Genomic DNA, 56,304 nt, shown 5'->3' with positions numbered 1-56,304 from the left:
GACGCGGCAGATGGCCGGCGGCGGGGAGCTCGAGGCGCTGGGCCACGAGCTCGGCCGGTCCTGAGCGGGGCAAAATAGCTAGACTCGGTTGTGTCAGCGGATCCCGATTTTCCGTAGGAGGAGACAACCGTGAAAGCAGCACGCTACTACGACCGCGAAGACATTCGGATCGAGGACATCGAACCCCAGGAGCTCGCACCGGGCACGGCCCGCGTCAAGGTGGCGTGGTGCGGCATTTGCGGCACCGACCTCCACGAGTTCGAGGAGGGACCGATCTTCGTGCCCCCGAAGGGCCAGCCGCACCCGATTACCGGGGAGGATGCCCCCGTCACCCTCGGACACGAGATGTCGGGTGTGATCGAGGAGGTCGGCGAGGGGGTCGAGGACCTCAAGGTCGGCGATCACGTCGTGGTCGAGCCCTACATCATCGGCGATGACGTGGACACCAGCGAGAACAACCGCTTCTACCACCTGTCGCACGACATGAACTTCATCGGGCTGGCCGGGAACGGCGGCGGGCTGTCCGAGAACATCGTGGTCAAGCGCCGCTGGATCCACAAGATCCCGGATTCCATCCCGCTCGACCAGGCGGCGCTCATCGAGCCGCTCTCCGTGGGCTACCACGCCGTCGAGCGCGCCGGATACGCCTCCGAGGAGGCGGCGAAGGGCAAGGTCGCCCTCGTGGGCGGCGCGGGGCCGATCGGCCTTCTCACCGCGGCGGTGCTCAAGGCCTTCGGTGCCACCGTGGTGATGTCCGAGCTTTCCCCGCTGCGCCGTGAAAAGGCGTTGGATTCCGGGGTGGCGGACTACGCCCTCAGCCCGGCCGAGGTGGACGTGGTGGAGGAGGTGCGCAAGCTCACCGACGGCGCGGGTGCCGATGTCGCCTTCGAGTGCACGTCCGTCCAGGTTGTGCTGGACACCCTCCTCGAGGCTGTCCGCCCCGGCGGCGTCATCGTGATCGTCTCCATCTGGTCCAAGCACGCCGACCTGGACATCCACAAGGTCGTGATGAAGGAGATCGATCTGCGCGGCACCATCGCCTACGCGCACTCCCACCCCGCGACGATCCAGCTGGTCGCGGACGGCAAGGTCAATCTGGAGCCGTTCATCACCGGCAAGATCGGCCTCGAGGGGCTCATCGACGAGGGCTTCGACACCCTCATCCACCACAACGAGACGGCAGTAAAAATCCTGGTCTCGCCCTCCGGTGAGGGCCTGTAGAAAGCCTGGAAAGAGCTGACGGCGGACGCGCCGCCCGGGGTCAGATGCCCTCGGCGGCGCGTTGCTCTGTAATCGACTCGGCCAGGGCCTTCATCGCATCCTGGCCGCCGATCACGGCATCGACGGATGATTTGAGCGCGGCCGCCAGCTGGTCGCCGGTCAGCCCCGCGCCCACGGGCACTTCCGCCTCGGTGCGCACGACGAGGTTCTCCGCCCGGTTGACCACGAGCGCGCGCGCCCCGAGCATGGTGGAGTTGATCTGGTTGGCCGCCAGGTAAAGCGTCGCGTCCGGGGTGTCGGCGGCCGTGTCGGTCTCGGTGTCCGCCCGGATGATGAGCACCGAATCCAGCAGGACAAACAGGACATTGAGCCCGTTGAGGTTGCAGCGGGCGACGCGTCCGGAGGGGTCGTCGGAAAGCTCGATGCCGTGGCCCGCCATGGCGGCGATGACGCGGTCGACGGTGACCATGGTTACGGTGTTAGTGCTCATTGTGCGGGTCCTCCCAGGTAACCAGCGCGGGGAACGTGGCGGCGAGATAGTCGAAGGCCTGAAGGGTCGCCTCGATGGAACTGACCACGAAGGCGCCGAGCTGGTTGAACGACGCACCGTGGGAGATGTCCATCGCCCGTATGCCGCTGACGGCCAGGTGGTCCCCGCCCTTCTCGAAGAAGCGCAGGGTGGGCGCGAAGTGGGTCTGGTTGTGCTCGTTGCACGCGAAGAGCACCTGCGACGCCATCTCCCTGGGGAACTCACCGCGCCAGACGGCCTCGAAGACAAGGTTGTCGCCGTCGCGGGCGTTGTCGACAGCGACAACGATCGCCGCGTTGGCGAATCCGGTGCGGAGGATTCCGTCTTCGATGCGATATTCCAGGTTTTCCTCGTCCAGGATCTCCGCCACCGCGGCCAGGGTCACCGGCCTGACGGCGTTGCGTTCCGGGTTCCCGGCCCCGGCCGGGTCGGTCTGTGGCTGTGTTTCTTCACTCACGCGCTCGACTCTACAGGCCGCCCCCGGCACCGGCCCGGGGCCGCTCCCGCCCCAGCTCGTGGGCGAGCGCCGGGCCCAGGGTGGGGTAGCGGAACCGCGTGATCCCGCCCGGCACGACCCACTGGTCCGCCAGGGCGAGCTCCCCGGCGGCCTCGCGCCCGAGAAGGATCCTCGGGCCCGCCTCGGGGATGGGCAACGGCGCCGGCCGGCGAAGCGTGCGCGCCAGGGCGCGGGACATCTCGGCGTTGGTCACGGGGTGGGGCGCGGTGGCGTTGACGGGTCCGGTGATGGAGGCGTCGACAAGCGCGCGGACGTAGATGTCGGTGAGATCGTCGATTGCGATCCAGGACATGTGGAACTTGCCCCGGCCGAAGCGGGCACCGAGCCCGGCGCGGGCGGAGGCGCGCAGAACGGGGAGGATGCCTCCTGCGCCGGAAAGGGCGAGGCCCGTGCGAATGTTGACGGTGCGCACGCCCTCGACGCGCGCGGCCTCCTCCCAGCGCTCGCACACGCCCGCGAGAAAACCCGGGCCGCGGGAGTCGTCCTCGGTGCGCGGGCGGTCCCCGGCGTCGGGTCCGTAGAACCCGATGGCGGAGGCGGAGACGAAGGCGGCCACCCCGTTGTCGGCCGCGCACCGGGCGAGCGCGGCGGTGGGGCCCACGCGCGAGTCGTCGATGCGGCGCTTCCTCGCATCGGTGAAGCGGCCGATGATCGGCTCGCCAGCGAGGTGGGCAACGGCGTCGATACCGCTGAGAAGGTCGGGGGCGGGGGAGTCGACGTCCCAGTGCCGCTCTCCCGGGCCGGGTTCACCGCGCACGAGGGGGACGACGGTGTGGCCGGCGGTGCCCAGCTGGGCGCACAGCGCCGTGCCCACCAGCCCGCGCGAACCCGTCACCGCGACGGTAAGCGGGCGAATCTGCGGAAGGGAGGAGAGGAATTCCAGGTCGGCGGCGAGCTGGCTCTGGCGGTAGGCGAGGGCGGGGCGCAGAAACCGGGCGGGTACGCGGGCCTCGATGGAGTCAGTGATCTGGGTGCTGCCGTCACCGGCAGGGTGGAAGGTGTGGGTGTGGCGCCACCGCGTCGCCCACGTGAACGGCGCGTTGGCCACAACGTCGCGGAATTGGCGGCCCTCGGCGTATCCCTCGGGGTCGTGGCGGGCGACCCAGGTCTGGCCCGCGGGCAGGTCGAAGGTCGTGGTGCCGGCAGCCAGTGATCGCGCCTGCGAGGACACCTTCATGGGGAGAAACGGGGGTGTGAGCCTGGCGGCGGCGCCGGGGCGGGTGTGCCAGCGCCAGACCTCGTCGACGGGGGCGGGGACGGTGTGGGTGGCGGTGATGCCCATGGTGTGCTCCGTTCGCGGCGCTCGGGTGATAAAGTTTGTGGGAGTCTCCACTGTAGAGATGCAAACTATTCGACATCCTTTAAATTCCGCACAGAGAGGCGGGGAAGGAGGTCCGATGAGTGAGAATCGCGGTGCGACGATCGAGCTGCTGACAGCAAACGACGTCGCACGCACCGTTGCACGCATCGCACACCAGATCATCGAGAAGACCGCGCTCGACTCAGCGGACGCGCCCCGGGTCATCCTGCTGGGCATCCCCTCGGGCGGCGTGCCACTGGCACAGCGGATCGCCGCCGCGGTCGCCGAGTTCTCCGGCCGCGAGGTCCCCGTGGGCAGCCTCGACGTCACCCTCTACCGTGACGACCTGCGCGACAAGCCGCATCGCGCCCTGCGGCCCACACACGTTCCCCAGGACGTTGACGGAGCTGTCGTCATCCTCGTCGACGACGTCCTCTACTCTGGGCGCACCATCCGCGCGGCACTTGACTCGCTGCGTGACATCGGGCGACCCCGCTCGATCCAGCTCGCGGTCCTGGTGGACCGCGGCCACCGCGAGCTGCCCATCCGGGCGGACTACGTGGGCAAGAACATCCCGACGGCGAAGGGGGAGGACGTCGAGGTCACGCTCACGCCGCTTGACGACCGCGACGCCGTCACCCTGACACGGGAGGCCGTGAAGTGAAGCACCTCATCGACATCAAGGACCTGAGCCGCGAGGAGATCGTCGGCATCATGGACGAGGCCGACCGCTTCCGCGAAGCGCTCGAGGGCCGCGACATCAAGAAGCTCCCCACGCTGCGCGGACGCACCATCTTCACCCTCTTCTACGAGAATTCCACCCGCACCCGCGCCTCCTTCGAGACGGCCGGCAAGTGGATGAGCGCCGACGTGATCAACATCTCCGCTTCCTCGTCATCGGTGAAGAAGGGCGAGTCGCTCAAGGACACCGCCTCCACCCTGGCCGCCATCGGCGGGGACGCCGTCATCATGCGCCACCCGGCCTCCGGCGCCTCCAAGCTGCTCACCCAGTGGCTCCCCGAGACGTCCATCATCAACGCGGGCGACGGCCAGCATCAGCACCCCACGCAGGCGCTTCTCGACGCCGTCACCATGCGCCAGAAAATCGGCGATGTCGCCGGACGCAAGGTGCTCATCGTCGGCGACGTCCTGCACTCCCGCGTCGCCCGCTCCAACGTGGACCTCCTGTCCGCCCTCGGCGCCGAGGTCGTCCTCGTCGCCCCGCCCACGCTTTTGCCCCGGGGCGTGGAGAACTGGCCGGCACGCTGCTCCACGGACTTCGACGCGGAGCTGCCCGGCGCCGACGTGGTGATGATGCTGCGCGTCCAGGCCGAGAGGATGAACGGCGGGTTCTTTCCGTCGCACCGCGAGTACGCCGCCCTGTACGGGCTGAGCCGCGAGCGCGCGGATCGCCTCGGCGGGGACGCGGTGATCATGCACCCCGGCCCGATGCTGCGGGGCATGGAAATCAACTTCAACGTGGCCGACCGCGCCAACACGGCCGTGCTCCAGCAGGTCTCCAACGGTGTCTACACCCGCATGGCCGTGCTGTTCACCCTGCTTGCCGGAGAGGAAAACTAATGGCTCCCACACTTCTGACCAACGTCCGCCCCTACGGCGGAGACGCCGTGGATGTCCTCATCGAGGACGGCGTCATCACCCGCATGGGCGTCAACCTGGCGGCCGACGACGCCGAGGTCATTGACGGCCGCGGCAACGTGCTCCTTCCGGGCCTTGTGGACATGCACGTCCACCTGCGCGAGCCGGGCCGGGAGGACACCGAGACCATCGCCACCGGCTCTGACGCCGCCGCCCGCGGTGGCTTCACCGCCGTATTCACCATGGCCAACACCTCGCCGGTGATCGACCAGCCCTTCCTCGCCGAGGCGGTGTGGGAGAAGGGGCAGGCCCACGGCACCTGCGATGTCTACCCGGTCGGCTCCATCACCCAGGGGCTCGGTGGCGAGCAGCTCAGCGAGATCGGCCTCATGAGCCGCTCGCACGTGAGGATGTTCTCCGACGACGGCAGGTGCGTCAACGACCCGCAGCTGATGCGCCGCGCGATCGAGTACGCCAGGGCCTACGACGTCCTCCTGGCCCAGCACGCCGAGGACCACCGCATGACCGACGGGGCCTGCGCCCACGAGGGCGAGACAGCGGCGCGGTTGGGCCTGCGCGGATGGCCCCGCGTGGCGGAGGAATCCATCGTCGCCCGCGACATCATCATGACCCGCGACTACGGCGGGCGCCTGCACGTCTGCCACGCCTCCACCCGCGGCACCGTCGAGCTGCTGCGCTGGGCCAAGGACCAGGGCATAGCCGTCTCTGCCGAGGTCACCCCGCACCACCTGCTTCTCACCGACGAGAAACTGGAGACCTACGACGGCAACTACCGCGTCAACCCGCCGCTGCGCGAGCGCTCCGACACCGAGGCACTCCGTGACGCGCTTCTCGACGGCACCGTCGATGTCGTTGCCACCGACCACGCGCCGCACGGCTCAGAGGACAAGTGCGTTGAGTTCGAGAACGCCAGGCCCGGAATGCTCGGCCTGGAAACGTCCCTGGCCGTCGTTTCCCGGGTCTTCGTCGAACCCGGGCTGGCGGACTGGCGCTTCGTGGCCAGGGTGATGAGCGAGCGCCCCGCGGAGATCCTCCGTCTCGCCGACCAGGGCCGGCCCATCGCGGAAGGGGAGCCCGCCAACCTCACCCTCGTTAACCCGGATTCGCCGTGGACCGCCCGCGGCGAGTCGATGGCCTCCAAGGCCTCCAATACCCCCTACGAGGGGATGGACTTCACCGCCCGCGTCGAGCTGACCATGCTGCGCGGCACCGTCACCCACCGCATCGAGAGCAAGTAAGGACCACACATGAGCAACCAGAAAATCCCCGCTGTCCTCGTTCTCGGCGACGGCAAGGTCTTCCCCGGCTACTCCTTCGGCAGCGAGGGGGAGGTGCTCGGTGAGGCGGTGTTCACCACCGCCATGACCGGCTACCAGGAGACGATGACCGACCCGTCCTACCACCGCCAGATCGTGGTGATGACCGCCCCGCAGATCGGCAACACCGGCTGGAACGACGAGGACAACGAGTCCCACGACAACCGCATCTGGGTGGCCGGCCTGGTCATCCGCGACCTCGCCAAGCGCGTCTCCAACTGGCGCGCCGAGCGCAGCCTCGAGGAGGAGATGGCGGCTCAGGGAGTCACCGGCATCTACGGCATCGACACCCGCACCGTCGTGCGCCACCTGCGGGACTACGGCTCCATCGCCGCAGGGATCTTCGCCGGTGAGGCCGCGAAGGAGGACGTCGACAAGCTCGTGGCCCGGGTCAACGAGCAGCCCGACATGGCCGGCGCGGATCTCGCCGGCGAGGTCTCCGTGGACGCGCCCTACACCGTCCCCGCCGAGGGCGGGAAGAAGTACACCGTCGTGGCCTACGACATGGGCATCAAGTCGGCGACGCCCGGGCACTTTGCCAGGCGCGGCATCGAAACGGTCGTGGTCCCCGCCAACACCCCGTACTCCGAGATCGCCCGCTACAACCCGGACGGCGTCTTCATCTCCAACGGCCCGGGTGACCCGGCCACTGCCGATGAGATGGTGGCGGTCACCCGCGAGGTCATCGAGAACAAGATCCCGCTGTTCGGCATCTGCTTCGGCAACCAGATCCTCGGTCGCGCCCTCGGCATGGAGACCTACAAGCTCAAGTTCGGCCACCGCGGCGTCAACGTGCCGGTGAAGAACCACCTGACGGGCAAGATCGACATCACCAGCCAGAACCACGGATTCGCCCTGAAGGGTGAGGCGGGGCAGACCTTCGACACCGATTTCGGGCCCGCGGTGGTCACCCACACCTGCCTCAACGACGGTGTCGTCGAGGGCGTGGCGCTGCAGGACGGCATGGCCTATTCGGTGCAGTACCACCCGGAGTCCGCCGCCGGCCCCCACGACGCGAACCCGCTGTTCGACCAGTTCATCGCGCTGATGGACAACCACAGCCCGAACAAGAATTAACCAGGAAGCAGCAGAGGAAAGAAGACCATGAAGAGAGAAGACATCAACCACGTCCTGGTTATCGGTTCCGGCCCCATCGTCATCGGCCAGGCCTGCGAGTTCGACTACTCCGGGACCCAGGCGTGCCGCGTGCTCAAGGAGGAGGGCCTGCGGGTCACCCTGATCAACTCCAACCCGGCGACCATCATGACCGACCCGGAGTTCGCTGACCACACCTACGTTGAGCCCATCGAGCCCGCCTACATCGACCGCATCCTCGCCCGCGAGGCGGAGCAGGGCCACCCCGTTGACGCGATCCTGGCCACCCTGGGCGGGCAGACCGCGCTCAACGCCGCAATCCAGCTCGACCGGCAGGGCATCCTGGCCAAGCACAACGTGGAGCTCATCGGCGCGAACATCGATGCCATCGAGCGCGGTGAGGACCGGCAGAAGTTCAAGGACATCGTGGCCAAGATCGGCGGCGAGTCGGCTCGCTCCCGCGTCTGCCACACCATGGACGAGGTCCACGAGACGGTCGCCGAGCTCGGTCTCCCGGTCGTCGTCAGGCCGTCGTTCACGATGGGCGGGCTCGGCTCCGGCCTGGCCTTCACCATGGAGGACCTCGACCGCATCGCCGGCGGCGGGCTCGAGGCCTCGCCGGAGGCCAACGTCCTGATCGAGGAGTCCATCCTCGGTTGGAAGGAGTTCGAGCTCGAGCTCATGCGCGACGGTGACGACAACGTCGTGGTCATCGCCTCCATCGAGAACGTCGACGCCCTCGGCGTGCACACAGGTGATTCGGTGACGGTCGCCCCCGCACTGACGCTGACCGACCGCGAGTACCAGACCATGCGCGACCAGGGCATCGCGATCATCCGCGAGGTCGGGGTGGACACCGGCGGGTGCAACATCCAGTTCGCGGTCAACCCCGCCGACGGGCGCATCATCACCATCGAGATGAACCCGCGCGTGTCGCGCTCCTCGGCCCTGGCGTCGAAGGCGACGGGCTTCCCGATCGCCAAGATCGCCTCCAAGCTCGCCATCGGTTACACGCTCGACGAGATCACCAACGACATCACCGGAGTCACCCCGGCGGCCTTCGAACCCACCCTCGACTACGTCATCGTCAAGATGCCGCGCTTCGCCTTCGAGAAGTTCCCCGGCTCCGACGAGACCCTCGGCACCTCCATGAAGGCCGTCGGCGAGGCCATGGGCATCGGCCGCAACTACATCCAGGGCCTGAACAAGGTCATGCGCTCGATGGAGGACAAGCCGAACGGCTTCTGGACCCGCCCCGACGAGTACTTCGCCGGCGAGCGCGCCACCGACCTCGACGCCGTCCTCGAGGACCTCAAGGTCCCCACGGACAAGCGCATGTACGACGTCGAGCTGGCCCTGCGGCTGGGTGCGAGCGTCGAGCAGGTCCACGAGGCCTCCGGCATCGACCCCTGGTTCCTCGCCGAGCTCGCGGACCTCGTCGCCTTCCGCGAGACGCTTTCGGCCGCCCCCGTCCTTGACGCGGCGCTCCTGCGCGAGGCGAAGGTCTACGGGCTTTCCGACGCCCAGATCGCCGCGCTGCGCCCCGAGCTGGCCGGGGAGGACGGGGTGCGCTCGCTGCGCTGCTCCCTCGGTGTCCACCCGGTGTTCAAGACGGTGGACACCTGCGCCGGCGAGTTCGAGGCGCAGACCCCGTACCACTACTCGGCCTACGAACTCGACCCGGACGCGGAGTCTGAGATCGCCGAGACCGGCAGGGACAAGGTGATCATCCTCGGCTCGGGGCCGAACCGCATCGGGCAGGGCATCGAGTTTGACTACTCCTGCGTCCACGCCGCACTGGAGCTATCCCGCGTGGGGTACGAGACCGTGATGGTCAACTGCAACCCCGAGACCGTCTCCACCGACTACGACACTGCCGACCGCCTCTATTTCGAGCCCCTGACTTTCGAGGATGTCATGGAGGTCTACCGCGCGGAGTCCGCCTCCGGTCGGGTCGCCGGGGTGATCGTCCAGCTGGGCGGCCAGACCCCGCTGGGCCTGGCGCAGAAGCTTGCCGACGCCGGCGTGCCGGTCGTGGGCACCTCCCCGGAGGCGATCGACCTCGCGGAGGACCGCGGTGAATTCGGCAAGGTTCTCGAGGCGGCGAACCTGCCCGCCCCGGCGTACGGCACCGCCACCTCCTTCGCCGAGGCCCGCGATGTGGCGGACCGCATCGGCTACCCGGTTCTCGTGCGCCCCTCCTACGTCCTCGGCGGGCGCGGCATGGAGATCGTCTACGACGAGGCCAGCCTGGAGGACTACATCAACCGCGCCACCGAGCTCAGCCCCGATCACCCGGTCCTGGTGGACCGCTTCCTCGACTCCGCCATCGAAATCGACGTGGACGTGCTCTGCGACGGTGACGAGGTCTACCTCGGTGGTGTCATGGAGCACATCGAGGAGGCCGGCATCCACTCGGGCGACTCCGCTTGCGCCCTGCCGCCGATGACCATTGGCCCGGAGGACATCGCCAACGTGCGCCGAAGCGCGGAGGCTCTCGCCCACGGGATCGGAGTCAAGGGCCTGATGAACGTCCAGTTCGCCCTGAAGGATGACATCCTCTACGTCATCGAGGCCAACCCGCGCGCCTCGCGCACCGTCCCCTTCGTCTCCAAAGCCACCGGCGTGCACCTGGCCAAGGCCGCCTCCCGGATCATTATGGGCGCGACGATCGCGCAGCTGCGCGCCGAGGGCATGCTGCCCTCCGACTACGACGGTGGTTCGCTGCCGCTCGAGCACCCCATCGCGGTGAAGGAGGCAGTGCTGCCCTTCACCCGCTTCCGCACCCCGGAAGGCGCGGTGCTGGACACCATCCTCGGCCCGGAGATGAAGTCCACCGGCGAGGTGATGGGCCTGGCGGCGTCCTTCGGCGAGGCCTACGCGAAGGCCGAGGCGGCCGCCTTTGGCGAGCTGCCCTCGGGCGGCACTGTCTTCGTCTCGGTTGCCAACCGCGACAAGCGCTCACTCATTCTGCCCATCCAGCGCCTGTACACCATGGGCTTCACCATGCTCGCCACCGCGGGCACGGCGTCCATGCTGCGCCGCAACGGCATCGACTGCGAGGTCGTGCTCAAGGCCTCCGAGGTGCGCGAGGGTGCGGGTGGGCAGTCCATCGTCGAGCGCATTACCGACGGTGACGTGGACCTGATCCTGAACACCCCGGCCGGCTCCTCCGGGGCGCGCCATGACGGCTACGAGATCCGCGCAGCGGCCGCAGCCAGTGGTGTGCCGCTGATCACCACCGTCCAGGGGGTTGCCGCGGCGGTGCAGGGCATCGAGGACATCCGCGACAACGAGATTTCCGTGCTCAGCCTGCAGGAGATCGACCACACAGCGGGCGGCCGCTAGATGGGCTTCGGTGAGCGCCTTGTCGAGGCGGGGGAGAAGTACGGTCGCCTGTGCGTGGGCATTGACCCGCACGCGGGCCTTCTGCGGAAGTGGGGCCTCGGCGACGACGTTGATGGGCTCCGCGAGTTCTCGGGCATCTGCGTCGAGGCCTTTGCCGGGCACGTCGCCCTGGTCAAGCCCCAGGTGGCGTTCTTCGAGCGCTTCGGCTCGCGGGGTTTCGCCGTCCTCGAGGAAACTCTGGGCGCCCTGCGCGAATCCGGCACGCTCGTCGTTGCGGATGCCAAGCGCGGGGACATCGGCTCCACCATGGAGGGCTACGCCCGCGCCTGGCTCGAGCCGGGGTCCCCGCTCGAGGCCGACGCGGTGACCCTCACACCCTTCCTCGGGGTGGGCTCGCTCGACCCGGCCATTGGCATGGCCCGCGAACACGGCAAGGGCGTGTTCGTCATGGCGGCGAACTCCAACCCCGAGGCCGAGCGGTTCCAGTCGCAGCTGGTCGACGGCGTGAGCATCGCCCAGCAGATGGTCGAAGCCTGCGCGGCGTACAACCGCGGTGCGGGCATTGGCGAGGTCGGTGTCGTGGTGGGCGCGACCGTCACCGCGCCGCCGGATTTGAGCGGGCTCAACGCTCCGGTGCTCATGCCCGGCGTGGGAGCTCAGGGTGCAACGTTCGCCGAGGTCGACGCAATCGCAGGTGAGCAGTCCCACCTGGTGTTCCCCAGCGTCTCGCGCGGCGTGCTGGCGCACGGGCCGGTCGTTGCTGAGCTGCGCGGATGCGCGGTGCGGTTGGCCGGGCACCGCTAGCGCCGGGGCAGTATTCGCCCGGGCGCAAAATCCCTGGTAATTTATTGGCGTCAACGCGATGACGTGGCAAAACACAGCCCGCGGATATCGTGGAACACCCCAGCCGGTGCTACACTTGGCCGGAGCCAGTGAGTTGCACTGATGGAATTCGCCGTGCGCGAGTTCCGGAGCGGCCCGCTGAGACCGGCCGGGTCACCGGCCGAAGACTTTTACTACTACCCAATGGAGGAAACGTGGCCCTTCCACAGTTGACCGACGAGCAGCGCAAGGAAGCACTTGCCAAGGCTGCCGAGGCCCGCAAGCAGCGCGCCGAGCTGAAGGCATCCCTCAAGCGCGGGGACACCACCCTCAAGGACGTTCTTGGCAAGGCCGAGTCCGACGAGATCATCGGCAAGACCAAGGTTTCCGCACTCCTCGAGGCCATGCCGAAGGTGGGCAAGGTCAAGGCCCGCGAGATCATGGAGGAGCTGGAGATCGCCCAGACCCGCCGTCTGCGCGGTCTCGGTGAGCGCCAGCGCCGCGCGCTCCTCGAGCGCTTCGGCTTCGACGAGGCTTAAGCCCGTGCCGGACGTGACGAGGCGGGGGAGACTGGTCGTTCTGGCCGGACCCTCCGCTGTCGGCAAGTCGACAGTCGTCCACCGTCTGCGCACCGATGTTCCCGATCTCTACTTCTCCGTGTCCATGACGACGCGCCAGCCCCGCCCGGGCGAGGTCGACGGCAAGGACTACTTCTTCGTTTCCCCCGAGGACTTCCAGAACCGCATCGACGCGGGGGAGATGCTCGAGTGGGCGGACATCCACGGTGGGTTGCAGCGCTCCGGCACCCCGGCGGGCCCGGTCCGCGAGGCCATGGCCGCCGGTCGCCCGGTGCTCGTCGAGGTGGACCTCGTCGGGGCCCGGAACATCAAGCGCCTCATGCCCGAGGCCTCCACGGTGTTCCTCGCTCCGCCCTCCTGGGAGGTTCTCGTGGAGCGCCTCACCGGCCGGGGCACCGAGCCCGAGGACGTGATCCAGCGCCGACTCGAAACCGCCCGCGGTGAGCTCGAGGCGCAGGGCGAATTCGATGACGTCGTGGTCAACGACGATGTTGAGGTGGCTGTCGCGAAGATTGCCGATATCCTTTTGAGCACACAACCCAAGAAACAGTAGGTGCAAGTGAGCAACGTAACCAACGACCTGTCGACGAGCCAGGCGCCCGAGGAGATGGTCTACGACACCCCCGAGGGCATCACGGCTCCGCCCATTGACGAGCTGCTGAGCAAGGTGTCCTCCAAGTACGCCCTGGTCATCTTCGCCGCGAAGCGCGCCCGCCAGATCAACAGCTTCTACCAGGAGCAGGACGAGGGCGTCTTCGAGTTCATCGGCCCCCTCGTCACCCCGGAGGTCGGCGAGAAGCCGCTCTCCATCGCCCTGCGCGAGATCCAGGCCGGCCTCCTCGAGCACGAGGAAGGCCAGTAGAGGCTTGACGACGTTCATTGAGGCGCGCCCCCGGCAACGGGCGGCGCGCCTTTGACTATGCGACGAGCCGTCCCCCGGTGCGTAAACTTGGCGGGCATGAGTGAACCCAGGAATGTCGTTGTCGGGGTCGCGGGCGGCATCGCCGCCTACAAGGCGTGTCACGTGGTGCGGGACTTCACGGAACGCGGGGACAGCGTGCGCGTGGTGCCCACCGAAAACGCCCTGCGCTTCGTGGGTGCCGCCACCTTCGAGGCGCTGTCCGGCCACCCGGTCGACACCGGTGTGTTCACGCGCGTTGACGAGGTGCAGCACGTGCGCATCGGGCAGGAGGCGGACCTCATCGTCATCGCCCCGGCCACCGCGGACCTCATTGCCCGCATCGCGGCGGGGCGGGCGGATGACCTGCTCACCGCGACCATCCTCGTGGCCACCTGCCCGGTGGTTCTCGCCCCGGCCATGCACACGGAGATGTGGCTCAACCCGGCCACCCAGGCGAACGTGCGCACGCTTCGTCAGCGAGGCCTGACGGTTCTCGAGCCCGCCCACGGGCGGCTCACGGGCACCGACACCGGGCCCGGCCGACTCATGGAGCCGGGGGCGATCGCGGAGATGGCGCGCACCGTCGCCGACCACGGCCCGCTGGCCCGCACCCTCGAGGGCAAGAGCGTGCTCATCAGCGCCGGGGGAACGCAGGAGAACATCGACCCGGTGCGCTACATCGGCAACCGGTCCTCCGGCCGCCAGGGGCTCGCGCTCGCGGACCTCGCCGCCCACAAGGGTGCGCAGGTCACCGTGGTCGCAGGCGCCACCGACGACCTTCCCGTGCCCGCCGGCGCCGAAGTGGTGCGGGTCCGCTCCACGCGCCAGATGCAGGAGAAGATGAACGCGCGCGCGGGGGAGGCGGACGTGATCATCATGTCCGCTGCGGTGGCCGACTTCCGTCCGGAGAACGAGGCGGCCTCCAAGCTCAAGAAGGGCGAATCCGATGACGCCCTCTCCACGATCCGCCTGACGGAGAACCCGGACGTGTTGCGGGGGCTCGTCGAGAAGCGGGATGCGGGGGAGACCGAGGCGGTCATCGTGGGGTTCGCGGCCGAGACCGACAACCCCCTCGAGTACGGCAGGGCGAAGATCAAGCGCAAGGGCGCGGACCTGCTCATGGTCAACTCCGTCGCGGGCGGAAAGGTCTTCGGCGAGGCGCGCAACAGCGGTTGGCTCGTGGCGCGCGACGGCTCCGTCACGGAGATTCCGGACGGCTCCAAGCACGTGGTGGCCGCGGAGATCTGGGACGCAATCGAGGGCATGGCCCGCTTGGATAATTAGACCGCTTGGTCTATATTGGTCGGAGTCGGCCGCGCGCCGTCCCCGTTCACCCCAGCGAAGGAACTGCCTTGACAACCGCGAACGTTCACCGCCTCTTCACCAGTGAGTCCGTCACCGAGGGTCACCCCGACAAGATCTGCGACGCGATCTCGGATGCCGTGCTCGATGACATCCTCCGCCAGGACCCCGACGCCCGTGTGGCGGTGGAAACACTCGTGACCACCGGCCAGGTGCACGTTGTGGGCGAGGTGTCCACCACGGCGTACTCGAACATCGCCAAGATCGTGCGCGACAAGTTGCGCGAGATCGGTTTCACCTCCTCTGATGTGGGCTTCGACGGAACCACCTGCGGGGTCAACGTGGCCATTGGGGAGCAGTCGGGCGAGATCGCCAGCGGCGTAACCACCTCGCAGGAGCACCGGGAGAACGGCTCCACCGAGGAAAACGACCTCGCCGGCGCGGGGGACCAGGGCCTGATGTTCGGCTACGCCACCAACGAGACGCCTGAGTTCATGCCCCTGCCGATTTCCACGGCCCACCGCCTCGCCCGCCGTCTTTCCGAGGTGCGCCAGAAGAAGGAGGTGCTGGGTCTGCGCCCGGACGGCAAGACCCAGGTGACCTTCGCCTATGACGGCGACACTCCCGTGCACCTGGACACCATCGTCGTGTCCACGCAGCACGACAAGAACTTCGCTGGCGAGGCGCTCGCCCGCGCGGTGCGCGAGCACGTGGTTGACTGGGTCATCGCGGACGCCGGTTTGGAGCGCTTCTACGACGACGAGACGAAGCTGCTGGTCAACCCCTCTGGATCTTTCATCACCGGCGGCCCGATGGGGGATGCCGGGCTGACCGGGCGGAAGATCATCGTGGACACCTACGGCGGCATGGCCCGCCACGGCGGCGGCGCCTTCTCCGGCAAGGACCCGTCGAAGGTGGACCGCTCCGGCGCCTACGCCATGCGCTGGGTGGCCAAGAACGTCGTCGCGGCCGGCCTCGCGGCGCGCGCGGAGATTCAGGTGGCGTACGCCATCGGCCGCGCAAACCCGGTCGGGCTCTACGTCGAGACCTTCGGTACCGCCGCCGAGGGCCAGACCAACGAGTCGATCCAGCTCGCGGTGGAGAAGGTCTTCGACCTGCGCCCGGCGGCGATCATCAAGGACCTCGATCTGCTGCGGCCCATCTACGGCCCGACCGCCGCCTACGGCCACTTCGGCCGCACCGACGTCGACCTGCCGTGGGAGCGGCTCGACCGGGTTGACGCGCTGCGCGCCGCCGCGGGCCTGGGGTAGCGGCCGGGGCTCACGTACCCTTGACGTTGAGCACCTGGCGCAGCTTGTGGCGCACGGCGACCAACTCCGCCGAATCAGCGATAACCTGGTCGATCTCCTTGTAGGCGTCCGGAATCTCGTCCACCCACGCCTCGCCGGGGCGGTGGACGATGCCGGCCATGCGCCGCTCCAGGTCGTCTGCGGTAAATCGGCGCCGCGCTTCCGTGCGGGAGAAGCGCCGCCCCGCACCGTGGGGGGCCGAGCGCAGCGCCGGGGCGTGGCCCTTTCCCTCCACCACGTAGGAGGCCGTGCCCATGGAACCGGGGATGAGCGCGAGCGTGCCGGCATCGGCAAGCACCGCCCCCTTACGCGTTAGCCACACCTTCCGGCCGTAGTGCTCCTCCTGCACCGTGTAGTTGTGGTGGCAGTTCACCCGCTCCTCCTCGCGCACGGCCTCACCCATGAAATCCCCGAGGCAGGCCGCGAAGCGGTCCATCATCTCCTCGCGGTTGAGCCACGCGAAGCGCTGCGCCCAGTGCAGCTCGCGCAGGTAGGAGTCGAAGGCCTCCGTGCCCTCGGAGAGGTATGCAAGGTCCCGGTCCGGGATGGTCGCGCCCTCGGCCGCGACGTGCTCCTGCGCGGCGCGGATGTGCTTCTGGGCAATCTTGTTGCCCACCCCGCGTGAGCCGGAGTGGAGGAACATCCAGACGCGGTCCTCCTCGTCGAGACACAGCTCGATGAAGTGGTTGCCCCCGCCGAGGGAGCCGAGCTGCTCGCGCCACTTCGGGGAGTGGGAGAGGTCTACGCCGGTCTGCGCCGCAAGGTGCTCGAGATCACCGACCCGGCGAGCGGCGCTGCTCCGGATGCGCCCGGTGTTGTAGTTGCCCGGGGAAAGGGGGATGGCGGACTCGAGGGCGTCGCGAAGCTGCTCGAGCTCCCGGCCAGCGAGGTCGGCGCGCGTAAACTGCGTGCGCACCCCGATCATGCCGCAGCCGATGTCCACACCCACTGCGGCGGGTATGACCGCACCGACGGTGCCGAAGACCGTGCCCACCGACGAGCCCATGCCGAAGTGCGCGTCCGGCATGAGCGCCACGTGCGGATAAATAAACGGCATGGACGCCGTGGCACGGGCCTGCGCGAGAGTGTTCTCGTCGACCTCGGAGGCGAAGTTGAGCACCGTTCCCTCGGGCAGCTCACCGAGCGCGACGCGGGGGCGGGACTGCTTTCGTCGTGCCATGTCTCCTCCTTGCTCGGGATTTAGTGTCCGGGTGACAGGATACAATCTGTGCCCATGTCGAACTCCCCCGCAGCAAACGCCCCCGTTGTGCGCCTGCTGCCGCTGCTGGGGCTCGCCCACCTGGACCGACCGTTCGACTACCTGGTCACGGAGGCCGATTCCGCCGCCGCCCAGCCGGGGGTGAAGGTCCGCATCCGCTTCGCCGGGCGCCTGGTGGATGCCGTGGTCCTCTCGCGCCACGCCACCTCCGAGCACGAGGGGACCCTTCGCTTCATCGAGCGCGTCATCTCACCCGAGGTGGTCGCCCCCGCCCGCATTCGCACGCTTGTCGATGCCCTCGCGGAGCGCTACGGCGGAACCCGCTCCGACGTTTACCGCTCCGCCGTGCCGGCCCGCCACGCCAAGGCGGAGGACACCGACACCACCACCCCGTGGGCCGAACTCGGCGAGGCGCAGGAGCCGGACCTCGCGGCGTGGACGGGTTATCAGTTCGGGCAGTCCTTTGTCGACGCGGTGCTGGCCGGCAAGCTGGCGCGCGCCGCGTGGCAGGTGGCGCCGGGGGAGGACTGGGCGGCGGCTGTTGCCGCGCTCGCCACGAAGGTCGCCATCGACGGCGGGGGAGTGCTGATCGTGGTGCCGGACCAGCGGGACGTCGACAAGTGCGAGTCCGCGCTGCGCGCGGTCGTTGGACCCCGGCAGATCACCGCGCTCACTGCATCGCAGGGCCCCCAGGCGCGCTACTCGCGCTTCCTCTCGGTGCTGCACGGGCAGGGCCGCCTGGTGGTGGGCACGCGTTCGGCCGCGTTCGCGCCCGTCAACGACCTGAGGCTCATGGTGCTCATGCACGACGGGGACGACTCGCTCGTTGACCCCCGGGCCCCGTACGTGCACGCGCGCGAGGTGATGACAACCCGCTCCACCCTCGAAGGCGCCTCTCTCATCCTCGGCGGGTACTCCCGCACTGCCGAGACGCAGCTGCTGGTGGAGTCCGGCTGGATGCACGAGCTCGTCGCGCCCCGCGAGGTGCTGCGCCAGCGCGCCCCCTTCATCCACGCGGCGGGCGACTCCGACTTCGAGCTCGAGCGCGACCCCCGCGCCCGCGATGCCCGCCTGCCCTCCACCGCGTTCCAGGCGGCGGTGAAGTCCCTCGACAGGAAGGCGCCGGTGCTCTTCCAGGTGCCGCGCACCGGGTACGTGCAGGCGCTGGCCTGCGGGAACTGCCGCACCCCCGCGCGCTGCCGGTGGTGCAACGGGCCACTGGGCCTGCCCTCCGGAGGTGAGGCGGCGGCCCCCGCCTGCCGCTGGTGCGGGCGCGTCGATTCAGCTCACGTCTGCCCGGAGTGCGGTTCACGCAAACTGCGTGCTGTGGTGCTGGGTACCGAGCGCACCGCCGAGGAGCTTGGCCGGGCCTTTCCCCGGGTGACGGTGCGCACCTCCTGGGGTGAGCGCATCCTCGGCTCCATCCCGAACCAGCCGGCGATCGTCGTCGCCACCCCCGGCGCCGAACCCGCTGTCGAGGGCGGCGCCTACGGCGCGGCGGTGCTCCTGGACACGTGGGCCCTGCTGCGCCGCCCCGACCTGCGGGCGGTGGAGGACACCTTTGACAAGTGGCTGGCCGCCGCAACCCTCGTCGCGCCGCGCGCCGACTCCGGCGAGGTCGTGGTCGTGGCCGAGCCCTCTCTGCCCGCGGTGCAGCACCTTATCCGCTGGGATGCCCCCGGGTTTGCCGCCCTCGAGCTCGAGCAGCGCCGCGAGGCGCACTTCCCTCCCGCGGTGCACGTCGCGCTTGTCGACGCCCCCCGCGCCGCCCTGGAGGACTTCTTTGCCAACACCGATCTGCCGGCACATGCGGAGAAGCTAGGCCCCGTCGATCTGCCGCCCGGCGAGGACATCCCCGGCGAGTGGGACGAAAGGGAGTTCGGCCCGGCCCAGCGCATGCTGGTGCGCAGCCCGCTGGCGGGGCGAACCGAGCTGGGCCGGGCGCTGCGCGCGGGGGCGGTGAGCCGGGCGACCCGGAAGCAGACTCTGCCGCTGCGGATCCAGGTGGACCCGGTCAATATCGGGTAGGGGTGGCGCAATCGTTCGTGGTCCGGACGCAGCCAATATGGCTCCCGAGAGGGAAGGAGCGGCTACTACGGGTGGTGGCTGGGGCTGGTGCGCCGCCTATCGCCCAAGTGAGGGAAAGGCGAGCCACTAGGGTGGATATATATGAACACGATGCTGGATCAAAGGTTCGCACACTCTTGCCGGGGGTTGCGGTCTGCGTCGTCGTTGACTCGTCTGGCGTCGGTGCTGGATTTATTTCATGTGGCTGATGAGTGGGTGAACATTGATCCTGCAGGTGATACGGGGCGGTTGCAGGAGGTTGTGGATGTCTTGATCTCCTTTATCCACTCAGGAGATCCCCGACAGCAGCGCCAGGATCCGACTCTGCGCGCACGCGCCGCCGCCTTTAGGGGCCTGTGTGCAAGGTTGAGATCCCCGCTGCAGGGCGAAGGAGCTGGCATACCCACACTTGCGAGTTGGGATGAGTTTTCCCCCAACTACAGCTGGGCATCGCTGACTCCCGGCCCGAAGGGGTTAAATGCGGAAGTACAGGTGAATTTCTCGGATATCAACCTAAGGGGTGTGAGGGTGCGCGGCGCCCGATTGTCGGGGTTGATGTGGCAGGGTGCGTGCCTGGATTACGCCGAATTCAACAACTGCGTGTTGGATGAGGGGAATTTCAAGAGTGCGTACCTCGATTCGACGACGTTCAGTGGGAGTCTGCAATGGTGCACTTTTTCCCAGGCTCACGTCAACGCGTTGATCGTCCAACAAGCCGATATGCGCGGGTCGGACTTCACGATGTGCGACTTGAGCATGTCCCTGTTCGAGGATTCAAAATTAGAGGAGTGCGATTTTCGGGGCGCGAGACTCGCGGCGGCTAATCTGACCGGGTGCAGCTATGACGCAGAGACCTTCACAGGGGCAAGCGTCAACGAACAGACGGTCTTTCCTGACGGTTCCAGTCTTCAAACGGTGGGTAGGGAAGAAATTTTGCGGCAATGGCCCGGCATCATAATCGAGGGCGAATCCGAACTAGCGTGAGTCACACGGGTCGAAGCTGAGCCGGACGAGGGCTAGTTCGGCCGGAGGCGCGGAAGTTCACCTATGGAGTTCCGCCTTCCATGCGCTGGAGGAGGGATTCCCGGCGTGAGTCCCTCTCTGGGGTGCACAGGGGGAAATCGCGGCAGGCATCCTCACACCGAGGTGGGTCTACCTTTGCCGGGGATTGTCCGCGTAGCTTCGATATAGTCGCTCGACTACGTATCCGGTTTCCTCTTGGAGAAGTAGCGCGACCGTGTCACCCTCCTCTATCCACCTATCGACATCGAAATTCGGGGACCATCGCTGGTTGCGCTCCGGGGGCCCACTGGTGTGGAAGTGGGCCCGCCAGTCTCCGATCCAACGATTCAGCCGGCGGGCGAGAGTGTCGCTGATGCCGAGGGGTATTTGCGGATTTGTTGCGTCAGTGGAGGTCGGGACGCCCCATATTCCGTGGGGCATGTCGGGGTCGGGGAAGAGAACCAGGTGGTTTTCAGACATGGCTATTGTCGTGGCGGCGCTTGATGAGGGGCAGGGGGCGACGCAGGTAGCGGATGAAGCGCCTGTCCACGTCGAAGCGCGTTTCTTTCTCTATTGCTGCCGAGATTTCCAGGCCTTCTGTGATCCAGGCGTTCTTGTCGAAACCGTCCTTCCAGTAGAAAGTGGAGGATTCCCGGTGGTTGTCGTAGAAACCCTCCCAGGCGTCTATCCATCTGCGCAGGCGCTCAGTCAGTACGGGGCTGAATCCGAAGTCACTGGGGGTGGGGAAGTGTTGTGCCTGGGCCGCTTCCGGGGAGGTTGCACCCCAGAGCGCCCATTCCACACCCACCTCCGGGAAAAGGGAGATCGTATTCTCGTTTGGCTCCGCCAATCCTGCTCGTCCTCCTTTGCTCAGGTCTATTTTCAGCCGCTTCACCCCGGAGGGGGTCCGACCTGGGACATGCCGGCCAGCCTAGGGGGTTTCGTGGTGGGACAACCACCGCCAGCGTATCTCCGCGCTAAAGGCCCTCGCCGCGGAAATCCGGGAGAATAGGGGGATGGGCAACGACGAGTTGATAATCCGGTTGTACCCGGAGTTTGGTTACCCGAGCTCTTTGTGGGCGGGAGGAGCGTTTTTGGTTCGTCCTCCTGAGAGCGGCTTTTTCCTCCTGCCCGAGGATATCGGTATCGAGGGTGCGGACAGCGAAAGAATCCTCTCGTGGACCCGCGCCTTCCATGAAAACTTCGTCGACTACACCGATACCTTCCACAAGCGGCCCGTGTGGACGGATGGTTTCGACCGGTTCGCGTGGTACGACCGGGGCTGGGAGATCGTGGTCTTCTTGAGGGATAAGTTTCCTGCCGCCATCGTAAAACCTCAGTTCGCCCGCTACGTGTTCTCCACCAATGAAATCCGGGAGAATTGCGGAAAGCCACCCATCTGCATGCCCGGGGAAAATTTACCGGGACACATCGATATCCGGGATCTCATTCCCCCGTCCGGGAAGGAGACCCCCGAACGATGGAGAAGCGATTGACTTCAGTGATCGGTGGGGTTGCGGGGGTTGCTTAGGCGCGGGGCCTAATTCTCCCTCCGGGACGGAACTTCTCCCCAGGGCAGGAGCAGAACTGCCAGGGTTAGACCCGCCATCGCGAAAGAGAGCCAGTGGGGAAGCGTCGATGAGGTGGAGACGGCGAGTAATCCGAGGACGAGCGCTGTGCAGGTGAGTTTTTTTGGTGGTTGTCATTCGACCCATGTTGAGCTGCCTTCCAGGTTGAGTCACCGCACAGGGGGATACCTGAGTGGCCATCGCGTTCTAGGCATGACCCTAACGCTGAGGCGCGCAGTGGTGCCAACCCCTCCAGTCGCGACTTCCGGTGGGTCCGAGATGCGCACAAGGTCGTTGGCAAGGAAACTCCCGAGGCTCTGTGATGGTGCGTCTAGAACACTGTGGAGGACTATGAAGCAGGTGGTTTGCAACTAAGCTTGCAATGCGAATTCACCCGCTTAGAGGAGTGAATTCCTTCCCATGACTCTGAGATTGGCTTGGATTATTGACTCGACGAAGTCAAGATCCTCCCCATCTATGATGTCCTTAGCTGTCTCGGCGGCATTCCACATGGTTCCGTCCGTTTCCACACCAATTCCGAACTGGAGATAGAGGCTGGGGGCATCGATTAACATAGGGACGTATGCCCAGCACCCTCCTGAGTGATCGATGTACCACGACCCAATGAGGTAGCAAATCAATTTTTGCTTTTCCGCGGAGTCTAAATCCGAATCGCGGATTGACTCTATTAATCCCCTGGGGAACGGGGTGGAGCTTAAATCGCTTGGATCTAATCGCGTATCGATTGCTGAGTCATGTTCAGATTGGAACCTTAGGATGGCGGATCTCGCGTCGTTTTCCATTTGGTGGAGGCGCTTTTGGTAGCCGCTGCTGGGCAATGTCATCTCAGGACCCTTATGTCTTTTTCGACCCTTAGTGGATGTACCACATCCCGTGTTCACCGAGTGTGGGATGCCAATGGCAGTCTACATTCGTCGCGCAGACGGTTAAACCGAGCTCGAGACGATACTTATTCATTTTGCGGGTTCCCACCAGATCCACTGAATTCTTGTGTAATGGTCGATTGAGGTACACCCTGTAGGAGACGATTCCCATTGTTGAGGCCTCAGCGTCTTCGTGAATGGCCCAAAAAGAACACATAGTGTATTTTTTGTGCCATGAGGGGTGCGGAAGCGGCAGAGGTGGTGGGGGATCTGGCTTCCCGGCAGTGGGGCCTGGTCACCACCGCCCAGGCCGCGACCGGCGGGGTTGATCTGCAGTCTCTGCGGCGTTTGGCCGCGCGCGGGGTTCTCACCCGCGTCAGGCACGGGGTCTATGCCACCACCGGGACTTCTCCCTCTGCGGTCCTCGAGGTCAGGGCGCATTGGCTGGCGCTTCGCCCGGAGCTCATGGCCGCCGAGCGCACCGGTGATCCGTACCTCGCCGCAGAGGCGGTGGTTTCGCACACGACCGCCGCGGAGATGTGGGGGATCGGGGATTTGTGGCCGGACGGGGCACATTTCACGGTGCGGTCGCGACGCCGCAGCCGGCAGCCGGACGTCCGGTTCCACCGCGCAGATCTGGGGGACGATGACTGGGTACTTCACCCGGTGTCGGGCCTGCCGGTAACGACGGCGGCCCGCACCATCGCCGATCTCGCCGACGCCGGCCACGAACCCGGGTATCTGCTCGACCTGGTGGCGGACGCCGCCGGCGCCTCCCTGGCGGAAAAGCGGGAGCTTCTGGAGGCTCTCACAGGAAAAGAGGGGGCCTTCGACCTGCCCGCGGGGGACGCGGTGGGGTTGGAGGATGTGTTGGGGGAGTATTTCCCGGCCCCCGAGTTGGACGGGCGGATGCGCGCGGCGATCGATGAGGCGGTGCGCCCCCTCCGGGAGCAGATCGACACCCTCATGCGGTCCCTGGCGCCACGGGTCACCGTGGGTGAGGACGTGGCGAAGATGATGGCCGGGACAGCTCTGCCCCCCGGGTTTACAGCGGCGCTCCAGGAAAAGATCGCAGCCGGGATGTGGGAAAACGTTCCCGTCCTTCCCGTTACCGGCACTACGGTGCCCCCTGGCGGGGTGACTTCAACGGGCACCACCGCGGAAAACCCCGCCCACAAATCCCCACCGGTGAGGCGGCACGACGATGACAACACCGGAAATGATGGCGATGAATCCCCCGAGGATGAAAAAGACGCACACCCAGATCACCGCGGCTCTCAAGGCGGAGGCGAAAGCCCGGGGTGCAAAGCCCAATGACGTCTACAACCAGTTCTTCCGGGTGGTTTTCTCCACGAGTTGATGCGCCGGGACAGCGGGTGGGTGCTCAAAGGGGGTTCGAACATCTACTGCCGCATACCCGGGGCACGCCACACCCGGGACCTGGACCTCTACCGGCAGGTTGACCCCACCTCGTCCACTGATGCGGCCGACGCACTGGTACGCGACATGGACACCCGCACGGTGGGGCCCTACACGTTCCACGTCCGCCGCCCCGATAGACGGGGCAGGGCAGGTGTGATCGACAGTGAGCGCGTGGATGTCACCGTCACCCACGGGGTCAACAACCGGCTGATTAATTTCGGCATCGATGTCAGCGGGGACCTGGAGGTGACGGGTGCGGCGGAGACACTGACGGTGCCGGCGAGCTATCAGGTGGCCACGGAGTTTCTCCCGCCGAGTTTTTCCGTCCATTCCTACCCCGTAGCCAGTCAGCTCGCCGACAAGGTGTGCGCGATGTACGAACGCCACGGCGCGACCCCTCCGGGGCGGGCGTCGACGCGCTACCACGATCTCTACGACATCGCCCTGATCGCCTCTGAGTTGCCCGTTTCGGCGGCGGAGCTGAGCTCCGCCCTGAACACCCAGTGCAGGGTGCGGTCGATGGCCCTGCCGCCGCGCATCACCGCGCCCGACAAGAAGTGGGAAAGCGAGTACCCGTTGAAGGCGCGGGCATTTACCGGGGCGCGCGACAACCTGAGGGATGTCGGTGAGGCGTTGCGTATCGCCGGCCTACTTTTGGACCCCATCCTGGGCGGGGATCCTGCCACCGCGGCTGGGGAGTGGGACCCTGTCACTCTTGCCTGGCGGTAGGGGACGTCTCCCGCCCGCCACCGGTACCCGGGGAGCGGGACCGCATATCACCCGCGGCGTGTTACCGCCGGCGGATCAACTGGGACGGTGTCCCTCGGATGAATGGTCATGATAGGAAGGCAACTATGAACAACAACGACAATGACAACGAGCGTGGCTTCCTCTATCGGGTATCTCGCAGCATGGATCGAGAAAGATGTCCTTTTTCCACACTATGGATCGATGAGATGGCGCAGTTCGAAGAGGAGGGCATCGGTAAGGAAACCCAGAAACTGATATACTCCCTCGCTGGCCTGTTAGCTGCATTTGAGGAACGGATCATCACTCTAGAGCGAGAGCACGGAATCGAAGTAGTCTAATAGTGGGCGTATCTCCGCAAATCTCAGATGGAACAGTCCTAGTTTCTTAGAATCAACAAGTCCTGCTTTACCCAAGCTGACTGACCGGGTTGTGAAGTACGCCAGTGATATGGATTTCCTTCTTCATCTATGACCCCAGTCCAATTGCTACGGCAGCGCGATTTTCCTCCACCATCTCTTCATAGATCAAGATGGGAAGGATGATAGATCGTTTGCCGTCCTTTCCCTCCGTAACCCCTGCTGCATCCCCGGCCACATCCCTGCCGTCATTGATAGCAAGCGGGCGCAGCCCGCGCGGTAGCCCAAAGGAGCGCCGGCAACTGCGGGAGCAAAAGACACTGATGTCAGTAGATGGCAGGGTTACCGATCACGATTGCTCCATCCCTCCATTCACTTAGGCCAGACCCCGGCCAGGCCCTGGAGATGCTTTCAATGAACCTGCGGACGACTGTTTGAAACTCTGCCTCTTCACGTGGGGTGTCGGGGTACGAGGTGCCAATTTGGTCTTTCAACTGCTGCCAGGTCACACACGTGGGGGTGCTGTGGGTGCTGATCTGGCGGGAAACCCACCCGTAGAGGTCCAGTGCTGAAGATGAGCGATAGATCTTTGCCAGGTGTTGTGGGGTACACCCTAAGTGGACGGTTCTGAATTACAACTTCTCCCTGTTCGGTAGGGTTAGATCATGTCTAACGGAACAGAACCGTCGCTGCCTCTAGAGCTTGGCGAACATCAGGACGTTGTTGTGGGGCAGAAAGTCGGTTACGCCCGGGTGAGTTCTTTGGAGCAGAACCTGGATCGTCAACTTGATCAACTTCGTGCGGCGGGGGCGTCGCAGATATACAAGGAGAAAATCAGCGGCTCGACCCGGCACCGTCCCCAGTTGGAGGAGGTGCTGCGGTATCTGCGGAAAGGCGATCAGCTCATTGTCACGAGCATGGATCGCCTCGCGCGTTCACTGGTGGACCTGCACACGATTGTCGAGGATTTGGTGGGCCGCGGGGTCTCAGTGAGGTTTCTGCGCGAGGGGCAAACCTATTCGGCGAAGGCTGACCCAATCGCCAAGCTCATGCTGGGGTTTATGGGAAGTGTCGCCGAGTTTGAGCGCTCCATCATCAAGGAGCGCCAGGCTGAGGGGATCGCCCGCGCGAAGGCGCGCGGGGTCTACAAGGGCCGGGCGAAGGTTCTCACCAGCGCCCAAGTCGCCCAGGCCCGGAAGTGGGTGGCTGATGGTGTGCCCAAGGCGGAGGTCGCCCGCCGGCTAGGGGTCGGGCGGACGACTCTATACAAATACCTTTCCTGAGCTCGTCGTTTTTACCCGACGGCGGCGCTTGTCCACAGGTAATTGGTGGTGGAGATGCTGCAGATGTCTTCAGGCTTACCTGTGTAGTAATTGCCTGGCGTCCTGACGTGCTGGGTGAGCGAACGCATTTTCCATATGGAGTCGGGGCCCCGATCGGTATGACGTGCGTACAAGATCGCCATTGAGTATTTAGTGTCGATGATTGCCTCGTAGCGGTGACCGTCGGTTATCTCCCCGGGATCTTCGTAGCTCAGGATGTGGATGTATCTCCCATCGCCGACGGAGATCTTGTGCGGGTAGCTTCCTCCGCCGGGGAGCGGATACCCCCACAAGGCAGGCAGCTTCTCATACCTCCACAAGCAGAGGGGGGAGCGGAGATTCGGCCCGATCGACGGGTAGGTAAGTGTCCTCTTCTCCCAGTTATGTGGCCCGGTTTGGGGGTATTCCAGCGTTTCCGATATGTAGTAGGTGCCATTCGGTGGAGTCAGCCGCACGCTGTAAGGAGATTCTTCCGCGGATCGAGCAACTTGGAATGTGGCGGAATACTTCAGCTCGGAGGCCCCGTTTCGTTGAAGTAGGGATCGCAGGACGCCCGTCTTGAAAATGTGGGCATTCTCCTCGACGTGGCGGATGTTGTTTGCTTGCCGGAATTCTTCCCAGAGCAATGCCTCTCGGCCCATAACTTAACCTTTCGTTGGTAGCGGATCGCCCACTTGGCGCGAGGGTTCAAAAAGGGCCGCGCGAAGGTGCTCGCCGACGCCCAGGTCGACCAGGCCCGGCAGTGGGTGGTCGATGGTGTCCTCAAGGCGGAGGCTACCCGCCGGCTCGGGATCGGGCGGACCACCTTGTACACAGATACCTCGCGGACGAGAATGGGTAAGCTGCGGCGTTTTTCGTCGCTAGTCGCGGCGGTTGCTCTTCGAGCGCACTGTTCGCGCCGCGACGCATAGGAGGTTGGTCACCATGACGAGTAGGCCCATTCCCACGTAGGAAAATACGACCCCGATTCCTTCCTGGGAAGGAGCATCGTGCATTGATGAGTCCAATGCGAATGCGGTGGCAAAACCCGCGGCCGTGCACACGGATACCGCCACAGCGCCGAAGAGATTGCTCTTTGACTGAAGCGTGATAAGTCCACTTAAAAGAATGAGCGTTACCCCGCAGCCGATGACTTGGTACAGGGCAAACTGTGTCGGCGCTCCATAACGCAAAGCATCGAAGATGGGGCTTCCTTCATTCCACGACAACCAGCCCACGGCAGAAGCAAAGCCTGCCGCGAGTGAGAGGATGCATGGGGTGACACGTGGTCCGTTGAGGTTACGGCGGGTGTCAGCTGGCTGCGACCTGGATACAAACCAGATAAATAGCACGGACAGAGCTGCGGGCACCGCCACAAAAATGACCGTCAATCGTGCAAACATGGCCGGATCAAATCGTTCAAACATGGCGGGATCAACGTGTCCGTATGGCATGTGGAAATTGTCGCACGTGGAGGGCGCATGATTCTCCAAAATAAGCCCGTTCTTTGCCTCGCGAAACTATTGGTGCGCGGTGCTTATGCGTTCGGGAAAAGGTATCTGTCGACGAGTGTGTGACCCGGGTTGGCGGTGGGATGGCTGACGGTGCCACCTGGATCGGGGCGACTCAACGCCCCGGTGTCGGGTGGACCACCCTGTACAAGTACCTCGCTGAGAAGGCCGGGTAGATCCCCTCCCGGAGGGTCGGTTTAATCACCCCTAGTCAGCGCATTGGTTGAATTCCTCCTGCGTGACGATGCTGGTTCCGGACCCGCCTATATCGGTACTTTTCCCAACGAGAATTTCACCGGGCTGGAGTTGGAGGATGGACTGTTTTTGAACCGCCACCCCCGCGGTCTCTTTGTCTTGACTTGTCGGGGTTGCCGAGATGAGAAGCCAGGTGGATTCGTCGGCCGGCAGGTTGATCGGCGATTCGATTTTCCACGGGGCGGGGGGATTGTTGAGGTTGATAACAAACGGGTCCCGCTGGGGCTTGTTGGTTTTCAGCTGTCCAAAGTCGGGATTGCCCCCTTCAGGCGGGACTGAACCAGTGGAGGCTTCACTGGTTGGATACTCGAATTTCCCGGATACGGCGATGTAGTCCACCTTCGTGCCGCAGGGCCGGACATAAATTTCGATGTCGCCACTTTCGCTGCGGCCAACCCCTGTTGTTCCTTCGATATCCGTGTACACGAGGTTGCCGCACGACGAAAGGACCGTGGCGGCCGAGAGTATGAGGCATCCAGCCCCGGCCATTCTCTTCTGATGCCTGGGGATGTGGCGTCCACTCACTTTGGTCTCCTTGCCGGGCGGGGAGCGAGGTGACGCACCCTTAGAAGTTGTTTTTGCACAGCTTACTTCCCGGTGGGGTGGGTGGTCCCGGTGTTCGGTGGGGGAGTTGAATCCACCCCGCACCGGCCGGCCCCCTTGGGTTAGGGTGGGGTCGAAACGGACGGAAGGGGTGACTCTATGGCCGAGGGGCGAAACAGACGCCGGTGGGCCGGGTGGGTTTCGGCCCTCGTCTCGGGTGCTGCCATTGCTTTCCCGTACCTTTTCCCCTCCATCTTCCCGGATGGGGCGTTGGTGTATTACGTGATCACTATCCCTTTAGGGGTTGTAGCCGGCGTGTTCGCCCACGTCGCCCGCAGCGGGTGGTTGATGGTTTTGGCCGTGGTGGCGGGTTTGTCGCCGCTGTTGTCCATCGGGGTCATCTTGGTCGTGATGCAGCTTCTGTACGTGGTAACAGGGGGCCGCCTTCCCGGGCCGGAGTGGTTGTAAACCAGGTCAGCCGGTCTTGTCCCCGGGTTGTGCGGGTGGGCACCCATCGAGGGAACGTAGTCAACGGAAAGCTACCGGAGCGTATGTACTCCGACGGCCGCCCGTCCGGGTCGCGCTGGACGATGGTGGGCACTCTTTCTCCCTGAGGTCTTACTCGGGTACGACGGTTTCTTCGAGGAATTCCTCGAGCGTCCAGTGGTTCTTGTCCCAGTAGCATAGGCTTAACCCCGGCTCGATTGTGATGAAATGCTCGGGTAGAACCAGACTAAATTCCTGCTCAATAACCTCGAAACCTTGAGCTCGCAGGGACGCGGCAGTTTCTTCTTCTGACCCACTGTTATCCGGTCCGATGGGAACATCTGCGAAGGTGACGTCGTCGTTGTCGAAATCGAATCGGGCAGTCACGCACTTGCCGTCTTCGATAATTGAGACGATCTTCCACGTTTCTTCCTGCTCGTCCCCTGGGTCAGTGATCAGGAAGCCTTCGAGATCCGTACCGAACGTCTTGGTGTTGAAGAAGTGGTCATCGAGCAGCTCGATGTTTTCTTCGACTGTCCCGCCCAGTTTTATCCTGAGGTTGAGCGTGCTCGAGAAATTCATGGCGTGTGCCTTTCTAATGGGTGGAAGGGCTGGGGGATTCCCATTTCAGTGCGACGATCTCTCCTTCTTCCGTCCAAAATGAAATGCTGGAATCACCCAGCTTGAAGTCCCATGGGGCGCCTGTGCTGGAGATTCCGAGTTTCTTCAACTCATTGCGGAACTTTATGGGGCGCAATGATAGGGAAACCCCCATAAACGTATCTTCCGGCGCCAGCGTGTTGATGGAGATGTAGTCAATCCTCCCGTCGGTCTCACCGAGGGATACGTACCGCTCGACTTCTCCGATGGGGACACGGCCGTTGGCGCTTTCTATCACTTGGTCACCTATGCTGCGGACGCTGTGCTCCAGTGCGGGATAGTCGCTGAACCGTGCCCCGAATTTGAAGGGGGCGGGTGGGGTGGTGGTGAAATCCATGGATCGGGGCTCCCGGGGTGGTTGCGGCGGCGGCTCGCCGCGCGGCGAGCTGGGTCTCTTTCACCGTATCGCTTCCCCGCCCGCACCGCGGGGAAGGTTTCACCGGGGGCATGGGCCCGGGCGGTGGCCTCCCTCTATCCCGTGGGCGTGGTTGGGTCTAGGGCCCGACGGGGTGTGCCTCGTCTGACCGGTCAAGCGGTTTTGCTGTAGATGGGTGCCCCGCTAATACCCCACACTGCGGGGTTTCCAGCCCAGGCGCGCGAGTTCGTCTAACCCGGGGGTTCCGGCACTCTCTTCCAGCCTCCACGCTTTCCTGTATGGAAAGCGTGGAGGCGCGGGCCGCCCTGAAGGCGGTGGAGGAGGTGGAATCCCGTCCGGCCGGGGGCCAGCGGGTGCCGTGGATCTGGATTGTTCTCCTGAGCCTTTCCTTTGGGGGTGCCGTCGGTCTGATGCTCCAGAACATCGGGTGGGGAGCTGCCGTCATCGTCGTTGTACTTGTCGGTCTTCTCGTCACGGCGCTTGCGGCCCCGCGCGATGTGCGCCCGGCCATCAAACAAGATGTGTGGCCTGGGCCCACCATGTCCGTAAAGCAACTCATCCCCATCTTGGCCATCTACCCTGTTGTGATGTTGCTGCCGCGCGAGAACATGGTTGTTTCTGTCGCGGCGGGGATTGTCTCCGCGGGGTTGCTCTTTTACGTCATGGCCAAGGAGGGGCGCTGACCCATGGGTCTTGATTCCGTCATCCATCCCGTCGCCCTCTTGAAAATCTGCGCTGCCCTCAACGCCGCCGGGGCGACGGAGGGGGAGACGCGCTACGAGATGCGTTTCCGTCGCCTCCGGGATCTAACGGGGCTCTCGGATGCCTCGTTGTCCAAGCACCTCGCCGTCTTGGAGGACAGCGGTTATGTCACCCGTTTCCGTGAGTACGGTTCGACGCGGGCGAAGGGCACTGTGTGGGTTACGCTCACTGCCCAGGTAAAAGAGGCGTTCGAGGCCCACGTCGCGGCGCTTCGTCAGCTGGTGGAAGGTGGAGCCTGACTTTCGCGGGTTACCTGGGGCTTTTGGGGGCGTCACCGCAGAGCATTAGCGCGGGGATATCCAAAATAAGGTGTGCGGGGGTCCGCACATGCTTCTACCTCCTCCCCGAAGGGGAAGGGGAGCATTCTGCTCACAGCAGGAGGGTGGTTGGTTGCCCCTAGCGCGGGTGAGGGGTTTTAACCAGGATGAACTGTTTCCCTGAGGAAGTCTTCCCGGGAGAAGTGATGTTTGTCCCAGTAGCAGATGCTGCCACCTGGTTCGATGGTGAGGAGATGCTCGGGAAGGACCACATCGTATTTCTGCGTGATGACCTCAAACCCCTTGGTGCGCAGTACTTTAGCGGTTTCCTCGACTGGTAGGCTGTCGCCAAATCCGATAGACACCCCGGCAAAGCTTACGGTCTCTCCGCCAAAGTCCACCCGCGCGGTTACGCATTTCCCGTCCTCGATGATGGAGACGATTTTCCACGTCTCTTCCTGCCCACTGTCGGCATCGTGGGCGATGATAAACCCCTCCAGGTCCGTACCGAAGGTTTTGTTGTTGAAGAAGTAGTCATCGAGGATGGCGATGTTTTCCTCGACTGTGCCTCCCAGCTGGAACGGCAGCTCGAGTCTGGTGGTGAAGTTCACTGGGGGTGCCTTTCGGGTTGGAGTCAATCCTGGTCTGGGGTGGGAGATGGCGTCGAGCAGATGGAGGCCAGTTCGTTTTCGAAGATGTAGAAGCTCACGTTGCGTCCGGGAAGCGTGACCGAGGATCCGTCGTTGAGTGAGGTGATGCCGATGTCGGACAACTGGTTTTGGAATCTGATGGGGCGCAGCGCCAGGGGGATACCCAGAAACGTGTCGTCCGGGTGGAGCGTCGAGATCTCCAGGCTGGTGAAGACACCGTTTTCGATAGAGCCTTTGGTAAAGCGCGGGATGCCCCCGATCTCGACTTCACCGTGGGCGGTCCAGTAAGTGGTGTCGCCGATGCTGAAGGAATCGATCGTCATCGACGGGTAGTTTTCCGGGCCGGACGTGAAATCCAGGGGGTAGGGCAATGCGGTGGTGAACTCCATCGTTGTCGTGCCTCCGTCAATCGGGGTGTGCCATCCACTGGGTGGGTGGTGCTTGAGCGTACTTCCGAAAGGGTAACCCCACCGAGGGGCGGTGCCCGGAGGGTATTAATTTCCCCGGGCTCGTCCCACAACTGAGGGTCGGCGATCAGCCCACTCATACAGGTGAGACTTCCCCGCGCACAAAGCGAACGGCCCACACCGGAAGTATCACTCCGACGCGGGCCGCAGGTCGAGCCGCTTGGCCTAGTAGTTGGCCGGCGGATCGCTGGCGGGGAAGGACTCGTCGATCTCCTCGTCCACGAGATCGTCATCGTCGAGGGTTCCATCGGGTCCGGCGGTGGAGAGCTCCTCGGTGCGCTCGTCGTTCGTGTCCTCGGCTGGGTTGCGGGCGGGGTCCGACGCTGTGTTGCTCATAATTTCCTCCGTGAGTGATGCCGTATAGCAGACTCCGAGATTACACCGGTTCCCCCGCGGGCTGCACCGTTCACTGGCGTCGCACTCGCCGCGGAGCAAGAACAACCGGAGCCGCCGGAACCCGCCGCCGCCATCGTGGAAACACCCCGGGGCCTGCTCCCCGCCGCACCCGTCCGGAGCCCTCCCGCCCCCTCCCGGTGGGGTAGGTTGTACAAACATGGCTGTACGCGAAATCAGGTTGTTCGGGGACCCGGTCCTCAATACCGTGGCCGGGTCCGTGGAGCGCTTCGGCGCGCCTCTCCGGGCGCTCGTCGCGGACATGCTCGACACCATGGATGCGGCGGGCGGTGTCGGGCTCGCCGCCAACCAGGTGGGTCTGACCAGCCGCGTCTTCGTCTTCGACTGCCAAGGGATGAGGGGCCACCTCGTGAACCCGGCGTGGCAACCCGCAGGCGAGCTGCTCCAGGTCGGCCGGGAGGGGTGCCTCTCGGTGCCGGGGGTCTCCGGAACCGTCACCCGCCACAACAGCGTCCTCGCCACGGGGTACGACGTGGAGGGCCGCCCCCTCGCCATCCGCGCCACGGGGCTGCTGGCCCGGTGCATACAGCACGAGACCGACCACCTCGACGGGATCATGTTCATGCGGCGCATGGACCCAGAGGCCCGCAAGGAAGCAATGACGATGGTCCGCAGCGCGGACTGGTTTAAGGAGAACTAGATGCGCCTCATCTTCGCGGGTACGCCGGAACCTGCCGTCGTGGCCCTGCAGAAACTCATCGAATCCGACCACGAGGTTGTCGCCGTGCTCACCCGCCCCGACGCGCGCCGGGGCCGCGGGCGCACCCTCCACCCCTCGCCGGTCAAGGCCCTTGCCGAACAGCACGGCATCGAGGTGCTCATGCCGGCATCGCTTCGCGACGACCCCTCCATCCGCGCCCGGCTCACCGAGCTGGCCCCGGACGCCATCCCCGTCGTCGCGTACGGCAACCTTATCCCCGAGGACATGCTGGACATCCCGCGGCACGGATGGGTCAACCTCCACTTCTCCCTGCTCCCGCAGTGGCGCGGGGCGGCACCCGTGCAGGCGGCGATCAAGAACGGGGACGTGACCACAGGTGCCACCACCTTCCGCATTGATGCCGGCTTGGACACGGGTGACGTGCTGGGCACCGTCGGCGAGGACATCGGCCCGCACGACACCGCCGACGACCTGCTCACCCGCCTCGCCCATGCGGGCGGCGACCTCCTCGTGGACACCATGACCGCCCTGGAAAACGGGGAGATCACCCCCGTCCCGCAGCCGGCGGACGGAACCTACGCGCGCAAGATCACCCCGGAGGATGCCCAGGTGTCCTGGACAGGCCCCGCCGCGGAGATCGACCGCTCCATCCGGGCCCACACGCCCGCGCCCGGCGCGTGGAGCACCTGGGACGGTCAGCGGGTCAAGCTCGGCCCGGTCGAGCTCGCGGATAGCGGCGATCTCGGCCCCGGGGAAGTCCGGGTGGAAAAGAACGCGGTGTTCGTCGGCACCGGCACCACCGATGTCCGTCTGGGCACGATCCAGCCGCCGGGGAAGAAAATGATGGATGCCGCCGCGTGGGCGCGCGGGCTCAGCACCGACGTTGTCGCCGGGGGAGTGGTGTTCCAGTGAGCGGCGGGTTCAGGTCGCGCGCGGAGGGCCGCCGCCAGCCGGCGCGCGGAGACAGGCGGGACCAGCGCGCCCCGGCCCCCGAGCGCAAGGGGCGCGGCGGAGGGCCGCGGAGGGCGTCGATAGGCGACCCCGCCCGCGAAGCGGCGTGGGAGGTGCTCTACCGCGTGGCGGAGGACGCCGCGTACGCGAACCTCATCCTCCCCAAGCTGCTCAAGGAGCGCAAGGTCAAGGGGCGCGACGCCGCCTTCGCCACCGAGCTGACGTACGGCGCCCTGCGCGCGCGGGGCGTGCTTGACGCAGTCATCGGGGAGTGCTCCTCACGCGAGCTCGCCAGGGTCGCTCCCGAGGTGCTCGCGGCGCTGCGCCTCGGGGCCTACCAGCTGCTCTACACCCGCGTTGAACCCCACGCGGCGGTGGACACCTCCGTGCGGCTCGTCGAGGCCAGCGGCCAGGAGAAGGCGAAGGGCTTCGCCAACGGCATCCTTCGCACCATCTCGCGCACTCCCGCGGCGGAATGGATGAACAAGCTCGCTCCGGAGGATCCGCTGGGGAACCTCGCGTTCCGCACCGCCCACCCGGAGTGGATCGCGCGCTCCTTCGCGCGGGCCCTCGGGGCAGAAGAACCGAGCGAGCTCGAGGCCGCACTCACCGCCGACAGCGAGCGGCCCATTGTTCACCTGGTCGCCCGCCCGGGAGAGATCTCGGCGGAGGAGCTCGCTCTCATCACCGGCGGCGAGGAAGGGGCGTACTCCCCCTACGCCGTCTACCTGGAGGAGGGGGACCCGGGCCAGCTCGAACCCGTGCGTGACGGCCTCGCCTCCGTGCAGGACGAGGGTTCGCAGCTCATCGCCTGGGCCACCGCCTCCGTCCCCGTGGACGACGACCGGGGCCGCTGGCTCGACCTCTGCGCGGGGCCTGGCGGCAAGGCGGCGCTGATGGGTGCGCTCGCGGCCATCGACGGTGCGTCCGTCGACGCCGTCGAGGTGAGCACCCACCGCGCCGAGCTGATCCGCGGGGCCGTCGCGGGGCTGCCGGTCACCGTGCACACCGCCGACGGCCGCAGCCCGGGCCTCGAACCCGGTTACGACCGGGTGCTTGTCGACGCCCCCTGCTCCGGCCTCGGCGCCCTGCGGCGCCGCCCCGAGGCCCGCTGGACCAAGACGGAGGAGGACATCGCGGAGCTCAACGCCCTGCAGTCCGAGCTGCTGGCCTCCGCCATCGGCCTGGCCAAACCCGGGGGAATCATCGTCTACTCCACCTGCTCGCCGGACGTGAGGGAGACACGCGGGGTCGTGGACACGGCCCTGCGCGCCGGCACCGTCGAGGAGCTGGACGCCCGGCAGTTCGTGGGCGGGATGGACAACGTCGGGGACGGTCCGAGCGTGCAGATGTGGCCGCACCGCCACGGCACGGACGCGATGTTCTTCTCGGTGCTACGAAAGATAGGGTAGAGACATGATTCACATCGCCCCCTCGATCCTCGCCGCCGACTACGCCGCGCTCGGAGACGACGTGCGCAAGGTTGCCAACGCCGACCTCATCCACGTCGACATTATGGACGGCCACTTCGTGCCCAACCTCTCCTTTGGCCCCGACGTGACCAGGGCCGTCAACGGGGTCACCGACCAGTTCCTCGACATGCACCTCATGATCGAAGAGCCCGAGCGCTGGTTCCAGACGTATATCGACGCCGGCGGGGACCGCCTTGTCTTCCACGTCGAGGCAACCCGGGACCACGTGTCCGCGGGCCGGCAGATCCGCGAGCTGGGTGTGCAGTCGGGGTTCGCCGTCAAGCCGGGCACGCCCGTCGAGCCCTACCTCGACAGCCTCGAGCACTTCGACGAGGTCATGGTCATGAGCGTCGAGCCGGGCTTCGGCGGGCAGAAGTTCATGCCGGAGGTGCTGTCCAAGGTGTTCACGCTGCGCGACCACATCGCGCAGGCCGGCCTGGACACCGTCATCGGCATCGACGGTGGAATCGGCGCCGCCACGATCGCGGAGGCCGCGGCCGCGGGCGTGGATGCCTTCGTCGCCGGCTCCGCGGTGTTCGGTGCGGACAACCCCGCCGAGGCCGTGGAAAACCTGCGCGCGCTGGCCGCCGAAGCGCGCCAGGTTTAGAAGCCGCCGGTGTTCACGGGTCTGCGGGAGGCGCTCGCCGCGGGGGACGCGGTGCGCGGAACAACCTCGCCCAACCCGCCCGTCGGCTGCGCCATCGTGGGTGCCGGAGGGGAGGTCCTCGCCACCGGCGGCACCAGCCCGGCCGGGGGGCCGCACGCCGAGATCAACGCTCTGCGCACCGCCGGTGACGCTGCGCGGGGCGGCACCGCCGTGGTCACCCTGGAGCCCTGCAACCACACCGGACGCACCGGGCCCTGCTCGCACGCCCTCGCTGAGGCAGGCGTCTCCCGCGTCATCTACCTCACCGCGGACCCCAACCCGCAGGCCGCGGGGGGCGCGGACTACCTGCGGGAGCACGGGGTCGAGGCGGTCCATGAGCCGGTGCGGGTCGGGGCCCTCCAGCCGTGGCTCGCGAGCGTGCGGCACAACCGGGTCTCCGTGACCGCGAAGTTCGCCGCCACCGCCGACGGATTCACGGCCGCCCCCGACGGCACGAGCCAGTGGATCACCGGGCCCGCCGCGCGCCGGCACGTCCACGCCGACCGGGCGATGCGCGACGCCATCCTCGTCGGCACGGGAACCGCCCTGGCGGACAACCCCTCGCTGACGGCGCGGCGGCCCGACGGCACGCTGATGGAGCGCCAGCCGCGGCGGGTGGTCATCGGGAAGCGCAGCGTGCGGGAGGGGAACCTCACGCGCCTCGGCTTCGAGCAGTACGCCACGCTGTCCGAGGCGCTCGAGGCGCTGTGGGAAACCGGTGCGCGCGACGTGCTGGTCGAGGGGGGAGCGGGCCTGCTCACCAGCGTTTTCGAGCTCGGCGTCGTCGACCGCATCCAGGCCTACCTCGCCCCCATGCTGCTCGGCGGCGGCCGCCCCGTGGTGGAGCGGGCGCTCGCCGGGACGCTGGCGGACGCGCGCCGCTACACGCTCACCGGTGCCACCGCGCTGGGCGACGACGTACTCATTGAAATGGAGAGATAGATGTTCACTGGACTGGTAGAGGAAGTCGGGCGCGTCGAGAGCGTCGAGAAGCTTGGCGACGCCGCCCGCATCACCATCGCCGCGCCCCTGGTGACCTCCGACGCGAAGCCGGGCGACTCCATCGCCGTGGACGGGGTGTGCCTGACGGTGGTGGACAACACCGGCGGCACGTTCAGCGCCGATGTCATGCAGGAAACGCTGAACCGCTCGCGGCTGGGGACCTACGCCCCCGGCTCGCGGGTGAACCTGGAGCGGGCGCTCGCGGCCGGCGCGCGCATGGGCGGGCACATCGTGCAGGGCCACGTCGACGGCGTGGCCGAGGTGGTCTCGCGCACTCCCTCGCACCACTGGGAGGTCGTGCGCTTCACCCTCCCCGCCGCGCTGTCGCGCTACGTGGTGGAGAAGGGCTCCATCACCGTCAACGGCACGTCGCTGACCGTCTCGGCGGTCGGGGCCGACTGGTTCGAGGTCTCGCTCATCCCCACCACGCTGGAGGAAACCACCGCCGGCGCGCTCGCCCCGGGTGACCCGGTCAACCTCGAGGTGGACATTGTGGCCAAATACGTCGAGAAAATGGTCGGGGACTAAGGTACACATCCATGACAGAGCGGATTTCCCTTGACCCGGTAGAGGACGCGATCGCCGCCATTGGGCGCGGTGAGGCCGTTGTCGTCGTCGACAACGAGGACCGGGAGAACGAGGGCGATCTCATCTTCGCCGCCGAGCTGGCCACCCCGGAGCTCGTCGCCTTCATGGTCCGCCACACCTCGGGCTACATCTGTGTCGCCCTCGAGGACGGGCGCGCGGACGCGCTCAACCTTCCGCCGATGGTGGCGCGCAACGAGGACGCCCGCTCCACCGCGTACACCGTCACCGTCGATGCCGCAACCGGGACCACCGGCATTTCCGCGCGCTCGCGCTGCGAGACCATCACCCGCCTCGCCGACGCCAACCGCGGCCCGGAGGACTTCACCCGCCCCGGTCACATCGTGCCGCTCCGGGCGCGCCGCCACGGTGTTCTCACCCGCGACGGCCACACCGAGGCCTCCGTGGACCTCGCGCGACTCGCCGGGCTCGCGCCCGTCGGCGCGCTGTGTGAAATTGTCTCGGAGGAGGATCCCACCGACATGGCGCGCGGCCCCGAGCTGCGCCGCTTCGCCGACGAGCACGGGCTGAAGATGATCTCCATCGAGCAGCTCATCGCTTACCGACGCCACACGGAGCGCTTCGTCGAACGCACCGCCGTGACGCACCTGCCCACCGACTTCGGAGACTTCGAGGCTTACGGCTACCGCAACACCGTCGACGGAACCGAGCACATCGCCCTGGTCAAGGGGGACGTCCGCGGCCCCGGTGACGTGCTGGTGCGGGTGCACTCCGAGTGCCTCACCGGCGATGTCTTCGGCTCCCGCCGCTGCGACTGCGGCCCCCAGCTGCACGAGTCCATGCGGCGCATCCAGGAGGTCGGCCGGGGTGCCGTGGTCTACGTGCGCGGGCACGAGGGCCGCGGCATCGGTCTGCTGGCCAAGCTGGAGGCCTACCGCCTGCAGGACGGCGGGCTCGACACCGTCGACGCCAACCTGGAGCAGGGCCTTCCCGTGGATGCCCGCGAGTACTCCGTGGCGGGCCAGATCCTCGCCGACCTCGGGATCGAGTCGCTGCAGGTGCTCTCGAACAACCCCGACAAGGTCCGCGCCCTGTCCGGTTACGGCCCCGAGGTCACCGGCCGGGTGCGCATCGAGACCGCGCCCTCGCACGACAACATCCGCTACCTGCGCACCAAGCGCGACCGGATGGGACACGACCTGCCGAGCGTGGAACACTGGCAGGATGAAACCGCGCACACCGCGCACTAAGACCGCCGAAGGAGCACGCCATGGCCACGCAGGGAGCGCCGAAGGACACCCGGATCAAGGCCGAGGGCATGACCCTTGCCGTGGTCTCCACCCGCTGGAACGAGGGGATTGTCGGCCGGCTGCACGCCCGCGCCGTCGAGACCGGACGCGCGCTGGGCGCCAAAGTGGACGAGTACCGCGTCGCCGGTGCGCTCGAGCTGCCCGTGGTGGTCCAGGCGTGCGCATCCCGCTATGACGCCGTCGTGGCCCTGGGTTGCGTGATCCGCGGCGATACCGCGCACTTCGACTACGTCTGCGATTCCGTCACGGCGGGTCTGACCCGCGTCGCCCTGGACGAGGGAATTCCCGTGGGCAACGGCGTGCTCACCGTCGACGACGAGCGGCAGGCCATCGAGCGCGCCGGCGGCGAAGGCGCGAAGGAGGACAAGGGCGCCGAAGCCGTCGAGGCGGCCCTCGGCGCGGCCGTGGAGCTGGGCAAGATCCGGCAGGTCGCCCCGCGGGAACGGTTTTAACGAAATCGCGGGCAGGGGCTACTATCAACCGAAAGAAGTACCTACCCGCGCGGCGATGTGGAGTGAAAACAAAGTGACCGAGGGCAACAGGCTGAGCAACCGCGAGCTGGAATACCTGAACGCGGCTGACCCCCACGCCGTCGTCACCACCAAGCCCTGGGAGCTGGAGATCAGCTCCGCCTTCCTCCGGCGGGTCGCCATCGTGTGGGTCATCGTCGTCATGGCCGTGCACATCTTCATGTCGGCCGTCCTCGACGTGCAGTTCACCGGCCTGACCATCACCGCGGTGGACAAGTTCGCGTTCCCCGGCATCGGCGTGATCATCAGCATCCTCTCGTGGATCGTGCTCACCCGGCCCCGCGTGCGAGCCAACGAGGACGGCGTCGAGGTGCGCAACATCATCGGCACCCGCTTCTACCCGTGGCTCGTGATCTACGGCCTGTCCTTCCCCCGCGGTTCCCGCATGGCGCGGCTCGAGCTGCCCGACTTCGAGTTCGTCCCCCTCTGGGCCATCCAGTCCGGTGACAGGGAACGCGCCCTCAAGGCGGTGGACGACTTCCGCCGCCTCGAGGCCAAGTACATGCCGGAGGACTAGCGGCGACGTGGCAAATCCCGCGACCTACCGCCCCGCGCCCGGGACCATCCCGACGGAGCCCGGTGTCTACAAGTTCCGCGACCCGAGCGGGCGCGTCGTCTACGTGGGCAAGGCGAAGAACCTCCGGGCCCGGCTGAACAACTACTTCCAGCCGCCCCAGCAGCTCCACCCGCGCACCCGCCAGATGGTGTTCACCGCCGCCTCCGTCGAGTGGACCGTGGTGTCCTCCGAGGTGGAGGCGCTGCAGCTCGAGTACACGTGGATCAAGCGCTTCGACCCGTGGTTCAACGTCATGTACCGCGACGACAAGACGTACCCCATGCTCGCGGTCAGCGTGGGGGAGCGATTCCCCCGCGCCTTCTTCTACCGCGGCCCCCGGCGTAAGAGCGTGCGCTACTTCGGCCCCTTCTCCCACGCCTGGGCGGTACGGGAGACCCTCGACCTGCTCACGCGCGTTTTTCCCATCCGCACCTGCTCGAACGGCGTGTACAACCGCCACGAGGCGCTCGGGCGGCCCTGCCTGCTCGGTTACATCGACAAGTGCTCCGCCCCGTGCGTCGGCCGCGTCGACGAGGCCGAGTACGACGAGACCGTGCGGGGCTTCATGGCCTTCATGACCGGCCGCACGGACGCGGTGGTGCGCGAGCTGAACCGTCGCATGAGCGAGGCCGCGGAGAATCTGGAGTTCGAGAAGGCCGCGAGGCTTCGCGACGACCTCGGGGCCCTGAACAAGGTGATGGAGCGCCAGACCGTCGTCCTGCCGCTCGGCACCGATGCCGACGTCATCGCCTTCACCACCGACGAGCTGGAGGCCGCGGTCCAGATCTTCAATGTCCGCGACGGCCGCATCCGGGCGCAGCGCGGCTGGGTCGTGGAAAAGACCGGTGACGAGCCGGGCAGCATGGAGCGCCTCGAGGAGGGCAGGGCCGACCCGGCGCTGCCCACACTCGTGCAGAACTTCCTGGTGCAGTACTACTCCGACGCCGTCGAACGGGCGAAGCAGGAGGAGGCGGAGGACCGCAAGCTGCTCGAGTCGAAGGTGCGCCGGCGCGGCGTGGATCAGGAATCCCACGCCGCCGCCCGCCCCGAGCTCCCGGTCCCACGCGACATCCTCGTGGAGGCGATGCCGGAGGAGCCGGGCGAGGTCACCGAGCTGCTCGAGTCGCTGCGCGGGGGGCCCGTCTCCGTACGCGTTCCCCGGCGCGGTGACAAGGCGGCGCTGATGCAGACGGTGCACAAGAACGCCGCCGAAGCGCTGCACCAGCACAAGCTCAAGCGCGTCGGTGACCTCACCGCGCGCTCGCAGGCGTTGCAGGACATCCAGGATGCGCTCGGCCTGGAGGAGGCCCCGCTGCGCATAGAGTGCACCGACATCTCCCACATCCAGGGAACGGATGTCGTCGCCTCCCTGGTCGTCTTCGAGGACGGTCTGCCGAAGAAGTCGGACTACCGCCGCTACCGCATCCGCGAGGCCGCCGGTGAGGGCCGCTCCGACGACGTCGGCTCCATCGCGGAGGTGACGCGGCGCCGGTTCCGCCGCTACAACGAGGACAAGCTGCTCACCCCGGACGAGGACGTTTTCGATGACGACCCCGATGTGGAAACTACGGGCACCCGCCGCTTCGCCTACCCGCCGCAGCTGTTCATCGTCGACGGCGGCAAACCGCAGGTAAACGCCGCGCAGGCGGTGTTCGACGAGCTCGGCATCGTCGACGTCGCGCTCGTCGGCCTGGCCAAGCGGCTCGAGGAGGTCTGGGTTCCCTACGACGACGAGCCCGTCATCCTGCCCCGCAACTCCGAGGGCATGTACCTCATGCAGCAGATCCGCGACGAGGCGCACCGCTTCGCCATCACCTACCACAGGCAGCAGCGCTCGAAGCGGATGCGCGCGTCCGCCCTCGACGGCATTCCCGGCCTCGGCCCGGCGCGGCGCACCGACCTGGTCAAGCACTTCGGCAGCGTGCAGAAGATCCGCGAGGCCAGCGTGGATGAGATACAGCAGGTCAAAGGTGTCGGCCCGAAACTCGCCGAGACGATCCACGAGCACCTCACCCGGGGGTGAGACCGAAACGGCCCGGGCGGGTGGGCGGGTGCGGTTAGGATGGGCTGCATGTCGCGCGATCCAGTCATCCGTCCAATAATCATCACCGGCATGTCCGGGGGAGGCCTCTCCACGGCGGCGAAGGTCTTCGAGGACAAGGGTTACTTCGTCTCACAGAACCTGCCTCCGCAGATGATCCTGGAGCTCATCGACCTCGCTGCCGCCGACGACTCACCGGTCAGCCGCCTCGCCTTCGTCACCGACGTCCGCGCGCGCATGTTCAACGGCTCGCTGCTGGGCACGGTGAAAGAAATCCGGGGGCGCGGTTACGACCCCTTCGTCCTCTTCCTCGAGGCGCGCGACGACGTCCTCATCCGCCGCTTCGACAGCGTCCGCCGCACTCACCCGCTGCAGGACGGTGAGACCCTCCACGCCGGCATCGAGCGCGAGCGGGCGGAGCTGGCGGCGGTGCGCGACGCCGCCGACGTCATCATCGACACCTCCAACCTCTCCGTCCACGACCTGCGCCGCGCCGTGGAGGCGTCGGTCGGGCAGCTGCCGGGGGACAGGCAGCACGTCACCGTGGAGTCCTTCGGCTTCAAGCACGGTTCGCCGCGCGACGCCGACATCGTGCTCGACGTCCGCTTCCTGCCCAACCCCTACTGGATCGAGGGTTTGCGCGAATTCCGCGGTGTGGACAAGCCCGTCTCCGACTACGTGCTCTCCCAACCGGGGGTGGGGGAGTTCGTGGACAACGTCGTCGCCCTGCTGAATTCCATGCTGGGCGGCTACCGCCACGAGGGCAAGGACTTCATCACCGTCGGCATCGGGTGCACCGGGGGCCACCACCGCTCCGTCGCCGTCTCCGAAGCGATCGCGGCCAAGCTGCGCGAGCAGGGCCGTGTCGACGTCAGCGTCCTGCACCGCGACCTCGAGCGCCACTAGCCGCCCCCGACCCCTGGATACAAACATGAGCTCTCTCACCTTCACCTGCCTCGGTGGCGGCCACGGCCTCTACCAGACCCTCCTCGCCGCCCGCGAGGCGGGAGCGGACGACATCAACGCCGTGGTCACCGTCGCCGACGACGGCGGCTCCTCCGGGCGCCTGCGCCGGGAGATGGGCATCATCCCGCCCGGCGACCTGCGCATGGCCCTGTCCGCCCTTTCCCGCGACGACGACGACGGAGACCTCTGGCGCACCACCCTGCAGCACCGCTTCGGCGGCCACGGCGCGATGGCGGGCCACGCCCTGGGCAACTTCCTCATCGCCGGCCTCACGGAGGAACTCGGCAGCGTACAGGAGGCCCTGGACACCATCTCGCGGTGGACACGTTCGGCCGGTCGTGTCCTACCGGTGTGCAATCAGCCCCTGGACATCGAGGCGGACGTCGCAGGCCTTGACGACGACCCCCGTGTCCTCCGCTCCGTGCGCGGCCAGGTCGCGGTGGCCACCACGCCGGGCACCGTCCGCCGCGTGCGCCTGCTCCCGGAGAACCCCCCCGTGAACCCGCTCGTCATCGACGCGATCAGGGAGGCGGACATCGTCACCATCGGCCCCGGTTCGTGGTTCTCCTCGGTCATTCCCCACCTCCTGGTCCCCGATGTGGTCACGGCCCTGAACGAGACGGACGCGATGGTGACGGTCCTGCTCAACCTCTCCCCGGAGGCGGGGGAGACCCAGGGTTTCACCACCGAGCGCCACATCCACGTCTTTTCCCAGCACGCGCCGTCGCTGAAGGTCGACTACTTCGTCGCCGACAACCACATCAGCCCGACGGAGGGGGAGCGGCTCCACCTGCGCCGCACCGCGGAGAGCGTCGGCGGGCGCATCGCCTACAGGGACGTGCACACCGACGAGGTTGGCGGCGTGGTCAACAGGCACGATCCCGCCAAGGTGGCGGCTGCGATTCTGGACCTCTACGACGGCCGCTAGACTTGCTACGTTTCTCACGACTCACACAGGAGGTACGGCGGTGTCACTGACCCAGAAGGTGAAGGACGAGCTGCTGAGCGTCGACGTCGCCTCCCTCGATGCCCGCATGGCCGAGGCCGCCGCCCTCATCCGCTTCGCCGCGGAGTACGAGGCCACCCCGCGCGGGCTGGTGATCGTCGCCGACTTCGCCGAGCCGGGCGTCGCCAAGCGGCTCGCGGCGGCCCTCGACGAGCTGGGTGGGGTGGAATCGAGGATTCAGACGCTCACCCCGGGTTCCGCCACGCGCGAGACGACGTACCAGGTCCGCGTCGAATCGGGCGCGAGGGAGGCGGTGCGCCGGCTGCGCCTGGTGACCTCCTCGGGCCACCCCGTGGTGGGAATGCCGCGCCAGATTATTTCGGGCACGATGCTCGAGGTGGAGGCGGCCTGGCGGGGGGCGTTCCTCGCCCGCGGCACGCTGACGGAGCCGGGCCGCAGCTCGGCCCTGGAGGTGCTGAGCCCCTGCCAGGAGGCGGCGCTGGCCCTCGTCGGGCTGGCGCGGCGCCTGGGGGTCGGTGCGAAGACGAAGGAAACCCGGGGTGCCGAGCGGGTGCACATCCGCGAGGGCGAATCGATCGGGGTGCTCCTGAGCAGGATGGGCGCGCCGCGCGCCCGGCTGGAGTGGGACGAGAAACGTCGCACGAAACAGCTGCGCAGCAAGACCGGGCAGCGCCTGGCCACCTTCGACGACGCCAACACCCGCCGCTCGGCCCAAGCGGCTGCGGCCGCGGCGGCCCGCGTGGAGCGCGCGATGGAGATCCTCGGCGACGACGTGCCAGAGCACCTGGCCGAAGCCGGGTACCTGCGCGTGGAGTACCGCCATGCCTCGCTGGAGGAGCTGGGCCGCCTGGCCGACCCGCAGATGACCAAGGACGCGGTGGCGGGTCGGATTCGCCGGTTGCTCTCGCTGGCGGACAAGCGCGCCGAGGAGCTCGGCATCGCGGACACGCATGAGGTGCTCGACTCCGGGGCGGGGGAAGGGGACTCGCCAAGCACCGGGTCTAATTACCCCTCCGAGCTGGAGGGATAGGCCTCCTCCCCGGCCCCGGGCCGGGCTGCGCGCTCTGCGAGGTGCCGGTCGCGCCGCTACACTGGGAACAGACGAGCCAAGGAGCTTTCCGGGCGCGCCCGGGAGGCGTTTTACCGCGCCCCGCCCGCGCCGGCGCGCTTCTTGTCTCCGTGATAGCACGTGAAACCCACGCGAACGTTCTACCGCTAAGGAGAAATTTAGTGACTACCCGTATCGGCATCAACGGCTTCGGACGTATCGGCCGCGCATCCCTGCGCGTTATCCTCGAGAAGTACTCGGACGAGCTCGAGGTGGTGAAGATCAACGACCTCACCGACAACAAGACGCTCGCCCACCTGACCAAGTACGACACCGCGTTCGGCCCGCTCGGCCGCGACGTCGAGTACGACGAGCAGTCCATCACCATCGACGGCAGGCGCATCGAGGTCTCCGCCGAGAAGGACCCGGCCAACCTCGCGTGGGGTGACGCTGGCGTGGACATCGTCCTCGAGTGCACCGGCAAGTTCCGCACGGGCGAGGACGCCAAGGCGCACATCGACGCCGGCGCCAAGAAGGTCATCATCTCCGCTCCGGGCAAGAACGTCGACGGAACCTACGTCTGGGGTGTCAACGACGACGACTACACCGGCGAGGAGACCATCATCTCCGCCGCCTCCTGCACCACCAACTCCCTCGCCCCGGTGGCCAAGGTCATCGACGAGAAGTTCGGCATCGTCTCCGGCCTCATGACCACCATCCACGCCTACACCGGCGACCAGCGCCTGCAGGACGCTCCCCACAAGGACCTCCGCCGCGCCCGTGCCGCCGCGCAGAACATTGTGCCGACCACCACCGGCGCCGCCAAGGCGGTGGCACTGGTCCTCCCGAACCTCCAGGGCAAGCTGGACGGTTTCGCGATGCGCGTGCCCACCATCACCGGCTCCGCCACCGACCTCACCGTGGCGCTGAGCAAGGATGTCACCGTCGAGGAGGTCAACGCCGCCGTCAAGGAGGCCGCCTCCGACCCCAAGTTCGGTCAGGCCCTGCGCTACACCGAGGACCCGATCGTCTCCTCCGACATCATCGGGGCTCACGAGGGCGCCATCTTCGATGCCGGCATGACGAAGGTCATCGACGGCAACCTGCTGAAGATCATCTCCTGGTACGACAACGAGTGGGGCTACACCGAGCAGTACATCCGCCTCACCCGCACGGTCGCCGAGAAGCTCAAGTAATCCACGGGGCGGGGCTGCGGCCCCGCCCTTTTTCGGCTCCACCCATTCCACCCGACAACAAGGAGATCTAGATGGCTCTGAAGACCCTGCAGCAGCTTCTCGACGACGGCGTCGACGGCCGCCACATCCTGGTGCGCTCCGACTTCAACGTCCCGTTGGACGATGAGGGCAACATCACCGACCCCGGGCGCATCGACGCCTCACTGCCGACCCTCAAGGCGCTTCTCGAGGGCGGAGCGAAGGTCATCGTCATGGCCCACCTCGGCCGCCCGAAGGGTGAGGTGAAGCCGGAATTTTCCCTCAAGCCCGTGGCCGAGGCGCTGTCCGAGAGGCTCGGACAGTTCGTCGCCCTCGCCGGTGACGTCAGCGGCGAGGATGCCCACGAGCGCGCGAACGGGCTCAACGAGGGAGAAATCCTCCTGCTCGAGAACGTCCGTTTCGACGCCCGCGAGACCTCCAAGGACGAGGCGGAGCGCGCCGCCTTCGCCCGGGAGCTCGCCGACCTCGCGGCCGATAACGGGGCGTTCGTCTCCGACGGCTTCGGTGTCGTGCACCGCAAGCAGGCCTCCGTCTTCGATGTCGCCAAGGATCTCCCCGCCTACGCGGGCTACCTCGTGGAGAAGGAGGTTGAGGCGCTGCGCAGCGTGAAGGACAACCCCTCCCACCCGTACGTGGTCGTTCTCGGCGGCTCCAAGGTCTCCGACAAGCTGGGTGTGATCGAGGCGCTCGCCGAGAAGGCGGACAGGGTCATCATCGGCGGCGGCATGTGCTACACCTTCCTCGCCGCGCAGGGCCACAACGTGCAGAAGTCCCTCCTGCAGGAGGACATGGTGGAGACCTGCCGCGAGCTGCTCGAACGCTACGGTGACAAGCTCCTCCTCCCGGTCGACCTCGCGGTCGCGCCCGAGTTCGACAAGAACGCGGAGAAGAAGATCGTCGGCCTGGATGACATTCCGGAGGGGTGGATGTCCCTCGACATCGGCCCGGAGACGGCGAAGAACTACGCGGAGGCCATCAAGGACTCCAAGACGGTGTTCTGGAACGGCCCGATGGGCGTCTTCGAGTTCCCGAACTTCGCGGACGGCACCAAGGCCGTCGCCCAGGCGATGATCGCGGCAACGGCGGACAACGGTTCCTTCACCGTTGTCGGCGGCGGTGACTCCGCCGCGTCCGTGCGCACCCTGGGGCTCGACGAGAACGGGTTCTCCCACATCTCCACCGGCGGCGGAGCCTCCCTCGAGCTCATCGAGGGCAAGGGACTGCCGGGCGTGACCGTCGTCAGCGAGTAGAGCAAGCAAAGGAGTCCACCATGGCACGCACACCCCTCATCGCGGGCAACTGGAAGATGAACCACGACCACCTCGAGGCCATCTCCAGTGCCCAGCGCTTCGCGTTCGCCTTTCCCAAGGAGGGCTACGAGTACGTCGACGTCGCCCTGATCGTCCCCTTCACGGATCTGCGCTCCGTGCAGACCCTGGTCGAGGGTGACAAGCTCGCCATCACCTACGGTGCGCAGGATGTTTCGGCGCACGACAACGGCGCCTACACCGGGGAGATCTCCGCCTCCATGCTGGAAAAGCTCGGCTGCTCCTGGGTGGTTGTCGGCCACTCGGAGCGCCGCGAGTACCACGGCGAGGACAACGGTCTCGTTGCCGCCAAGGCCAAGAAGGCACTGGAGCACGGGATGAGCCCCATCGTCTGCGTCGGCGAGCCCCTTGAGGTCCGCGAGGAGGGCCGCCACGTCGACTACGTCGTCGCGCAGACGCGGGAGTCCCTCGCCGGCCTGGGCGCCGCCGAGCTGTCCCGCATCGTCATCGCCTACGAACCCGTGTGGGCGATTGGCACCGGCAAGGTCGCGTCGGCCGCGGACGCGCAGGAAGTGTGCCGCGCCATCCGTGGTGTGCTCGCCGAGCTTTCCGACGCCGAGACGGCCGCCGGCACCCGGATCCTTTACGGGGGTTCCGTGAAGACGGAGACCGTAGGCGAGATCATTGCGGAGGCGGATGTCGACGGCGGCCTGGTGGGCGGCGCCTCCCTCGACGGGCAGGACTTCGCCCGACTCGCGGCGGCGGCGGCCAACTCCGTGAAATAGATGGTGTACGCTGAGTCAGGTTAAGCTTCCGAAGAAAGTGGAGGAACATCCCACATGGTTCTGGCCCTTCAGATCATCCTGGTGATCGCATCGGTCCTGATGTCGGTCTTCGTCCTGCTGCACAAGGGCAAGGGCGGTGGCCTTTCCAGTCTCTTCGGTGGTGGCGTTCAGTCCAACCTTTCCGGTTCGACGATCGTCGAGAAGAACCTGGACCGATACACCATCATCATCGGCGTCATCTGGATCACGTGCATCATCGGGCTGAACCTGGCCCAGTCCTTCTCGGTCTAGGCACCGCCCCAAAGGCCCCCGCCCGGTTTCGGGCGGGGGCCTTTGGCCGCGGCGAGGGTTAACGCAGCTCGCCCGCGGCATCATCCGTGATGAACAGGACGGTCTCGCGTCGCCCGCGCGCTGCGGCGGCGGGCCACTGCGCCGGGTCCCCACCCCGGGCGATCTGTCCGGCCGCCCGCGCTTTTTCCTCTCCCGAAACAAGGAACCACACCCGCTCGGACCTCTCCAGTGCGGGGAGGGTCAACGTCACCCGTTCCGCGGGCGGCTTCGGGGAGTCGCTGACAGAGACCACCAGGCGCTCGCGCTCCGCCAGGGCCGGGGAGTGGGGGAAGAGGGAGTTGATGTGGCCCTCCTCGCCCACGCCCAGCAAATGCAGGTCGAAGCCCCGCGGGGCGAGGCGCCCCAGCGTGTCGCCGTAGCGCTCCACCGCGGCCTCCATCTCCCCACCGGTGAGCGCATACCCGTGGACGTGGTCGACGGGAATCGGAATGTGGGAGAGAAGTGCCGCGCGGGCCTGCCCCTCGTTCGAATCCGAGTCGCTCACGGGCACGTTGCGCTCATCGCCGAAGAAAACGTGCACGCGCGACCAGTCGATGCTGCGTTCCCTTAACGCGCGGAGCAGTTCCACGCCGGCGGTTCCGCCCGTGACCACCACGCGCGCGTCGCCGTCGCCGTTGACACCGCCCGCGGGGTTGGAATGGATGGTGGCCAAAAGCTCGGTGAGGCGGGTGGCGGCGTCGTCGACAAGCGATGCGCGGTCGGGATGGGTGGAAACGTCGACCATGGCGGGCGCGTCCTTTCAGGTCAGGGGGTGATCACGTGCTCCAGGCCCGCGAGCGCGCGGGCGTAGGCGGTGTCGGGGTCGAGGTGGCGCAGCTCCTCAGCGAGGCATTCGGCGTCAGTGCGCGCGGTCATGGCGACGTGGGAGTCGGGCAGGCCGGGCGAGGACACGCGGACGGTGCGCTCGTCAATGACGGAGACGGTCACGGCACCGTCGTCGCGCTCGATGACGAGCTCGGTAATGGGCACATTACGCACGATGGGACAGCGCCCGGTGGTGAAGCGGCGCTCGACATCGACGCGGAGACAGCTCGCCAGCCAGCCGGCTGCGAGGTCGACGCTCGGGTCGTCGGCGGGCCCGATAATGCGCACCGAGCGGATCGCCGCCCCCGGGTTGTGGTCGAGGGCGGCGGCGACGTTGCCCCGCCACATGGTGATGCGCGACCACATCATGTCCGAATCCCCGGCCGCGTAGCCCCCGTTCAACCGCAGGAGGGCGGAGCCGGGGTCCTCGCGGGAGGCATCGGTGATGCGGCGCTGGGCGATGACGCCGAGCGGGGAGTCCGCCGGCGTGGTCGGAGCGGCGGTGGGCCACCAGGCGACAATGGGCGTGTCGGGCAGGAGGAGGGGGGTGACGACGGAGGCGGGGTGTCCAACGAGCTCCCCGGCGAGGTGCATCACGACCATCTCGGAGGCGCCCGCCTCGGCGGTGAGAACCACCTCGGCGTCGATGGACGTCGCCGCGGCAGGGTCGCCGCAGACGAGGACGAGGACGCGCGCGGGGTGTTCCCGGGTGGCCTCCCGCACCGTGAGGAGGACCGAGTCGAGGTCGTCGCTCGCCCGCGCCACAACCAGCAGCGTCAGCACCCGCCCCGTGGCCAGGGAGAACAGCTCCTGGCCGTGCAGGAGCGACTCCGCGATCTCCCTCGTGGAGGTGTTGTTCAAGGTGATCTTCATGCTCGGCTCCGTCCCTTCTACGGCCTGCGCCAGACGCGCCCGGTGGCCCCGAGCATCCGGTCGGCGGATTCGGGCCCCCAGGTGCCCGCCGGGTAGTCCTCCGGCCTCCCGTGCGCGGCCCAATGCTCCAGGACGGGGTCGAGGATCTCCCAGCTGCGCTCCACCTCCTCGTTGGTGGGGAAGAGACTCGACTCGTCCAGAAGCGCGTCGAGGATGAGACGCTCGTAGGCCTCCGGGGACTGCTCGGTGAAAGCCTCGGAATAGGAGAAGTTCATGTTCACGTCGCGCACCTCCATTGTCGACCCGGGGACCTTCGACCCGAAACGCATGAGCACTCCCTCGTCGGGCTGGATGCGCAGCACCACGGCGTTGTTGGTCAGCGACTCGGTCTGCCCGGGCTGGAACGGCTGGTAGGGCGGTCGCTTGAGCACGAGCGCAATCTCCGTGACGCGTCGGCCGAGGCGCTTGCCGGTGCGCAGGTAGAAGGGCACCCCCGCCCAGCGCCGGGAGTTGATCTGCAGGGTGCAGGCGGCGAAGGTCTCGGTGGTCGAGGCCGGGTCGAAACCCTCCTCCTCCCGCAGCCCGGGGACCTTTTCCGAACCCTGCCACCCGGCCGCGTACTGCCCCCGCGCGGTCGTCTCGTCGAAGGGCTCGACGGGGAACGTTGCGCGCAGAACCTTGAGCTTCTCGGCCTTCAACTGGCGCGGGGAGAAGGACGCGGGCTCCTCCATCGCCACCAGCGCCATGAGCTGGATGAGGTGGTTCTGGATCACGTCTCGTGCGGCGCCGATCCCGTCGTAGTAGCCGGCGCGCCCGCCCAGGCCGATGTCCTCGGCCATGGTGATCTGCACGTGGTCGATGTAGTGGTTGTTCCAGATCGGCTCGAAAAGCTGGTTGGCGAAGCGCAGCGCCAGAATGTTCTGCACGGTCTCCTTGCCCAGGTAGTGGTCGATGCGGAACACCGCGTGCTCGGGGAAGACCTGGTTGACCACCTCGTTAAGCTCGCGCGCGGACTCGGCGTCGTGCCCGAACGGTTTCTCGATCACCACGCGCCGCCACTGGTTTTCACCGGCTTCCGCCATCCCCGAACGGTCCAGCTGGTGGATCACGGCGGAGAAGAAGTCCGGGGGCACGGAGAGATAGTAGGCCCAGTTTCCGGCGGTTCCGCGGGTGCGGTCCATCTCCCCCAGGAGCCCCGCCAGGTTGTCGAAGGCGCCGTCGTCGCCGAAAGCACCCTGCACGAAGTGCATGCCCTCCGAGAGGCGCTCCCAGACGTTGTCGTTGAAGCGCGTGCGCGAGCGCTTTTCGACGGCCCCCCGCACGTAGTCCCGGAAGTCCCGGTCGGTCCACTCCCGCCGGCCGAACCCGACGAGCGTGAACCCGGCGGGCAGCAGGCCGCGGTTGGCCAGGTCGTACAGGGCCGGCAGGAGCTTCTTCCGGGCGAGGTCGCCCGTCACGCCAAAGATCACCAACCCGGAGGGGCCGGCGATGCGCGGCAGGCGGGTGTCATCGGACGGGCGCAGCGGATTGGCCGGCTGCGGCCCCGTGCCCGGGGCCGGGTTCGTGCGGTCGAACTGTGCCATCGGCGTGCCTCTCGAACTCGGTGGGTGGGGCCGAAGCGGGTCAGCCCAGGTTCTCCAGCATGGAGTCCAGCAGCTCCTGCCAGGCGTCGACGAACTTGTCCACGCCCTCGCGCTCGAGTACGCGAACCACATCGTCCATGTCGATGCCGACGCTTTCGAGCTGATCGAAGACCTCCTGCGCCTCACCCGCGAACCCGGAGAGGGTGTCACCGTGAAGACCGCCAAGCTCGAGGACAGCGTCGATCGTCGCCTCAGGCATGGTGTTGACGGTGTGCGGCCCCGCAAGCTCGGTGACGTACATGGTCGCCGGGTACTCGGGGTTCTTCACGCCCGTGGAGGCCCACAGGGGGCGCTGCTTGTGGGCACCCGCCGGCAGGTCGGGGGAGGTGAGGAACTCGTCCACGAAGAGCTGGTACGCCAGACGGGCGTTGGCGATCCCCGCCTTTCCGCGCAGCGCCAGCGCCTCGTCCGTGCCGATCGTCTCGAGGCGCTTGTCCACCTCGGTGTCCATGCGGGAGACGAAGAAGGAGGCGACGGAGTGGGTCGCGGAAACGTCCCGCCCGGCGGCCTTGGCCTGGCGGATGCCCTCCTTGTATGCCTCGATGACCTGCCTGTAGCGGTCCACCGAGAAGATGAGGGTGACGTTGACGGAGATGCCCTCCGCCAGGGCGGCCGTGATGGCCGGCAGCGATTCGTCGGTCGCGGGGATCTTGATCATCACGTTCTCGCGGTCGACGAGGCGCCACAGCTCCTTCGCCTGCGCGACGGTGCGCTCCTCGTCGGCGGCGTAGCGGGGATCCACCTCGATGGAGACCCGGCCATCGCGTCCGTCGGTGCGGGCGAAGACGTCGGCGAAGAGGTCGCAGGCGTCCTGGACGTCCTTGACGCTCATGGCGTAGACGGCCTCGTCGACCTTCGAGCCCGCAGCCTTGAGCTCGTCAAGCTGGATGTCGTAGGCGTTGCCGCCGGACATCGCCTTGGCAAAGATGGCCGGGTTGGTGGTCACGCCCACGATGGACTTGGAGGCGCGGATCTCGTCGAGGTTGCCGCTGGTGATGCGGTCACGGGAGAGGTCATCCAGCCAGGTGGAGGTGCCGATTTCATAGAGTTCGTCGATGTAGGTCATCGTTTCTGGCCTTTCCTAGGAATTGCGGGCGGACTCGAGGGATTCCCGGGCTGCGGCGGCGACGTTGTCGGCCGTGAAGCCGAACCGCTCGAACAGCTCGCTGCCGGGGGCGGAGGCGCCGAAGTGCTCCAGGGAGACGTTGCGGCCGTGGTCGCCGGTGAAGCGGTGCCACGGCATGGCCACGCCGGCCTCGACAGAGACGCGGGCCTTCACCTCGCGCGGGAGGACGGACTCGATGTAGTCGTCCTCCTGCTCGAGGAACCACTCAATGGAGGGGAAGGAGACGACGCGGGCGGCGGTGCCCTCCTCCTCCAGCATGCGGGCGGCCTCGACCGCGTACTGCACCTCGGAGCCGGTGGCCATGAGGATCACGTCGGGGATCGGCCGGGAGCCCTCGACCAGCACGTAGGCGCCGCGGGCGACACCCTCGAAGGCCTTTTCGCGGGTGCCCTCGAGCACCGGGAGGTTCTGGCGGGACAGCGCGAGGATCTTGGGCTGCTCGCGGCCCTCGAGGGCGGCCTTCCACGCTGCCGAGGTCTCGTTGGCGTCCGCCGGGCGGATCACGGCGAGGTCGGGGATCGCGCGCAGCGCCGTGAGGGTTTCAACGGGCTGGTGGGTCGGGCCGTCCTCTCCGAGACCGATGGAGTCGTGGGTGAACACGTAGTAGCCGTCGATACCGGACAGGGCCGCGACGCGGATGGCGGGGTAGAGGTACTCCGAGAAAATGAGGAAGGTGCCGCCGTAGACGCGGGTGCCGCCGTGGAGGGCGATTCCGTTCATGATCGAGCCCATGGCGTGCTCACGGATGCCGAAGTGCAGGTTGCGCCCGTAGGGCTCGGCCGTGAACATGCCGGTGGTGATGGCCTCGGGGCCGAAGGAGGCGGCACCCTTGATCAGGGTGTTGTTTGAGCCGGCCAGATCGGCGGAGCCGCCCCACAGCTCGGGCAGGGCCGCGGCGGCGGTCTGGATGGCTGCTTCCGAGGCCTTGCGGGTGGCCACGCCCTTCGCGTCCGGCTCCCAGGTGGGGAACCCGGCGTCCCAGCCCTCGGGGAGCTCGCGCGCGGTGAGGCGCTCGAGGAGAGCCTTGTTCTCCGGGTTCCTCTCTGCCCAGGCGCTGAACTTCTCCTCCCACGCCGCGCGCTTGGCGGCGGAGCGCTCGACGAGCTTGCGGGTGTGGGTGATCACCTCGTCCTCGACGGGGAAGGCGACCTCGGGATCGAAACCGAGCTCGCGCTTGACGGCCTTGACCTCCTCGGCACCCAGCGCGGAGCCGTGGACGGAACCGGTGTTCTGCAGGTTCGGTGCGGGGTACCCGATGACGGTCTTCACGCGGATGATCGACGGGCGGCCGGTCTCCGCCTTCGCCTTGGCGACGGCCTCCTCAATCGCCACCACATCCTCCCCGGACTCGACGGTGAGGGTCTGCCAGCCGTAGGCCTCGTAGCGCTTCAGCACGTCCTCGGTGAAGGCGATCCGGGTGTCGTCCTCGATCGAGATGCGGTTGTCGTCCCAGAACAGGATGAGGTTGCCCAGTTGCTGGGTGCCGGCGAGGGAGGAAGCCTCGGAGGTCACGCCCTCCTGGAGGCACCCGTCGCCCGCGATGACGTAGATGAAGTGGTCGAAGGGGGACTCGCCCTCCGGCGCCTCCGGGTCGAACAGGCCGCGCTCGCGGCGCGCGGCCATCGCCATGCCCACGGCGGAGGCGAGGCCCTGACCGAGTGGGCCGGTGGTGATCTCGACGTGTGCGGTGTGGTTGTACTCCGGGTGGCCCGGGGTCTTGGAGCCCCAGGTGCGCAGCGTCTTCAGGTCCTCAATCTCCAGGCCGAGGCCACCCAGGTAAAGCTGGATGTACTGGGTCAGGGAGGAGTGGCCGTTGGAGAGAACGAAGCGGTCGCGGCCGACCCAGTGGGGATCGCGCGGGTCGATGTTCATCACTCGCTGGTAGAGGGTGTAGGCGAGCGGTGCGAGGGACATCGCGGTGCCGGGGTGGCCGGAGCCGCACTTCTCCACGGCATCGGCGGCCAGGACGCGCACGGTGTCCACAGCACGGGTGTCGGTGTCGGTCCAATCATCCGGGTAGTTCCGGACGGTCATGGCTTCGAGTTCGGGGGACAGAGTCAAGATTTCCTCACTTTTGTTCGCACCTGCTTGGTGGCTCTACGGCCCAGGCGCATCGGCGCATGTACGCACCCAGCCTAACCCTTCACCGGGTGCCGTGCCCCCAGGGCCGGCCGGAACGCCCGGCACCGGTTGTGGACGCGTCCCCGGCAGGGCGTGTTCAATTCGTTGAACGACCCTTCCGCGCACTACCATCAACCAAAGGGTTGAGCACCCGCGGAACTTTGTGCGCCTGCCGTCCGACTACTTACGGAGCAGGCGACCGCGCGCCAGCCGGAAAATGACGCCGCGCCACGGGCGCGATCGCTACCGTTACGTGTAGAGGAGTACTTTTTTGGAGACCATCAAGGCCTATTTCGCGTTAACCAAGCCGAGGGTCATTGAACTCCTTCTCGTCGCGGCGATCCCGGCCATGCTGCAGGCGGACCGCGGCAGTGTCAACGTGTGGCTGATCCTGGCGACGCTCCTCGGCGGCTGGATGGGAGCCGGGGCGGCGAACACCTTCAACATGGTCGCGGACTACGACATCGACCAGAAAATGGGCCGCACCCGCGCCCGCCCGCTGGTCCGCGCGAAGGTGACCAAGCAGAGCGCCACCGTGTTCGCCTGGACGCTCCTGGTGGTCAGCATCCTCTGGCTGGGCCTGCTGTGCCACT

At 66.8% G+C, this 56,304-nt stretch carries 58 protein-coding genes (2 of these 58 cut by a window edge); 40 read left to right on the top strand and 18 right to left on the bottom strand.

From position 1 onward, the window contains the following. A protein-coding gene (locus tag B3611_RS03430; RefSeq protein ID WP_291313670.1) for an ATP-binding cassette domain-containing protein crosses the window boundary here: on the top strand, positions 1-64 show its end. The gene continues 698 nt to the left of window position 1, outside the view; only the last 64 of its 762 coding nucleotides appear in the window; its start codon lies off the left edge, out of view; the stop codon is at positions 62-64. 65 nt (positions 65-129) lie between these two features. Then, positions 130-1,221, top strand: a complete 1,092-nt coding sequence (locus tag B3611_RS03425; RefSeq protein ID WP_291313669.1) for a 2,3-butanediol dehydrogenase — start codon at positions 130-132, stop codon at positions 1,219-1,221. A gap of 40 nt (positions 1,222-1,261) precedes the next feature. On the opposite strand, the gene B3611_RS03420 is transcribed toward B3611_RS03425, so the two are convergent. Genes B3611_RS03420 through B3611_RS03410 form a run of 3 tightly spaced genes read right to left on the bottom strand, consistent with a single transcriptional unit; the run spans position 1,262 to position 3,549 of the window. Then, complete coding sequence (locus tag B3611_RS03420) at positions 1,262-1,711, bottom strand: YbjN domain-containing protein (protein ID WP_291313668.1); 450 nt, start codon at positions 1,709-1,711, stop codon at positions 1,262-1,264. Beyond that, the gene (locus tag B3611_RS03415) at positions 1,701-2,207 is read right to left on the bottom strand and encodes a YbjN domain-containing protein (protein ID WP_349676571.1); all 507 of its coding nucleotides are present in this window, start codon (positions 2,205-2,207) and stop codon (positions 1,701-1,703) included. The genes B3611_RS03420 and B3611_RS03415 overlap by 11 nt, the downstream gene beginning before the upstream one ends. A gap of 10 nt (positions 2,208-2,217) precedes the next feature. Further along, the gene (locus B3611_RS03410) at positions 2,218-3,549 is read right to left on the bottom strand and encodes a TIGR01777 family oxidoreductase (RefSeq protein ID WP_291313667.1); all 1,332 of its coding nucleotides are present in this window, start codon (positions 3,547-3,549) and stop codon (positions 2,218-2,220) included. A 115-nt stretch (positions 3,550-3,664) separates the two neighbouring features. On the opposite strand from B3611_RS03410, the gene pyrR reads away from it, so the two are divergent. From pyrR to metK, 11 genes are all read left to right on the top strand, one after another. Continuing rightward, positions 3,665-4,231, top strand: coding sequence for a bifunctional pyr operon transcriptional regulator/uracil phosphoribosyltransferase PyrR (gene pyrR, locus B3611_RS03405; RefSeq protein WP_291313666.1), 567 nt, complete (start codon positions 3,665-3,667; stop codon positions 4,229-4,231). After that, complete coding sequence (locus tag B3611_RS03400; RefSeq protein ID WP_291313665.1) at positions 4,228-5,148, top strand: aspartate carbamoyltransferase catalytic subunit; 921 nt, start codon at positions 4,228-4,230, stop codon at positions 5,146-5,148. Before pyrR ends, B3611_RS03400 begins: the two co-directional genes overlap by 4 nt. After that, the gene (locus B3611_RS03395) at positions 5,148-6,425 is read left to right on the top strand and encodes a dihydroorotase (protein ID WP_291313664.1); all 1,278 of its coding nucleotides are present in this window, start codon (positions 5,148-5,150) and stop codon (positions 6,423-6,425) included. Before B3611_RS03400 ends, B3611_RS03395 begins: the two co-directional genes overlap by 1 nt. Positions 6,426-6,434: 9 nt before the next feature. Next, the gene (gene carA, locus B3611_RS03390) at positions 6,435-7,580 is read left to right on the top strand and encodes a glutamine-hydrolyzing carbamoyl-phosphate synthase small subunit (RefSeq protein WP_291313663.1); all 1,146 of its coding nucleotides are present in this window, start codon (positions 6,435-6,437) and stop codon (positions 7,578-7,580) included. Positions 7,581-7,607: 27 nt separating this feature from the next. Next, positions 7,608-10,946, top strand: coding sequence for a carbamoyl-phosphate synthase large subunit (gene carB / locus B3611_RS03385; protein ID WP_291313662.1), 3,339 nt, complete (start codon positions 7,608-7,610; stop codon positions 10,944-10,946). Then, positions 10,947-11,750, top strand: a complete 804-nt coding sequence (pyrF, locus tag B3611_RS03380; RefSeq protein WP_291313661.1) for an orotidine-5'-phosphate decarboxylase — start codon at positions 10,947-10,949, stop codon at positions 11,748-11,750. Positions 11,751-11,983: 233 nt separating this feature from the next. After that, positions 11,984-12,307 carry an integration host factor, actinobacterial type gene (gene mihF, locus B3611_RS03375; protein WP_291313660.1) on the top strand — a complete coding sequence of 108 codons (324 nt, stop codon included), beginning with the start codon at positions 11,984-11,986 and terminating at the stop codon, positions 12,305-12,307. 4 nt (positions 12,308-12,311) lie between these two features. After that, entirely contained in the window at positions 12,312-12,899 is a 588-nt protein-coding gene (gene gmk / locus B3611_RS03370) for a guanylate kinase (RefSeq protein WP_291313659.1), read from the top strand. Positions 12,900-12,905: 6 nt separating this feature from the next. Beyond that, positions 12,906-13,208 carry a DNA-directed RNA polymerase subunit omega gene (rpoZ, locus tag B3611_RS03365; protein WP_291313658.1) on the top strand — a complete coding sequence of 101 codons (303 nt, stop codon included), beginning with the start codon at positions 12,906-12,908 and terminating at the stop codon, positions 13,206-13,208. 96 nt (positions 13,209-13,304) lie between these two features. After that, on the top strand, positions 13,305-14,531 hold the full coding sequence (coaBC, locus tag B3611_RS03360) for a bifunctional phosphopantothenoylcysteine decarboxylase/phosphopantothenate--cysteine ligase CoaBC (protein ID WP_291313657.1): 1,227 nt from the start codon (positions 13,305-13,307) through the stop codon (positions 14,529-14,531). 68 nt (positions 14,532-14,599) lie between these two features. Beyond that, on the top strand, positions 14,600-15,820 hold the full coding sequence (gene metK / locus B3611_RS03355; protein WP_291313656.1) for a methionine adenosyltransferase: 1,221 nt from the start codon (positions 14,600-14,602) through the stop codon (positions 15,818-15,820). 10 nt (positions 15,821-15,830) lie between these two features. Here the strand turns inward: metK and B3611_RS03350 are convergent, their stop codons facing one another. Further along, on the bottom strand, positions 15,831-17,039 hold the full coding sequence (locus tag B3611_RS03350) for an RtcB family protein (RefSeq protein ID WP_291313655.1): 1,209 nt from the start codon (positions 17,037-17,039) through the stop codon (positions 15,831-15,833). A gap of 54 nt (positions 17,040-17,093) precedes the next feature. Between B3611_RS03350 and B3611_RS03345 the strand changes: the two genes are divergently transcribed. Next, on the top strand, positions 17,094-19,106 hold the full coding sequence (locus B3611_RS03345) for a primosomal protein N' (RefSeq protein ID WP_291313654.1): 2,013 nt from the start codon (positions 17,094-17,096) through the stop codon (positions 19,104-19,106). Between the two features lie 222 nt (positions 19,107-19,328). Continuing rightward, positions 19,329-20,129 (top strand): pentapeptide repeat-containing protein, encoded by an 801-nt coding sequence (locus tag B3611_RS03340; protein ID WP_291313653.1) that lies wholly within the window; start codon positions 19,329-19,331, stop codon positions 20,127-20,129. Between the two features lie 490 nt (positions 20,130-20,619). On the opposite strand, the gene B3611_RS03335 is transcribed toward B3611_RS03340, so the two are convergent. Further along, the gene (locus B3611_RS03335; protein ID WP_291313652.1) at positions 20,620-20,997 is read right to left on the bottom strand and encodes a hypothetical protein; all 378 of its coding nucleotides are present in this window, start codon (positions 20,995-20,997) and stop codon (positions 20,620-20,622) included. Between the two features lie 166 nt (positions 20,998-21,163). Here B3611_RS03335 and B3611_RS03330 point away from each other — a divergent pair, with 166 nt between their 5' ends. The 5 genes from B3611_RS03330 to B3611_RS03310 all read left to right on the top strand — a co-directional run bounded on the left by B3611_RS03330 (position 21,164) and on the right by B3611_RS03310 (position 26,410). Next, positions 21,164-21,643, top strand: coding sequence for a hypothetical protein (locus tag B3611_RS03330; protein WP_291313651.1), 480 nt, complete (start codon positions 21,164-21,166; stop codon positions 21,641-21,643). A 1,190-nt stretch (positions 21,644-22,833) separates the two neighbouring features. Next, positions 22,834-23,916, top strand: coding sequence for a type IV toxin-antitoxin system AbiEi family antitoxin domain-containing protein (locus tag B3611_RS03325; protein ID WP_291313650.1), 1,083 nt, complete (start codon positions 22,834-22,836; stop codon positions 23,914-23,916). A 42-nt stretch (positions 23,917-23,958) separates the two neighbouring features. After that, positions 23,959-24,750 carry a nucleotidyl transferase AbiEii/AbiGii toxin family protein gene (locus tag B3611_RS03320; protein WP_291313649.1) on the top strand — a complete coding sequence of 264 codons (792 nt, stop codon included), beginning with the start codon at positions 23,959-23,961 and terminating at the stop codon, positions 24,748-24,750. A 125-nt stretch (positions 24,751-24,875) separates the two neighbouring features. After that, a complete protein-coding gene (locus B3611_RS03315) occupies positions 24,876-25,109 on the top strand; it encodes a hypothetical protein (RefSeq protein ID WP_291313648.1) in 234 nt (77 codons plus the stop codon). Positions 25,110-25,792: 683 nt separating this feature from the next. After that, the gene (locus tag B3611_RS03310) at positions 25,793-26,410 is read left to right on the top strand and encodes a recombinase family protein (protein ID WP_291313647.1); all 618 of its coding nucleotides are present in this window, start codon (positions 25,793-25,795) and stop codon (positions 26,408-26,410) included. Positions 26,411-26,421: 11 nt separating this feature from the next. On the opposite strand, the gene B3611_RS03305 is transcribed toward B3611_RS03310, so the two are convergent. The 5 genes from B3611_RS03305 to B3611_RS03285 all read right to left on the bottom strand — a co-directional run bounded on the left by B3611_RS03305 (position 26,422) and on the right by B3611_RS03285 (position 30,220). Then, the gene (locus tag B3611_RS03305) at positions 26,422-27,090 is read right to left on the bottom strand and encodes a hypothetical protein (protein WP_291313646.1); all 669 of its coding nucleotides are present in this window, start codon (positions 27,088-27,090) and stop codon (positions 26,422-26,424) included. Between the two features lie 219 nt (positions 27,091-27,309). Next, positions 27,310-27,882 (bottom strand): hypothetical protein, encoded by a 573-nt coding sequence (locus B3611_RS03300; RefSeq protein WP_291313645.1) that lies wholly within the window; start codon positions 27,880-27,882, stop codon positions 27,310-27,312. A gap of 264 nt (positions 27,883-28,146) precedes the next feature. Then, positions 28,147-28,719: a hypothetical protein gene (locus B3611_RS03295; RefSeq protein ID WP_291313644.1), complete on the bottom strand. Its 573-nt coding sequence runs from the start codon at positions 28,717-28,719 to the stop codon at positions 28,147-28,149. A gap of 636 nt (positions 28,720-29,355) precedes the next feature. Beyond that, positions 29,356-29,805 (bottom strand): hypothetical protein, encoded by a 450-nt coding sequence (locus tag B3611_RS03290; protein ID WP_291313643.1) that lies wholly within the window; start codon positions 29,803-29,805, stop codon positions 29,356-29,358. A 13-nt stretch (positions 29,806-29,818) separates the two neighbouring features. After that, positions 29,819-30,220 carry a hypothetical protein gene (locus B3611_RS03285; RefSeq protein WP_291313642.1) on the bottom strand — a complete coding sequence of 134 codons (402 nt, stop codon included), beginning with the start codon at positions 30,218-30,220 and terminating at the stop codon, positions 29,819-29,821. 317 nt (positions 30,221-30,537) lie between these two features. Here B3611_RS03285 and B3611_RS03280 point away from each other — a divergent pair, with 317 nt between their 5' ends. Then, positions 30,538-30,942, top strand: coding sequence for a hypothetical protein (locus B3611_RS03280; RefSeq protein ID WP_291313641.1), 405 nt, complete (start codon positions 30,538-30,540; stop codon positions 30,940-30,942). Between the two features lie 3 nt (positions 30,943-30,945). Then, complete coding sequence (locus tag B3611_RS03275; RefSeq protein WP_291313640.1) at positions 30,946-31,260, top strand: transcriptional regulator; 315 nt, start codon at positions 30,946-30,948, stop codon at positions 31,258-31,260. Between the two features lie 176 nt (positions 31,261-31,436). Here the strand turns inward: B3611_RS03275 and B3611_RS03270 are convergent, their stop codons facing one another. The 3 genes from B3611_RS03270 to B3611_RS03260 all read right to left on the bottom strand — a co-directional run bounded on the left by B3611_RS03270 (position 31,437) and on the right by B3611_RS03260 (position 32,731). Further along, a complete protein-coding gene (locus B3611_RS03270; RefSeq protein ID WP_291313639.1) occupies positions 31,437-31,889 on the bottom strand; it encodes a hypothetical protein in 453 nt (150 codons plus the stop codon). 23 nt (positions 31,890-31,912) lie between these two features. Next, on the bottom strand, positions 31,913-32,317 hold the full coding sequence (locus tag B3611_RS03265) for a hypothetical protein (protein ID WP_291313638.1): 405 nt from the start codon (positions 32,315-32,317) through the stop codon (positions 31,913-31,915). 243 nt (positions 32,318-32,560) lie between these two features. Next, positions 32,561-32,731 carry a hypothetical protein gene (locus B3611_RS03260; RefSeq protein WP_291313637.1) on the bottom strand — a complete coding sequence of 57 codons (171 nt, stop codon included), beginning with the start codon at positions 32,729-32,731 and terminating at the stop codon, positions 32,561-32,563. Between the two features lie 217 nt (positions 32,732-32,948). On the opposite strand from B3611_RS03260, the gene def reads away from it, so the two are divergent. The 17 genes from def (at position 32,949) to secG (ending at position 49,084) form a co-directional block, all read left to right on the top strand. Further along, positions 32,949-33,449, top strand: a complete 501-nt coding sequence (def, locus tag B3611_RS03255; protein ID WP_291313636.1) for a peptide deformylase — start codon at positions 32,949-32,951, stop codon at positions 33,447-33,449. Beyond that, a complete protein-coding gene (gene fmt / locus B3611_RS03250) occupies positions 33,450-34,382 on the top strand; it encodes a methionyl-tRNA formyltransferase (protein WP_291313635.1) in 933 nt (310 codons plus the stop codon). After that, entirely contained in the window at positions 34,379-35,833 is a 1,455-nt protein-coding gene (locus tag B3611_RS03245) for an RsmB/NOP family class I SAM-dependent RNA methyltransferase (protein ID WP_291313634.1), read from the top strand. Before fmt ends, B3611_RS03245 begins: the two co-directional genes overlap by 4 nt. A 4-nt stretch (positions 35,834-35,837) precedes the next feature. Beyond that, entirely contained in the window at positions 35,838-36,500 is a 663-nt protein-coding gene (gene rpe, locus B3611_RS03240) for a ribulose-phosphate 3-epimerase (protein WP_291313633.1), read from the top strand. 9 nt (positions 36,501-36,509) lie between these two features. Then, complete coding sequence (ribD, locus tag B3611_RS03235; protein ID WP_291313632.1) at positions 36,510-37,481, top strand: bifunctional diaminohydroxyphosphoribosylaminopyrimidine deaminase/5-amino-6-(5-phosphoribosylamino)uracil reductase RibD; 972 nt, start codon at positions 36,510-36,512, stop codon at positions 37,479-37,481. Further along, a complete protein-coding gene (locus B3611_RS03230; RefSeq protein ID WP_291313631.1) occupies positions 37,482-38,069 on the top strand; it encodes a riboflavin synthase in 588 nt (195 codons plus the stop codon). An 11-nt stretch (positions 38,070-38,080) separates the two neighbouring features. After that, entirely contained in the window at positions 38,081-39,337 is a 1,257-nt protein-coding gene (locus B3611_RS03225; RefSeq protein WP_291313630.1) for a bifunctional 3,4-dihydroxy-2-butanone-4-phosphate synthase/GTP cyclohydrolase II, read from the top strand. 20 nt (positions 39,338-39,357) lie between these two features. Beyond that, a complete protein-coding gene (ribH, locus tag B3611_RS03220; protein ID WP_291313629.1) occupies positions 39,358-39,849 on the top strand; it encodes a 6,7-dimethyl-8-ribityllumazine synthase in 492 nt (163 codons plus the stop codon). 55 nt (positions 39,850-39,904) lie between these two features. Then, positions 39,905-40,444 (top strand): PH domain-containing protein, encoded by a 540-nt coding sequence (locus B3611_RS03215; protein ID WP_291313628.1) that lies wholly within the window; start codon positions 39,905-39,907, stop codon positions 40,442-40,444. A 7-nt stretch (positions 40,445-40,451) separates the two neighbouring features. Then, positions 40,452-42,506, top strand: coding sequence for an excinuclease ABC subunit UvrC (uvrC, locus tag B3611_RS03210; RefSeq protein ID WP_291313627.1), 2,055 nt, complete (start codon positions 40,452-40,454; stop codon positions 42,504-42,506). A gap of 48 nt (positions 42,507-42,554) precedes the next feature. Continuing rightward, the gene (gene rapZ / locus B3611_RS03205) at positions 42,555-43,430 is read left to right on the top strand and encodes an RNase adapter RapZ (RefSeq protein ID WP_291313626.1); all 876 of its coding nucleotides are present in this window, start codon (positions 42,555-42,557) and stop codon (positions 43,428-43,430) included. A 25-nt stretch (positions 43,431-43,455) separates the two neighbouring features. After that, a complete protein-coding gene (locus B3611_RS03200; RefSeq protein ID WP_291313625.1) occupies positions 43,456-44,418 on the top strand; it encodes a gluconeogenesis factor YvcK family protein in 963 nt (320 codons plus the stop codon). A gap of 40 nt (positions 44,419-44,458) precedes the next feature. Beyond that, on the top strand, positions 44,459-45,487 hold the full coding sequence (whiA, locus tag B3611_RS03195; RefSeq protein WP_291313624.1) for a DNA-binding protein WhiA: 1,029 nt from the start codon (positions 44,459-44,461) through the stop codon (positions 45,485-45,487). Positions 45,488-45,687: 200 nt separating this feature from the next. Next, positions 45,688-46,701 (top strand): type I glyceraldehyde-3-phosphate dehydrogenase, encoded by a 1,014-nt coding sequence (gene gap, locus B3611_RS03190; protein ID WP_291313623.1) that lies wholly within the window; start codon positions 45,688-45,690, stop codon positions 46,699-46,701. Between the two features lie 71 nt (positions 46,702-46,772). Next, on the top strand, positions 46,773-47,990 hold the full coding sequence (locus B3611_RS03185; protein WP_291313622.1) for a phosphoglycerate kinase: 1,218 nt from the start codon (positions 46,773-46,775) through the stop codon (positions 47,988-47,990). A gap of 20 nt (positions 47,991-48,010) precedes the next feature. Beyond that, the gene (gene tpiA / locus B3611_RS03180) at positions 48,011-48,793 is read left to right on the top strand and encodes a triose-phosphate isomerase (protein WP_291313621.1); all 783 of its coding nucleotides are present in this window, start codon (positions 48,011-48,013) and stop codon (positions 48,791-48,793) included. A gap of 54 nt (positions 48,794-48,847) precedes the next feature. Next, positions 48,848-49,084, top strand: coding sequence for a preprotein translocase subunit SecG (secG, locus tag B3611_RS03175; protein ID WP_291313620.1), 237 nt, complete (start codon positions 48,848-48,850; stop codon positions 49,082-49,084). A gap of 58 nt (positions 49,085-49,142) precedes the next feature. On the opposite strand, the gene pgl is transcribed toward secG, so the two are convergent. Genes pgl through tkt form a run of 5 tightly spaced genes read right to left on the bottom strand, consistent with a single transcriptional unit; the run spans position 49,143 to position 55,624 of the window. Further along, positions 49,143-49,868: a 6-phosphogluconolactonase gene (gene pgl / locus B3611_RS03170; protein ID WP_291313619.1), complete on the bottom strand. Its 726-nt coding sequence runs from the start codon at positions 49,866-49,868 to the stop codon at positions 49,143-49,145. 20 nt (positions 49,869-49,888) lie between these two features. Then, positions 49,889-50,821: a glucose-6-phosphate dehydrogenase assembly protein OpcA gene (locus B3611_RS03165; protein ID WP_291313618.1), complete on the bottom strand. Its 933-nt coding sequence runs from the start codon at positions 50,819-50,821 to the stop codon at positions 49,889-49,891. 17 nt (positions 50,822-50,838) lie between these two features. Next, positions 50,839-52,404, bottom strand: a complete 1,566-nt coding sequence (zwf, locus tag B3611_RS03160) for a glucose-6-phosphate dehydrogenase (protein ID WP_291313617.1) — start codon at positions 52,402-52,404, stop codon at positions 50,839-50,841. Positions 52,405-52,444: 40 nt separating this feature from the next. Continuing rightward, positions 52,445-53,530 (bottom strand): transaldolase, encoded by a 1,086-nt coding sequence (gene tal / locus B3611_RS03155; protein ID WP_291313616.1) that lies wholly within the window; start codon positions 53,528-53,530, stop codon positions 52,445-52,447. Positions 53,531-53,545: 15 nt separating this feature from the next. Next, positions 53,546-55,624 (bottom strand): transketolase, encoded by a 2,079-nt coding sequence (tkt, locus tag B3611_RS03150; protein WP_291313805.1) that lies wholly within the window; start codon positions 55,622-55,624, stop codon positions 53,546-53,548. 358 nt (positions 55,625-55,982) lie between these two features. Between tkt and B3611_RS03145 the strand changes: the two genes are divergently transcribed. After that, on the top strand, positions 55,983-56,304 hold the start of the coding sequence (locus tag B3611_RS03145) for a heme o synthase (protein ID WP_291313615.1). It continues 590 nt past the right edge of the window; only the first 322 of its 912 coding nucleotides appear in the window; it begins with the start codon at positions 55,983-55,985; its stop codon lies beyond the right edge, outside the window.

It is taken from the genome of Corynebacterium sp. UBA2622 (assembly GCF_002339505.1).
Taxonomy (GTDB): Bacteria; Actinomycetota; Actinomycetes; order Mycobacteriales; family Mycobacteriaceae; genus Corynebacterium.
This window is presented reverse-complemented; position numbering and strand designations above follow the sequence as displayed.

Coding starts and splice junctions, on each gene's coding strand:
- B3611_RS03230 (WP_291313631.1), top strand. CDS start 37,482: ATGTTCACTGGACTGGTAGAGGAAGTCGGGCGCGTCGAGAGCGTCGAG.
- secG (WP_291313620.1), top strand. CDS start 48,848: ATGGTTCTGGCCCTTCAGATCATCCTGGTGATCGCATCGGTCCTGATG.
- B3611_RS03290 (WP_291313643.1), bottom strand. CDS start 29,805: ATGAATTTCTCGAGCACGCTCAACCTCAGGATAAAACTGGGCGGGACA.
- B3611_RS03200 (WP_291313625.1), top strand. CDS start 43,456: ATGAGCTCTCTCACCTTCACCTGCCTCGGTGGCGGCCACGGCCTCTAC.
- tkt (WP_291313805.1), bottom strand. CDS start 55,624: ATGACCGTCCGGAACTACCCGGATGATTGGACCGACACCGACACCCGT.
- B3611_RS03350 (WP_291313655.1), bottom strand. CDS start 17,039: ATGGCACGACGAAAGCAGTCCCGCCCCCGCGTCGCGCTCGGTGAGCTG.
- B3611_RS03420 (WP_291313668.1), bottom strand. CDS start 1,711: ATGAGCACTAACACCGTAACCATGGTCACCGTCGACCGCGTCATCGCC.
- tal (WP_291313616.1), bottom strand. CDS start 53,530: ATGACCTACATCGACGAACTCTATGAAATCGGCACCTCCACCTGGCTG.
- B3611_RS03315 (WP_291313648.1), top strand. CDS start 24,876: ATGAACAACAACGACAATGACAACGAGCGTGGCTTCCTCTATCGGGTA.
- B3611_RS03325 (WP_291313650.1), top strand. CDS start 22,834: ATGAGGGGTGCGGAAGCGGCAGAGGTGGTGGGGGATCTGGCTTCCCGG.
- B3611_RS03330 (WP_291313651.1), top strand. CDS start 21,164: ATGGGCAACGACGAGTTGATAATCCGGTTGTACCCGGAGTTTGGTTAC.
- B3611_RS03185 (WP_291313622.1), top strand. CDS start 46,773: ATGGCTCTGAAGACCCTGCAGCAGCTTCTCGACGACGGCGTCGACGGC.
- rapZ (WP_291313626.1), top strand. CDS start 42,555: ATGTCGCGCGATCCAGTCATCCGTCCAATAATCATCACCGGCATGTCC.
- carA (WP_291313663.1), top strand. CDS start 6,435: ATGAGCAACCAGAAAATCCCCGCTGTCCTCGTTCTCGGCGACGGCAAG.
- B3611_RS03225 (WP_291313630.1), top strand. CDS start 38,081: ATGACAGAGCGGATTTCCCTTGACCCGGTAGAGGACGCGATCGCCGCC.
- zwf (WP_291313617.1), bottom strand. CDS start 52,404: ATGGCACAGTTCGACCGCACGAACCCGGCCCCGGGCACGGGGCCGCAG.
- carB (WP_291313662.1), top strand. CDS start 7,608: ATGAAGAGAGAAGACATCAACCACGTCCTGGTTATCGGTTCCGGCCCC.
- B3611_RS03310 (WP_291313647.1), top strand. CDS start 25,793: ATGTCTAACGGAACAGAACCGTCGCTGCCTCTAGAGCTTGGCGAACAT.
- B3611_RS03280 (WP_291313641.1), top strand. CDS start 30,538: ATGGAAAGCGTGGAGGCGCGGGCCGCCCTGAAGGCGGTGGAGGAGGTG.
- B3611_RS03300 (WP_291313645.1), bottom strand. CDS start 27,882: ATGCCATACGGACACGTTGATCCCGCCATGTTTGAACGATTTGATCCG.
- pgl (WP_291313619.1), bottom strand. CDS start 49,868: ATGGTCGACGTTTCCACCCATCCCGACCGCGCATCGCTTGTCGACGAC.
- ribH (WP_291313629.1), top strand. CDS start 39,358: ATGGCCACGCAGGGAGCGCCGAAGGACACCCGGATCAAGGCCGAGGGC.
- pyrF (WP_291313661.1), top strand. CDS start 10,947: ATGGGCTTCGGTGAGCGCCTTGTCGAGGCGGGGGAGAAGTACGGTCGC.
- B3611_RS03395 (WP_291313664.1), top strand. CDS start 5,148: ATGGCTCCCACACTTCTGACCAACGTCCGCCCCTACGGCGGAGACGCC.
- B3611_RS03275 (WP_291313640.1), top strand. CDS start 30,946: ATGGGTCTTGATTCCGTCATCCATCCCGTCGCCCTCTTGAAAATCTGC.
- B3611_RS03285 (WP_291313642.1), bottom strand. CDS start 30,220: ATGGATTTCACCACCACCCCACCCGCCCCCTTCAAATTCGGGGCACGG.
- pyrR (WP_291313666.1), top strand. CDS start 3,665: ATGAGTGAGAATCGCGGTGCGACGATCGAGCTGCTGACAGCAAACGAC.
- def (WP_291313636.1), top strand. CDS start 32,949: ATGGCTGTACGCGAAATCAGGTTGTTCGGGGACCCGGTCCTCAATACC.
- B3611_RS03260 (WP_291313637.1), bottom strand. CDS start 32,731: ATGAGCAACACAGCGTCGGACCCCGCCCGCAACCCAGCCGAGGACACG.
- B3611_RS03165 (WP_291313618.1), bottom strand. CDS start 50,821: ATGAAGATCACCTTGAACAACACCTCCACGAGGGAGATCGCGGAGTCG.
- fmt (WP_291313635.1), top strand. CDS start 33,450: ATGCGCCTCATCTTCGCGGGTACGCCGGAACCTGCCGTCGTGGCCCTG.
- tpiA (WP_291313621.1), top strand. CDS start 48,011: ATGGCACGCACACCCCTCATCGCGGGCAACTGGAAGATGAACCACGAC.
- B3611_RS03320 (WP_291313649.1), top strand. CDS start 23,959: ATGCGCCGGGACAGCGGGTGGGTGCTCAAAGGGGGTTCGAACATCTAC.
- B3611_RS03265 (WP_291313638.1), bottom strand. CDS start 32,317: ATGGAGTTCACCACCGCATTGCCCTACCCCCTGGATTTCACGTCCGGC.
- coaBC (WP_291313657.1), top strand. CDS start 13,305: ATGAGTGAACCCAGGAATGTCGTTGTCGGGGTCGCGGGCGGCATCGCC.
- B3611_RS03305 (WP_291313646.1), bottom strand. CDS start 27,090: ATGGGCCGAGAGGCATTGCTCTGGGAAGAATTCCGGCAAGCAAACAAC.
- B3611_RS03215 (WP_291313628.1), top strand. CDS start 39,905: ATGTGGAGTGAAAACAAAGTGACCGAGGGCAACAGGCTGAGCAACCGC.
- B3611_RS03410 (WP_291313667.1), bottom strand. CDS start 3,549: ATGGGCATCACCGCCACCCACACCGTCCCCGCCCCCGTCGACGAGGTC.
- rpe (WP_291313633.1), top strand. CDS start 35,838: ATGATTCACATCGCCCCCTCGATCCTCGCCGCCGACTACGCCGCGCTC.
- B3611_RS03345 (WP_291313654.1), top strand. CDS start 17,094: ATGTCGAACTCCCCCGCAGCAAACGCCCCCGTTGTGCGCCTGCTGCCG.